The 56,046-nt window shown below is 63.8% G+C and carries 54 protein-coding genes, 1 tRNA gene and 1 pseudogene (2 of these 56 only partly in view); 34 read left to right on the top strand and 22 right to left on the bottom strand.

The window, feature by feature from the left end; all coding sequences use genetic code 11:
* From NLY36_RS16520 to NLY36_RS16475, 10 genes are all read left to right on the top strand, one after another.
* On the top strand, positions 1 to 158 hold the 3' portion of the coding sequence (locus NLY36_RS16520) for an HPr family phosphocarrier protein (protein ID WP_023672303.1). Its footprint begins 133 nt before the window's first position; 158 of the gene's 291 nt are visible here — the last part of the coding sequence; its start codon lies beyond the left edge, outside the window; the stop codon is at positions 156 to 158.
* Positions 159 to 364: 206 nt separating this feature from the next.
* Positions 365 to 1,765, top strand: a complete 1,401-nt coding sequence (gene ahcY, locus NLY36_RS16515) for an adenosylhomocysteinase (RefSeq protein WP_023681401.1) — start codon at positions 365 to 367, stop codon at positions 1,763 to 1,765.
* A 309-nt stretch (positions 1,766 to 2,074) separates the two neighbouring features.
* Positions 2,075 to 4,639: a sensor histidine kinase gene (locus NLY36_RS16510; RefSeq protein ID WP_023695998.1), complete on the top strand. Its 2,565-nt coding sequence runs from the start codon at positions 2,075 to 2,077 to the stop codon at positions 4,637 to 4,639.
* 8 nt (positions 4,640 to 4,647) lie between these two features.
* A complete protein-coding gene (tsaE, locus tag NLY36_RS16505) occupies positions 4,648 to 6,159 on the top strand; it encodes a tRNA (adenosine(37)-N6)-threonylcarbamoyltransferase complex ATPase subunit type 1 TsaE (protein ID WP_023695999.1) in 1,512 nt (503 codons plus the stop codon).
* A gap of 14 nt (positions 6,160 to 6,173) precedes the next feature.
* Positions 6,174 to 6,878, top strand: coding sequence for a nucleotidyltransferase family protein (locus NLY36_RS16500; RefSeq protein WP_031199014.1), 705 nt, complete (start codon positions 6,174 to 6,176; stop codon positions 6,876 to 6,878).
* A complete protein-coding gene (gene addB / locus NLY36_RS16495) occupies positions 6,875 to 10,012 on the top strand; it encodes a double-strand break repair protein AddB (RefSeq protein ID WP_286461239.1) in 3,138 nt (1,045 codons plus the stop codon). The genes NLY36_RS16500 and addB overlap by 4 nt, the downstream gene beginning before the upstream one ends.
* Positions 10,009 to 13,527: a double-strand break repair helicase AddA gene (addA, locus tag NLY36_RS16490; RefSeq protein ID WP_023736955.1), complete on the top strand. Its 3,519-nt coding sequence runs from the start codon at positions 10,009 to 10,011 to the stop codon at positions 13,525 to 13,527. Before addB ends, addA begins: the two co-directional genes overlap by 4 nt.
* A gap of 73 nt (positions 13,528 to 13,600) precedes the next feature.
* A complete protein-coding gene (gene trxA / locus NLY36_RS16485) occupies positions 13,601 to 13,924 on the top strand; it encodes a thioredoxin (RefSeq protein WP_023672297.1) in 324 nt (107 codons plus the stop codon).
* A gap of 132 nt (positions 13,925 to 14,056) precedes the next feature.
* Positions 14,057 to 14,338 (top strand): cupin domain-containing protein, encoded by a 282-nt coding sequence (locus NLY36_RS16480; protein ID WP_023696001.1) that lies wholly within the window; start codon positions 14,057 to 14,059, stop codon positions 14,336 to 14,338.
* Positions 14,339 to 14,411: 73 nt separating this feature from the next.
* Positions 14,412 to 14,660, top strand: a complete 249-nt coding sequence (locus NLY36_RS16475) for a hypothetical protein (protein ID WP_023696002.1) — start codon at positions 14,412 to 14,414, stop codon at positions 14,658 to 14,660.
* Between the two features lie 22 nt (positions 14,661 to 14,682).
* Here NLY36_RS16475 and NLY36_RS16470 read toward each other — a convergent pair whose 3' ends face one another.
* The 6 genes from NLY36_RS16470 to NLY36_RS16445 all read right to left on the bottom strand — a co-directional run bounded on the left by NLY36_RS16470 (position 14,683) and on the right by NLY36_RS16445 (position 20,695).
* A complete protein-coding gene (locus NLY36_RS16470) occupies positions 14,683 to 15,102 on the bottom strand; it encodes a VOC family protein (protein ID WP_023736956.1) in 420 nt (139 codons plus the stop codon).
* A gap of 27 nt (positions 15,103 to 15,129) precedes the next feature.
* Positions 15,130 to 16,455: a bifunctional folylpolyglutamate synthase/dihydrofolate synthase gene (locus NLY36_RS16465; protein WP_023672293.1), complete on the bottom strand. Its 1,326-nt coding sequence runs from the start codon at positions 16,453 to 16,455 to the stop codon at positions 15,130 to 15,132.
* Positions 16,456 to 16,824: 369 nt separating this feature from the next.
* Positions 16,825 to 17,751 (bottom strand): acetyl-CoA carboxylase, carboxyltransferase subunit beta, encoded by a 927-nt coding sequence (accD, locus tag NLY36_RS16460; RefSeq protein WP_023672292.1) that lies wholly within the window; start codon positions 17,749 to 17,751, stop codon positions 16,825 to 16,827.
* Between the two features lie 101 nt (positions 17,752 to 17,852).
* Positions 17,853 to 18,692, bottom strand: coding sequence for a tryptophan synthase subunit alpha (gene trpA / locus NLY36_RS16455; RefSeq protein WP_023693067.1), 840 nt, complete (start codon positions 18,690 to 18,692; stop codon positions 17,853 to 17,855).
* A gap of 2 nt (positions 18,693 to 18,694) precedes the next feature.
* The gene (gene trpB, locus NLY36_RS16450; RefSeq protein ID WP_023681393.1) at positions 18,695 to 19,945 is read right to left on the bottom strand and encodes a tryptophan synthase subunit beta; all 1,251 of its coding nucleotides are present in this window, start codon (positions 19,943 to 19,945) and stop codon (positions 18,695 to 18,697) included.
* Positions 19,946 to 20,035: 90 nt separating this feature from the next.
* A complete protein-coding gene (locus tag NLY36_RS16445; protein WP_286461238.1) occupies positions 20,036 to 20,695 on the bottom strand; it encodes a phosphoribosylanthranilate isomerase in 660 nt (219 codons plus the stop codon).
* Between the two features lie 109 nt (positions 20,696 to 20,804).
* Here NLY36_RS16445 and NLY36_RS16440 point away from each other — a divergent pair, with 109 nt between their 5' ends.
* On the top strand, positions 20,805 to 21,023 hold the full coding sequence (locus NLY36_RS16440; RefSeq protein WP_023672288.1) for a hypothetical protein: 219 nt from the start codon (positions 20,805 to 20,807) through the stop codon (positions 21,021 to 21,023).
* An 18-nt stretch (positions 21,024 to 21,041) separates the two neighbouring features.
* Here the strand turns inward: NLY36_RS16440 and NLY36_RS16435 are convergent, their stop codons facing one another.
* From NLY36_RS16435 to NLY36_RS16420, 4 genes are all read right to left on the bottom strand, one after another.
* On the bottom strand, positions 21,042 to 21,800 hold the full coding sequence (locus NLY36_RS16435; RefSeq protein WP_023681391.1) for a M48 family metallopeptidase: 759 nt from the start codon (positions 21,798 to 21,800) through the stop codon (positions 21,042 to 21,044).
* A 198-nt stretch (positions 21,801 to 21,998) separates the two neighbouring features.
* Positions 21,999 to 22,484 carry a DUF2852 domain-containing protein gene (locus tag NLY36_RS16430; RefSeq protein WP_023672286.1) on the bottom strand — a complete coding sequence of 162 codons (486 nt, stop codon included), beginning with the start codon at positions 22,482 to 22,484 and terminating at the stop codon, positions 21,999 to 22,001.
* 117 nt (positions 22,485 to 22,601) lie between these two features.
* The gene (locus NLY36_RS16425) at positions 22,602 to 23,744 is read right to left on the bottom strand and encodes a benzoate/H(+) symporter BenE family transporter (RefSeq protein WP_023696006.1); all 1,143 of its coding nucleotides are present in this window, start codon (positions 23,742 to 23,744) and stop codon (positions 22,602 to 22,604) included.
* Positions 23,745 to 23,750: 6 nt separating this feature from the next.
* A complete protein-coding gene (locus NLY36_RS16420) occupies positions 23,751 to 24,521 on the bottom strand; it encodes an alpha/beta hydrolase (RefSeq protein ID WP_023696007.1) in 771 nt (256 codons plus the stop codon).
* A gap of 247 nt (positions 24,522 to 24,768) precedes the next feature.
* Here NLY36_RS16420 and infC point away from each other — a divergent pair, with 247 nt between their 5' ends.
* The 8 genes from infC to NLY36_RS16380 all read left to right on the top strand — a co-directional run bounded on the left by infC (position 24,769) and on the right by NLY36_RS16380 (position 31,869).
* Positions 24,769 to 25,305 (top strand): translation initiation factor IF-3, encoded by a 537-nt coding sequence (gene infC, locus NLY36_RS16415; protein ID WP_023744911.1) that lies wholly within the window; start codon positions 24,769 to 24,771, stop codon positions 25,303 to 25,305.
* A gap of 132 nt (positions 25,306 to 25,437) precedes the next feature.
* Complete coding sequence (locus tag NLY36_RS16410) at positions 25,438 to 26,076, top strand: methyltransferase family protein (protein WP_023681388.1); 639 nt, start codon at positions 25,438 to 25,440, stop codon at positions 26,074 to 26,076.
* 184 nt (positions 26,077 to 26,260) lie between these two features.
* Entirely contained in the window at positions 26,261 to 26,464 is a 204-nt protein-coding gene (gene rpmI / locus NLY36_RS16405) for a 50S ribosomal protein L35 (protein ID WP_006201248.1), read from the top strand.
* A 39-nt stretch (positions 26,465 to 26,503) separates the two neighbouring features.
* On the top strand, positions 26,504 to 26,905 hold the full coding sequence (gene rplT / locus NLY36_RS16400; protein ID WP_023672281.1) for a 50S ribosomal protein L20: 402 nt from the start codon (positions 26,504 to 26,506) through the stop codon (positions 26,903 to 26,905).
* Positions 26,906 to 27,156: 251 nt separating this feature from the next.
* Entirely contained in the window at positions 27,157 to 28,254 is a 1,098-nt protein-coding gene (gene pheS, locus NLY36_RS16395) for a phenylalanine--tRNA ligase subunit alpha (protein ID WP_023696008.1), read from the top strand.
* Positions 28,251 to 28,697, top strand: coding sequence for a GFA family protein (locus tag NLY36_RS16390; protein ID WP_023696009.1), 447 nt, complete (start codon positions 28,251 to 28,253; stop codon positions 28,695 to 28,697). Before pheS ends, NLY36_RS16390 begins: the two co-directional genes overlap by 4 nt.
* 2 nt (positions 28,698 to 28,699) lie before the next feature.
* The gene (gene pheT, locus NLY36_RS16385) at positions 28,700 to 31,108 is read left to right on the top strand and encodes a phenylalanine--tRNA ligase subunit beta (protein WP_023696010.1); all 2,409 of its coding nucleotides are present in this window, start codon (positions 28,700 to 28,702) and stop codon (positions 31,106 to 31,108) included.
* 158 nt (positions 31,109 to 31,266) lie between these two features.
* Entirely contained in the window at positions 31,267 to 31,869 is a 603-nt protein-coding gene (locus NLY36_RS16380; protein WP_023672277.1) for a nucleotidyltransferase family protein, read from the top strand.
* Positions 31,870 to 32,017: 148 nt separating this feature from the next.
* On the opposite strand, the gene NLY36_RS16375 is transcribed toward NLY36_RS16380, so the two are convergent.
* Positions 32,018 to 33,013 (bottom strand): aldo/keto reductase, encoded by a 996-nt coding sequence (locus tag NLY36_RS16375; RefSeq protein WP_023696011.1) that lies wholly within the window; start codon positions 33,011 to 33,013, stop codon positions 32,018 to 32,020.
* Positions 33,014 to 33,109: 96 nt separating this feature from the next.
* On the opposite strand from NLY36_RS16375, the gene NLY36_RS16370 reads away from it, so the two are divergent.
* From NLY36_RS16370 to NLY36_RS16355, 4 genes are all read left to right on the top strand, one after another.
* The gene (locus NLY36_RS16370) at positions 33,110 to 34,000 is read left to right on the top strand and encodes a LysR family transcriptional regulator (protein WP_023696012.1); all 891 of its coding nucleotides are present in this window, start codon (positions 33,110 to 33,112) and stop codon (positions 33,998 to 34,000) included.
* Positions 34,001 to 34,150: 150 nt separating this feature from the next.
* Entirely contained in the window at positions 34,151 to 34,729 is a 579-nt protein-coding gene (locus tag NLY36_RS16365) for a cytochrome b (RefSeq protein WP_023696013.1), read from the top strand.
* Between the two features lie 68 nt (positions 34,730 to 34,797).
* Complete coding sequence (locus NLY36_RS16360; protein ID WP_023696014.1) at positions 34,798 to 35,373, top strand: YceI family protein; 576 nt, start codon at positions 34,798 to 34,800, stop codon at positions 35,371 to 35,373.
* Positions 35,374 to 35,451: 78 nt separating this feature from the next.
* Complete coding sequence (locus NLY36_RS16355) at positions 35,452 to 36,438, top strand: Gfo/Idh/MocA family protein (protein ID WP_023696015.1); 987 nt, start codon at positions 35,452 to 35,454, stop codon at positions 36,436 to 36,438.
* 84 nt (positions 36,439 to 36,522) lie between these two features.
* On the opposite strand, the gene NLY36_RS16350 is transcribed toward NLY36_RS16355, so the two are convergent.
* Both NLY36_RS16350 and NLY36_RS16345 read right to left on the bottom strand, forming a co-directional pair.
* Positions 36,523 to 37,371 carry an alpha/beta fold hydrolase gene (locus NLY36_RS16350; RefSeq protein WP_245260324.1) on the bottom strand — a complete coding sequence of 283 codons (849 nt, stop codon included), beginning with the start codon at positions 37,369 to 37,371 and terminating at the stop codon, positions 36,523 to 36,525.
* Between the two features lie 53 nt (positions 37,372 to 37,424).
* Positions 37,425 to 37,790, bottom strand: a complete 366-nt coding sequence (locus NLY36_RS16345; protein ID WP_023696017.1) for a VOC family protein — start codon at positions 37,788 to 37,790, stop codon at positions 37,425 to 37,427.
* Positions 37,791 to 37,937: 147 nt separating this feature from the next.
* Here NLY36_RS16345 and NLY36_RS16340 point away from each other — a divergent pair, with 147 nt between their 5' ends.
* Entirely contained in the window at positions 37,938 to 38,246 is a 309-nt protein-coding gene (locus NLY36_RS16340; RefSeq protein ID WP_023681378.1) for a hypothetical protein, read from the top strand.
* A gap of 32 nt (positions 38,247 to 38,278) precedes the next feature.
* Positions 38,279 to 39,169, top strand: coding sequence for a sigma-70 family RNA polymerase sigma factor (locus NLY36_RS16335; RefSeq protein WP_023672268.1), 891 nt, complete (start codon positions 38,279 to 38,281; stop codon positions 39,167 to 39,169).
* A 30-nt stretch (positions 39,170 to 39,199) separates the two neighbouring features.
* Here NLY36_RS16335 and NLY36_RS16330 read toward each other — a convergent pair whose 3' ends face one another.
* On the bottom strand, positions 39,200 to 39,928 hold the full coding sequence (locus NLY36_RS16330; protein ID WP_023672267.1) for a GntR family transcriptional regulator: 729 nt from the start codon (positions 39,926 to 39,928) through the stop codon (positions 39,200 to 39,202).
* A gap of 147 nt (positions 39,929 to 40,075) precedes the next feature.
* Here NLY36_RS16330 and NLY36_RS16325 point away from each other — a divergent pair, with 147 nt between their 5' ends.
* On the top strand, positions 40,076 to 40,618 hold the full coding sequence (locus NLY36_RS16325) for an autotransporter (RefSeq protein WP_023672266.1): 543 nt from the start codon (positions 40,076 to 40,078) through the stop codon (positions 40,616 to 40,618).
* A 296-nt stretch (positions 40,619 to 40,914) separates the two neighbouring features.
* On the opposite strand, the gene NLY36_RS16320 is transcribed toward NLY36_RS16325, so the two are convergent.
* Positions 40,915 to 40,991 (bottom strand) — tRNA-Arg (locus tag NLY36_RS16320).
* 195 nt (positions 40,992 to 41,186) lie between these two features.
* Positions 41,187 to 42,719, bottom strand: a complete 1,533-nt coding sequence (locus NLY36_RS16315; RefSeq protein WP_023672265.1) for an ATP-binding protein — start codon at positions 42,717 to 42,719, stop codon at positions 41,187 to 41,189.
* A 344-nt stretch (positions 42,720 to 43,063) separates the two neighbouring features.
* On the opposite strand from NLY36_RS16315, the gene rpmH reads away from it, so the two are divergent.
* From rpmH to yihA, 6 genes are all read left to right on the top strand, one after another.
* Positions 43,064 to 43,198, top strand: a complete 135-nt coding sequence (rpmH, locus tag NLY36_RS16310; RefSeq protein ID WP_008833937.1) for a 50S ribosomal protein L34 — start codon at positions 43,064 to 43,066, stop codon at positions 43,196 to 43,198.
* 16 nt (positions 43,199 to 43,214) lie between these two features.
* The gene (gene rnpA / locus NLY36_RS16305; RefSeq protein WP_023736958.1) at positions 43,215 to 43,568 is read left to right on the top strand and encodes a ribonuclease P protein component; all 354 of its coding nucleotides are present in this window, start codon (positions 43,215 to 43,217) and stop codon (positions 43,566 to 43,568) included.
* A 14-nt stretch (positions 43,569 to 43,582) separates the two neighbouring features.
* Complete coding sequence (gene yidC / locus NLY36_RS16300; protein ID WP_023736959.1) at positions 43,583 to 45,397, top strand: membrane protein insertase YidC; 1,815 nt, start codon at positions 43,583 to 43,585, stop codon at positions 45,395 to 45,397.
* A 339-nt stretch (positions 45,398 to 45,736) separates the two neighbouring features.
* Positions 45,737 to 46,303: a fasciclin domain-containing protein gene (locus tag NLY36_RS16295; protein ID WP_023673244.1), complete on the top strand. Its 567-nt coding sequence runs from the start codon at positions 45,737 to 45,739 to the stop codon at positions 46,301 to 46,303.
* A 318-nt stretch (positions 46,304 to 46,621) separates the two neighbouring features.
* Positions 46,622 to 47,260, top strand: coding sequence for a CatB-related O-acetyltransferase (locus NLY36_RS16290; RefSeq protein ID WP_023681358.1), 639 nt, complete (start codon positions 46,622 to 46,624; stop codon positions 47,258 to 47,260).
* Positions 47,257 to 47,916, top strand: coding sequence for a ribosome biogenesis GTP-binding protein YihA/YsxC (gene yihA / locus NLY36_RS16285; protein WP_023673242.1), 660 nt, complete (start codon positions 47,257 to 47,259; stop codon positions 47,914 to 47,916). The genes NLY36_RS16290 and yihA overlap by 4 nt, the downstream gene beginning before the upstream one ends.
* 66 nt (positions 47,917 to 47,982) lie before the next feature.
* Here the strand turns inward: yihA and NLY36_RS16280 are convergent, their stop codons facing one another.
* Positions 47,983 to 48,726, bottom strand: coding sequence for a TetR/AcrR family transcriptional regulator (locus NLY36_RS16280; protein WP_023736960.1), 744 nt, complete (start codon positions 48,724 to 48,726; stop codon positions 47,983 to 47,985).
* Positions 48,727 to 48,872: 146 nt separating this feature from the next.
* On the opposite strand from NLY36_RS16280, the gene NLY36_RS16275 reads away from it, so the two are divergent.
* Complete coding sequence (locus NLY36_RS16275) at positions 48,873 to 50,054, top strand: HlyD family secretion protein (protein WP_023696024.1); 1,182 nt, start codon at positions 48,873 to 48,875, stop codon at positions 50,052 to 50,054.
* A 21-nt stretch (positions 50,055 to 50,075) separates the two neighbouring features.
* Positions 50,076 to 51,677, top strand: a complete 1,602-nt coding sequence (locus NLY36_RS16270) for a DHA2 family efflux MFS transporter permease subunit (protein WP_023696025.1) — start codon at positions 50,076 to 50,078, stop codon at positions 51,675 to 51,677.
* Positions 51,678 to 51,794: 117 nt separating this feature from the next.
* Here the strand turns inward: NLY36_RS16270 and NLY36_RS16265 are convergent.
* The 5 genes and pseudogenes from NLY36_RS16265 to NLY36_RS16245 all read right to left on the bottom strand — a co-directional run.
* Positions 51,795 to 53,200: pseudogene (locus tag NLY36_RS16265) on the bottom strand (FAD-dependent monooxygenase).
* 283 nt (positions 53,201 to 53,483) lie between these two features.
* Positions 53,484 to 53,984, bottom strand: a complete 501-nt coding sequence (msrB, locus tag NLY36_RS16260; protein ID WP_023736961.1) for a peptide-methionine (R)-S-oxide reductase MsrB — start codon at positions 53,982 to 53,984, stop codon at positions 53,484 to 53,486.
* A gap of 211 nt (positions 53,985 to 54,195) precedes the next feature.
* Positions 54,196 to 54,753 (bottom strand): fasciclin domain-containing protein, encoded by a 558-nt coding sequence (locus NLY36_RS16255; RefSeq protein WP_023687459.1) that lies wholly within the window; start codon positions 54,751 to 54,753, stop codon positions 54,196 to 54,198.
* Positions 54,754 to 54,973: 220 nt separating this feature from the next.
* On the bottom strand, positions 54,974 to 55,696 hold the full coding sequence (locus NLY36_RS16250; protein ID WP_023736962.1) for an anti-sigma factor: 723 nt from the start codon (positions 55,694 to 55,696) through the stop codon (positions 54,974 to 54,976).
* Positions 55,693 to 56,046: the 3' portion of a sigma-70 family RNA polymerase sigma factor gene (locus tag NLY36_RS16245; RefSeq protein ID WP_023673234.1), read on the bottom strand. The gene runs 186 nt beyond the window's last position; the window shows 354 of its 540 coding nt (coding positions 187-540); its start codon lies off the right edge, out of view; its stop codon occupies positions 55,693 to 55,695. The genes NLY36_RS16250 and NLY36_RS16245 overlap by 4 nt, the downstream gene beginning before the upstream one ends.

The following is a 56,046-nucleotide window of genomic DNA, read 5'->3' as shown; positions in this document are numbered from 1 at the left end:
ATGGTCTCAAGGTCGGCGGCACCTCGATCATGGGGCTGATGATGCTGGCGGCGAGCCCCGGTTATTCGATCCGCGTCACCGCCAGCGGCGCTGAAGCCGCAGCGGCGATGGACGCGCTGGAGCAGCTGGTCGCCTCGCGCTTCGGCGAAGAGTGCTGAAGTTTTTGCTTTGAACGCCGTTGTCCCAAAACCGCGGGATACTTTTGGGCGGCATGCATCCCCGTAAAACACATACGCGCATAAAGATTTCTTTATATCCATTGTCGTCTTGGCGGCGATCTGCTAGTCAGGCCGGCATTCCGCGCCCTTCGACGCGCCGTGTGGCGCAGGCGCATTCTGAAGACAAATCACACCGGAGCACTGCCATGACAGGTAGCAAGGACTATGTGGTCGCCGACATCTCGCTTGCCGGCTGGGGCCGCAAGGAACTCGATATCGCCGAAACCGAAATGCCGGGCCTGATGGCCTGCCGCGAGGAATTCGGCGACAAGAAGCCGTTGAAAGGTGCGCGCATCACCGGCTCGCTGCACATGACCATCCAGACTGCGGTGCTGATCGAGACGCTGAAGGCGCTTGGCGCCGATATCCGCTGGGCCTCGTGCAACATCTTCTCGACCCAGGACCATGCGGCCGCAGCCATCGCCGAGGCCGGCATCCCGGTGTTCGCCGTCAAGGGCGAGTCGCTCGAGGAGTATTGGGACTACACCGACAGGATCTTCCAGTGGGCCGATGGCGGCCTCTCCAACATGATCCTCGACGATGGCGGCGACGCCACCATGTACATACTGATCGGCGCCCGCGCCGAGGCCGGCGAGGACGTGCTGTCCAACCCGCAGAGCGAGGAAGAGGAATACTTCTACGCCCAGGTCAAGAAGCGCCTGAAGGCCTCACCCGGCTTCTTCACCAAGCAGAAGGAAGCCATTCGCGGCGTCACCGAAGAGACGACGACGGGCGTCAACCGTCTCTACCAGCTGCAGAAGAAGGGCCTGCTGCCGTTCCCCGCGATCAACGTCAACGACTCGGTCACCAAGTCGAAGTTCGACAACAAATATGGCTGCAAGGAATCGCTGGTCGACGGCATCCGCCGCGGCACCGACACCATGATGGCCGGCAAGGTTGCGGTCGTCTGCGGCTATGGCGACGTCGGCAAGGGCTCGTCGGCTTCGCTCAAGGGCGCCGGCGCCCGCGTCAAGGTCACGGAAGTCGATCCGATCTGCGCGCTGCAGGCGGCGATGGACGGCTTTGAAGTCGTCACGCTGGAAGATGCCGCACCAACCGCCGACATCGTCATCACCACCACCGGCAACAAGGATGTCGTCACCCTCGACCACATGCGCTCGATGAAGGACATGGTGATCGTCGGCAATATCGGCCACTTCGACAATGAGATCCAGGTCGCGTCGCTGCGCAACCTGCAATGGACCAACGTCAAGCCGCAGGTCGACATGATAACCTTCCCGGACGGCAAGCGGATGATCCTGCTGTCCGAGGGGCGCCTGCTCAACCTCGGCAACGCGACCGGTCATCCGAGCTTCGTGATGTCGGCCTCGTTCACCAATCAGGTGCTGGCGCAGATCGAACTCTACACCAAGCCCGGCCAGTACCAGAACCAGGTCTATGTGCTGCCCAAGCACCTCGACGAGAAGGTGGCGCGTCTGCATCTCGACAAGCTCGGAGCCCGCCTAACCGAACTGTCCGGCGAACAGGCCGCCTATATCGGCGTGACCCCGCAGGGTCCGTTCAAGCCGGAACACTACCGCTATTAACAGAAGCGGCGTTTATCACTAGATATTGAAGCCGGGCGATTGACTTTTCGCCCGGCTTCTTTTTTGCGCGGATGATTCTTCACGCCGATTCCAGCACGCGCTATTGTGCTGATTCGTGGGCCGGGGACGAGGGCCGGCGTACGCATCGAGAGCATGATTCGAACCGAAGGACCGCGTCAGCGAAAAGTGGGAAGCGGTTTTCGGAAAAGATCATGCTCTTCAAGAGAGAGTTAGGTCAGAAGGGCGTTTCTACCAAACGTGATCCTGATCTGGGCGGTCTTGCATTCAGGCGGCGAAGAGGACCAAGGCATGCCGGGGGAAAACCCGCCTCGCGCGGGATCGGCCGTTTCCGGCGGCCATGACGATTCCGATAGCACTGGCTCCGTCACGACAGGCGGTGGCCTGAAGAGGCGCGTCGGCGCCCGCACCGCCGGCTTTCTTGCCACCTCAGCTCTTGCCGGCCCGCTCACCTCGTTTGCAGCCCATGCCGAGCCGGCCATTGCGCAGAAGGCCGGACTGTCGGTCAGCGCGGTCGAAGTCATCCAGCTCGCCATGTTCGTCGGCGTCATGGGCGCGGCACTGCTCTCGGCCATCTTCCTGATCCGCGAAAGAGCCCGCACCTCGGCGCAGAATGTCGAACTCAGAGCCCGCATTGCCGACATCAATGCGGCGCTGCAGCGCTCCGAGGCGCTGCTCAATCTGCGTGACCAGCGCGTCATCGTCTGGGCGTCCGAGAACAAGAAGCCGGAGCTGATCGGCACGCTGCCGCTGGAAAGCGGCGCGCCGGACGACCGTGCAGCCTTCCTCGCCTTCGGCCGCTGGCTGATGCCGCGCTCGGCGGCGGCGCTCGAAAATGCCGTCGCTGGTCTGCGCGAGAAAGCGAAACCCTTTGATCTCGTGATCGAATCGCAGGCCGGGGCGCCGCTTGAAGTGCATGGCCGCAAGAGCGCCGCGCATGTGCTGGTGCGCTTCGTCTCGCTGTCGGAAACTCAGAGGAGCCAAGCCAGGCTGAAGATCGAGAACCAGCGTCTGGCTGCCGACTACGAGACCATGATCGGCCTGCTCGACGCCTTGCCGATGCCGGCCTGGCTGCGCGCCACCGACGGGCGGCTGAAATGGGTCAACCGTGCCTATGCCGGAGCGGTCGAGGCACCGAACGCCGAGACCGCCGTGCGCGAAGCCAAGGAATTCCTCGGCGCCCAAGCGCGCGAACAGATCGCCGCGCAGCACAAATCGCGCCCAATCTTCGAACAAACGCTGTCGACGGTGATCGAGGGCGACCGCCGCGTGTTCGCCGTCACCGACTTCGCCGGTGCGGACGGCTCGGCCGGCCTTGCCTGCGACACCAGCGCCACCGAAACCATTCGCGGCGAATATGAGCGCACGGTGCGCAGCCATGCCGACACGCTCGACCAGCTCAACACGGCGGTGGCGATCTTCGATGCCAACGAGAAGTTGCGCTTCTTCAACCAGGCGTTCCAGAAACTGTGGGGGCTGGACCCGGGCTTCCTGCACAGCGCGCCCGACAATGCGCTGCTGCTCGACCGGCTGCGCAGCGAAGGCAAGATCGCCGAGCAGCCGGAATGGCGGCGTTGGAAAGAAGGCCTGCTTGGCGCCTACCGCGCGGTGGAATCGCAAGAGCATTGGTGGCATTTGCCCGACGGCAAGACCATCCGCGTGGTCGCCAACCCGCAGCCGAAGGGCGGCGTGACCTGGGTGTTCGAGAACCTGACCGAGAAGATGGACCTGGAAAGCCGCTACCAGACGGCGGTGCGGGTCCAGGGCGAAACGCTCGACAATCTGGCCGAAGGCGTCGCGGTGTTCGGTCCCGATGGGCGGCTGCGCCTGTCGAACCCGGCCTTTGTCGCGCTGTGGGGACTGAGCCAGGATGTGATCAAGCCCAACGTCCATGTCTCGGCGATCCGCGATCTCAGCGACCAGCGCGCCGTCGACAGCCCGTGGGGCGGGTTCGTCGCCGCCATCACCGGTTTCGACGACGAGCGCCGCGACCGCCATGGCCAGACCGAACTGAAGAACGGCACAGTGCTCAGCTACGCCGTCATCCCGCTGCCCAACGGCCAGGTGATGATGACCTTTGTGGACGTCACCGACAGCGTCAATGTCGAGCGCGCGCTGAAGGACAAGAACGAAGCGCTGCAGAAATCCGACCAGCTGAAGAACGAGTTCGTGCAGCACGTCTCCTACGAGCTGCGCTCGCCGCTGACCAACATCATCGGCTTCACCGAGCTTCTGTCGCTGCCGGCGACCGGGCCGCTCAGCCCAAAGCAGCGCGAATATGTCGAGCATGTCGGCTCGTCATCCTCGGTGCTGCTCACCATCGTCAACGACATACTCGACCTCGCCACCGTCGACGCCGGCATCATGCAGCTCGACATTTCGGAAGTAAGCGTCGAGCGCACCATCGAGGCCGCGGCCGAACTGGTCGCCGACCGGCTGCAAGAGCATTCGATCAAGCTTCGGATCGATGCCGCTGCGGCGCCGAAGAGTTTTCACGGCGACGAGACCCGGGTTCGCCAGATCCTCTACAATCTGCTCAGCAACGCGGCCAATTACGCGCCGGAGGCGAGCACGATCACGCTCGCCTGCCGGCATTTGGAGCAAGGCGTGGAATTCTCCGTCCATGACAACGGCCCCGGCATGCCGCCGGACCTGCTCGATTCGGTGTTCCGCCGCTTCGAGCCGCGCACCAATGGCGGACGCCGGCGCGGCGCGGGCTTAGGCCTGTCGATCGTCAAGAGCTTTGTCGAACTGCATGGCGGCAGCGTGCGCATCGAGACCGGCAAGGACAAGGGCACCACCGTCATCTGCACCTTCCCCGATGCACCGTCGGGCATCCGCGCCGCGGCCGAGTAGCGGGCTCGATGACCGTTGTTGTGCTGGAGCGTTTTCTCGCCGACGAGGCTACGACCGCAAGGTTCGGCGAGGACCTGGCCATGGCGCTGCGGCCGGGCGACGTGCTGGCGCTCAAGGGCGATCTCGGCGCCGGCAAGTCGACGCTGGCGCGGGCCCTGATCAGGGCGCTGGCCGATGATGCCGGCCTCGATGTGCCGAGCCCTACCTTCACCTTGGTGCAAAGCTACGACACGCGCATCCCCGTGCACCATTTCGATCTCTATCGCCTGTCCTCGGCCGGCGAGATGGACGAGCTGGGTTTCGACGAGGCGCTGCTGCAGGGCGCTGCCCTTGTCGAGTGGCCGGAACGGGCGGAGGCCGCTCTTCCGAGAACGTCGATCTGGATCGAACTCGTCCATCAGGACGAAGGACGATTGGCGAAACTATCGGGCCAAGGCGTTGCCTTCGAACGCGTGGCGCGATCGCTGGCGATGCGCGATTTCCTCAAAACGGCCGGTTGGGGCGACGCCGCGCGGCGCCATTTCGTCGGCGACGCCTCGGCGCGCTCTTACGAGATTGTTTCGCTCGCCGGCCTTGCGCCGCGCGTGCTGATGAATTCGCCAAGGCTGGTGCTGGGGCCGCCGGTGCGCGACGGCAAGCCCTATGCCGTGATCGCCCACACGGCGCAGTCGGTCACCGCTTTCGTCGCCATCGACAAGGCGCTGCTGTCGCAAGGTGTCAGTGTCCCAAAAATCCATGCCGAGGATCTCGAACGGGGCTTTCTGCTGCTGGAGCATCTGGGCTCGGAAGGTTTTCTCGACGGCAATGATGAGCCGGTGGCCGAGCGCTACGCGGCAGCGGCCGAATTGCTGGCGATGATGCATGGGAAGACCTGGCCGCAGCGCATGGAGGCCGTGCCGGGCGTCTTCCACGAGGTGCCGCCGTTCGATCGCGACGCCATGCTGATCGAAGCCGATCTCTTGGTCGATTGGTATGTGCCGATGGTGACCGGCAGCCCGGCAAGCGAGGCTTTACGCGCCGGCTATCACAGGGAATGGAACGCGGTTCTCGATCGGCTGGACACACAGGAATACACGCTGATGCTGCGCGACTTCCATTCGCCCAACATCATCTGGCGCGGTGACCGCAAAGGCCACGACCGCCTCGGCATCGTCGACGTCCAGGACGCGCTGATGGGTCCTGCGGCCTATGACGTTGCGTCGCTGGCCATGGATGCCCGCGTCACCGTTTCGCCCGATATCGAGCAGCGGACCGTGGACGCCTATGTCGCTGCGCGCCACGCCGCCGTCGGCTTCGATGAGGACGCCTTCCGCGCGGCCTATGCGATCATGGCGGCGCAGCGCAATTCGAAGATCCTCGGCATTTTCGTGCGGCTCGAAAAGCGCGACGGCAAGCCCTATTATCTCCGACACCTGCCGCGCATCCGCGATTATCTCAGGCGGGCGCTGGCGCACCCGGCGCTGGCTCAGTTGAAGGAGTTTTACATGGCACATGGCCTGCTGGAGGAACGGCTCCCGTGACCTTGACCACAGCGATGGTGCTGGCGGCTGGTCTTGGCAAGCGCATGCGGCCGATCACCGACACCATGCCGAAGCCGCTGGTGCGGATCGCCGGCAGGACCTTGCTCGACTGGGGGCTGGACAGTCTCGAAGCGGCCGGCGTCGAGAAAGCCATCGTCAACGTGCACTATCTGCCGGACCAGATCGTCGCCCATATCGCCCACAGGCGGGCGCCAAAGATCGTCATTTCCGACGAGCGCGACGCGCTGCTGAATTCGGCGGGTGGCATCGTCAAGGCATTGCCGCTGCTGGGTGCCGAACCCTTCTACATCATCAACGCCGATACGTTCTGGATCGACAGCGGCCAGCCCAGCCTCGAGCGCCTTGCCCTTGCATGGGACGGCGCGAAAATGGATATTCTGCTGATGCTTACCGATCTCGACTCGGCCACCGGACACGGTGTCGGCACGGATTTCCTGATGGCGCCGGATGGCGGCCTGCGGCGCTCGAAAGGCGATCCGGCCGGGTTGATCTATGCCGGAGCGGCAATCGTCAATCCCGCCATCTTCAGGGATGCGCCGGCCGGGGCGCATTCGCTCAACACCTATTTCGACAAGGCAATCGCCTCTGGCCGTCTGTTCGGCATGCAGATGCGCGGAAGCTGGATCACCGTCGGCACTCCCGACGCCATTCCGCAGGCGGAAGCGGCGGTCGCCGACGCTCTCGCGAAGGTGGTATGAGCGGCGCGCGCCGCGTTCTTTCGATCCCGCCCGGAGCGCCATTCCTGCCGACTCTGGCCGAGGCCTTGCTGGCCGGACGGCTGGTGCCCGGCTTCCGGTTCGACGGCGATCCGCTGGCGCTGGCTGATGTCACCATCTATGTGCCGACACGGCGCGCGGCCCGTGCGCTGCGCGGCGCTTTTGTCGACGCGCTTTCGGGACCGGGAGGGAGCCGCCGTTCGGCGATCCTGCCGGTCATCCGCCCGCTCGGAGAGTTCGACGAGGTCGAAGCCGCCTTCGACGCCGGCACGCCGACCGAGCTTGAAATGGCGCCGCCGATCGCAGCCATCGAACGCCTGCTGCTGCTGGCGCCGCTGGTGCGGGCCTGGAAGCGCACCTTGCCGGCGCATGTCCTTGATATGTTCAACGAAGAGATCGTCGTGCCGGCCTCCGCCGCCGATGCGATCTGGCTAGCGCGTGACCTCGCCCGGCTGATGGACGAGATCGAAACCGAAGGCACGGACTGGACCAGGCTTGCCGATCTGGTCACCGGCAATCTTGCCGGATGGTGGCTTGTGACGCTCGATTTCCTCCGTATCGTCACCGAGGCCTGGCCGAAATTACTGGAGGAGCGCGACCGCTCCAACCCGGCCGCGCACCGCAATGCGCTGATCCGGCGCGAGGCGAAGCGGCTGGAACGCAACCCGCCCAAAGGCCCGGTGATCGCCGCCGGCTCGACGGGCTCTATTCCCGCCACGGCTGAACTGCTTGCCACGGTCGCCAGCCTGCCCAACGGCGCCGCGGTGCTGCCCGGGCTCGATGGGATGCTGGACGAACCGTCTTTTGCCGCGATTGCGGCGCCCGGTGCGCGGCCGGCACTGCTCGGCCACCCGCAATACGGCATGGCCAAGCTGATCGGCAAGATCGGCGTGCTGCGTGGCGATGTCGAGGAAGTGGTCGCCGCCGAGCCCGCACTGGCGCTTCGCGCGGCCCTTGTCGGCGAGGCGCTGCGGCCGGCCGAGACCACGGAATTATGGGCCGAGACCCGCATACGCTTCAACGCCCTGGATATCGCCGAGGCCTTCGCCGACGTGACGCTGGTCGAAGCCGCCAGCGAACGCGACGAGGCGGTGGCGATCGCCATCGCGCTGAAAACCGCCGTGGAACAGCCGGGACACAGGGCAGCTCTCGTTACCGGCGACCGCGGGCTGGCGCGGCGCGTCTCGGCCGAGCTGTTGCGCTTCGGCGTGATCGCCGACGATTCCGGCGGCACGCCGCTCGCCAACATGCCTGCCGCCAGCCTGCTGCGGCTCGCACTTCAAGCAGTATTCCGGCCGGGCGATCCCGTCGGCCTTTTGTCGCTGCTCAAGCATCCGCTGCTCGGGCTCGGACTTGAGCGCACCGGCGTGCGCCATGCCACCGAGCTCATCGAACTCGTGGCGCTGCGCGGCGGCACCGGACGCCCCGACATCGCCTCTTTGCCAGCACTGTTCGAGGAGCGTCTCGCCGGGCTGCGCGGGGACAAGCGCCAGCCCTTCTGGTTTTCGCGCCTGAGCGTGCGCGGCATCGACGATGCCCGCGAGCTGCTGAGCCGGCTTGTGACGGCACTGGCGCCGCTGACCGCCTTTCGCGGAGAAGAGAACGCCGATCTCGTCGCGCTGACCAGAGCGAGCGTCGCCGCGCTGGAAAATCTCGGCCGCACGGCGGACGGCAGCCTCGCTGAACTCTATGCCGGCGATGCCGGTGAAAAACTCGCCGAGTTGCTGCGCGGCGTGGTCGCGGCGTCGGCGTCCTTCGACTTCCCGGCCGACGAATGGCCTGATGTGATGGACGCGCTGGTAGCACCGGAAACGGTCAAGCCGGGGCAAGGCACAGACCGCAACATCGCGATATGGGGCGCGCTGGAAGCGCGGCTGCAGAATGTCGACACGCTGGTCATTGGCGGGCTGAACGAGGGCGTGTGGCCACGCAAGCCGGAAAGCGATCGCTTCATGTCGCGGTTGATGAAGACCGGCATCGATCTCGAGCCGCCGGAGCGCCGTATCGGCCTTGCCGCCCACGACTTCCAGATGGCGATGGGGGCGAAAAAGGTGGTGCTGACGCGCTCCGCCCGCGCCAGCGACGCACCGGCGGTGCCGTCGCGCTGGTTGCAGCGCATCCTCACCTTCATCGGCAAGGATCCTGCAGCCGCACTGCGCGGACGCGGCGACGAAATGCTTGCCTGGGCGCGCGCGCTCGATGCCGGCGAGCGGCAGCATTTCGCGCCGCGACCGCAGCCGAAACCGCCGCTGAGCATGCGGCCCACCCACTTCTCGGTGACCGAGATCGAGACGCTGCGCCGCGACCCCTATGCGGTCTATGCCAAGCGTATTCTGAGCCTTCTGCCGCTCGAGCCGGTGATCCGCGACCCCGGCGCGGCCGAGCGCGGCACGCTGTTTCATGACATCCTGCATCTGTTCTCGACAGAGGTGGCGGATCCCCGCGCGCCCGAAGCTCTGGAACGCCTCATCGCTGCCGGCCGGACCTGCTTTGCCGAGATCGCCCTGCCCGCCGATGTCGAGGCTGTGTGGTGGCCGCGCTTCGAAAAGCTTGCCGCCAACATCATCGAATGGGAGCGCGGCCGCGCTCCCGCCGTCGCCCGGCGGCATGCCGAGGAGCGCGCCGAAAAGACCGCTGTCGGCCGCACCGGCGTGACGCTGTCCGGCTATGCCGACCGCGTCGACCTTTTGGCCGGTGGCATGGCCGACATTCTCGACTACAAGACCGGCTCGTCCCCGTCCAAGGCGCAGGCCCACACGCTGCTGGCGCCACAGCTGGCGCTCGAAGGGGCGCTGCTCCGGCGCGGCGCCTTCAAGGGGCTTGGCGCGCGCGAGCCCTCCCAGCTTGCATTTGTGCGGCTGAAGCCGAATGGCGAAGTGTTCGAGGAATCCATCCTCGACTACAACCGCCAGCCTCGGACCGCCGAAGACCTCGCCGAGGAGGCCTGGGCGCGGCTGGAAAAGCTGCTGGTCCATTATGCAGATCCGACGACCGGCTACCTGTCGCGGGCGCTGCCGTTTCGCGAGGGCGAGAGCGATGGCGATTACGACCATCTGGCGCGCGTGCTCGAATGGTCGGCCGGCGGCGACAGCGATGACGAGGCGGGGGAGACATGAAAAAAGCCTATCCCATCCCCAGCGAAACCGCCGCCAGCCAGGCGCGCGCTTCCGACCCGAAGAACTCGGCCTGGGTGTCGGCCAATGCCGGCTCGGGCAAGACGCATGTGCTGGCCCAGCGCGTCATCCGGCTGCTGCTCAACGGCACCGATCCGTCGAAGATCCTGTGCCTGACCTATACGCGGGCGGCCGCCGCCAACATGTCGAACCGCGTGTTCTCGACCCTGTCGGAATGGACGGCGCTCGGCGATGCCGAGCTTGCCACAAAGATTGAGGCGGTGGACGGCCGCCGACCCGACCGCGACACGATGCGGCGGGCGCGCCGGCTGTTTGCCGAAGCGCTGGAAACGCCGGGCGGGCTGAAGATCCAGACCATCCACGCCTTCTGCGAATCGGTGCTGCACCAGTTTCCGCTGGAGGCCAACATCCCGGCGCATTTCGAAATGCTCGATCCGCAGATGGAGGCCTCGCTGTTTGCTGGCGCCCGCCGGGACATGATTTCGGGCACGTCAGCCGGAGACACCGGACTGGCCGAGGCCTTTGCCACCGTGCTGGAGCGCGGCGGCGAACACGGACTCGATGCGCTGCTCGCCGAAATCGTGCGCAAGCGCGACGGCTTACGCGGCTTCATCGATGCGGTCCGGCGCGACGGCGGCGGCTTTCAGGCCCTGTTCGACGAATTCCATTTTCGCCCCGGGCAGAGCGCCGAAGACATAGCGGCATCGGTATGGCCGCTGCCGGGTTTCCTGCCGGACTTCTTTGCAGTGTTCGCCAGTGCCGCCGAGGCCGCCGACGCCCGCACCGTGCTCAACAATCTCTTGCCCTATGCCCGCTTGGCCTTTGCCGAGACGGACCCGACCCGCCGGCTGCAGATGCTCGGCAAAGCCTTTCTCAAGGCCGATGGCGACCCCTATGATCCCTCAAAGTTGTTCAAGAAGGCGCTGCTCGGCCGGCTGCCCGACCTTCCCGAGCGCTATCTGGCGGCCGTCAATGCGATAACAGAGGTCTCCGACCGGCTGGCGCTGTTCCGGATGCTGGAAGGCACGGTCGCGGCGTTGACCATAGCCGACTGGCTGATCGTGCGGTACGAGCGCCTGAAGCGCAGCCGCGGCTTTCTCGACTTCAACGACCTCATCACCCGCACCGTCAACCTTCTGGCGCGGCCGGATGCCGGACCCTGGGTGCAGTACAAGCTCGACCAGGGTATCGACCACATCCTGCTGGACGAGGCGCAGGACACCAGCCCCGACCAATGGGAGGTGGTGAAGCGGCTGGCGGAGGAGTTCTTTGCCGGCCACGGCCAGCGCGGCACGACCAATCGCACGGTGTTCGCCGTCGGCGACGAAAAGCAGTCGATCTATTCCTTTCAGGGTGCCGCGCCGGATTCCTTCGCCGACAGCCGGCTCTTGTTTTCCGGACGCGTGAACGCCGCCAATGCTTCGTTTGCCGACCTGAAACTGACCTGGTCGTTCCGGTCGACCGACGACGTGCTTGCCGCCGTCGACCGCGTCTTTGCCGATCCGGGCGTGCGGCGCGGCATCAGCCATGACCCCGATCCGCTCGACCACAAGGCGATCCGCAACGACGCGCCTGGCTATGTCGAGGTCTGGCCGTCGCTCGGCGCTGACGCCGTCGAGGAGCCCGACGACTGGACGCTGCCGGTCAATCATGCCAGCGCGCCGGCTGTGCGGGTGGCCGAGCACGTGGCTGCGGCCATCCAGACCTGGCTCAAGGACCGCGAGATCATCGAGGGCAAGGGACGCAGGCTGAGGGCCGGCGACATACTGGTGCTGGTGCGCAAGCGCGACCGCTTCGTCCATGCGCTGTCGCGCGCGCTGAAGGACCGCGATATTCCCGTCGCCGGCGCCGACCGGCTGAGCCTGCCCGGCCACATAGCGGTCAAGGACCTGATCGCACTCGGCCATTTCCTCATCCAGCCGCAGGATGACCTGTCGCTCGCCGCCGTGCTGCGCAGCCCGGTTTTCGACGTGTCGGAGGAGACGCTTTTTACGCTTGGCGCCGGACGGCCAGCCGGAACATCGCTGATCGCCTCATTACGCCAGCATGCTGGCGACAATACCGCGCTGACCAATGTCGTTGCCCGGCTCGACGGCTGGGCCAACGAGGCGGCGTTCCGGCCGGTGTTCGAATTCTACGCCGGGGTGCTGGCGCGCGACGGCCTGCGCAAGAAGATGATCGCCCGGCTTGGACCGGAAGCCGGCGATATTCTCGACGAGTTCCTGAGTTTCTGTCTGGCCGAAGAACGCACCGGCTTGCCGGGGCTGGAGGCTTTCCTGGCGACGCTGGAAAACACCGGCCCGGAGATCAAGCGCGAGATGGACCAGACGCGCGACGAGGTCCGCGTCATGACCGTGCATGCCGCCAAGGGCCTGGAAGCGCCTGTTGTCTTCCTGGTCGATGGCGGTTCGGCGCCGTTCAGCGACCAGCATCTGCCGCGGCTCATGCCGTTCGACGCTTCGGGCCGCAATTTCGACGGCAAGGGCTATCTCTGGCGCTCGGCCGCCGATGTCGCCAACGGCTTCTCCAAGGCGGCCTCGGCCAGGGCGCGGGAGCTTGCCGACGACGAATACCGGCGGCTGCTCTATGTCGGCATGACGCGCGCCGAGGACCGGCTGATCGTCTGCGGCTATCACGGCAAGCGTCAGCCCAGCACCGGCACCTGGCATTCGATTGTCAGCCGCGCGCTGCTTGCCGCGCCGGAAAGCACGGAGCGCCGCCACCCCGCCAGCAGCGAGCCGGTGCACCGTTTCGTCATGACCAAGCTTCCGCCGGTGGCGCAAGCGGCAGCCGACGAGTCGCGGCTGCCGCAACAGGTGCCGCCGCTGCCGGTGGGCTTGTTCCGGCCCTTGCCGCCTTATGAGGAGCTGCCGCGCCCGCTGTCGCCTTCCGGCGCGTCGGCGCTGATCGACGAGGCCAAGGAAGCTGTTGTCGATACCCGCTCGCCGGTGCTGGACAGCGAGGCGGAGCCGGGCTTTGCGGTGATGCGCGGGCTGGCGCTGCACAAGCTGCTGCAGATGCTGCCCGGTTTTGCCGAAGACGAACGGCAAGGCGCGGCGGCGCAGTATCTCATTCGAGCCGGCGCCGACTGGCCGGAGGCCGAGCGCAACAAGGCGCTGGCTTCGGTGATGGCGATCCTCAGAGATTCGCGTTTTGCCGGGCTGTTTTCGCCGTCGTCCCGCGCCGAAGTTGCTGTGATGGGCAGCCTTGAGGTCAAGGGCAGGCTGCGCTCGATCTCCGGCAAGATCGACCGGCTGGCGGTGACGCCCGGGCGCGTATCGATCGTCGACTACAAGACCAACCGGCCGGCGCCCGCAGGCCTGGCCCAGGTGCCGCCGGCCTATATCCTGCAGCTGGCGCTCTACCGCGCGCTGCTCCAGCCGCTTTACCCCGGCCGCGCGGTGACGGCAGCACTGCTGTTCACCGAGGCACCGAGGCTTATCGAACTGCCGGTGCAAGCGATGGATGACGCCCTTGCCCGACTCACGGGAGCGTGACACAAGTTCTGCTTGAAGAAGGGCTGCTGAACCACCACATTTGGTGCGAGATAAATTTCGAAAGGATTTTCGTATGGCCACCGTCAAGGTCGACAAGAGCAATTTCCAGGCCGATGTGCTCAACGCCTCGCAGCCCGTCGTCGTGGATTTCTGGGCCGAATGGTGCGGCCCCTGCAAGATGATCGGTCCGTCGCTGGAAGAGATCGCCAACGAACTCGGCGACAAGATCAAGATCGCCAAGCTGAACATCGACGAGAACCCCGAGCTTGCCGCCCAATTCGGCGTGCGCTCGATCCCGACGCTGATGATCTTCAAGGGCGGCGAAGTCGCCGACATGAAGGTCGGCGCCGCGCCGAAGACAGCGCTGTCGCATTGGATCAATGGCAGCCTCGCCTGATCCTGTAGGAGTTTCTGAAGTTAAGCCCGGCCCTCGCGCCGGGCTTTTCTTTGGCGTTATCGCCTGACCTCTCTGGCCCTCGCGCCTGAAGGCTCCATGTCTTCTGCTTGAGGCTGGACAGGAGAGACAACAATGACCGGATCCGCCAAGGCCACCGTCTTCATCGACAATGAGCGCGTCATCGTCACCGAATATCGCTTCCAGCCCGGCGACAACACCGGCTGGCACCGGCATGGCCATGACTACGTCGTGGTGCCGCTGATGGACGGCAAGGTGAAGCTGGTGACCAAGGACGGCGAGAGTTTTGCTGAAATGAAGAAGGGCGCGCCCTACTTCCGCAAGGAAGGCGTCGAGCACGACGTCATCAGCGCCAATGACGGCGAGTATGCCTTCATCGAGATTGAGCTAAGGTGATGGCTTGCCATCCTCTGCCATCTTGATGGCTCGTCCTAAATGGGGGATATATTTTCTCGAAGGCATTTTTGAAATGGCCGAACCCCGGCTTTCCGTCCGCAGCGCAAAAGCACGAGATCTTGCGCATCGTCTTGCTCATCGCGAAAACCGCTCGATAGCGGATATCGTCGAACGCGCGCTCGAATCCTATGAGATTCGGGAGGCGGGGCGAGAACCGGCGTCCACCTTCTACTCCCGCCTGACGGCAAGCAGTGGCGCGGATATCGATCTGGAAGAAATCATCCGGAAAAGCCGCAAGGTCCATACAGGGCCGGAGCTTTGATCCTCGTCGACACCAACACAGCTCACCAGTCGGCGATGCGGTCGCCTCCGGTAAATTGCGCGCTTTTGGCGGTGTATTCGAACAGCTCTATCTTCACGCCGTTGGGATCGCGGATCCAGGCCTGAAAAGTGTCGTCGCAGGCGTGCTTCTTGGCGGTGACGTCGATGCCCTTCGATTTGATATGGGCGATCGCCGCGTCGAGATCTTCGACTTCCAGGCAGAAATGGTTGATCTGGTTCTGCTCGCTGTATGCAGTGCCGTCCTTCTGGAACACCTCGACATGGCTGCGGCCGCCGCAATTGAGGTAGAAGCCGAACACCTTTCCGTCGCGCAGGAAGTTGAACTGCGTGTCGAGGCCGAGCACGTCGCGGTAGAAGGCCCGCGTCGCTTCCAGATCATGCGCGAAGATGCAGACATGGGCGAGTTGCTTCACCTTGATCATCACCGGCTCCCTCGCGAAAGTGTGGATTCAGGTCGGTGGCGTGCCGTTTTCGGCCAGCACCGCACCGGCGAGATACAGCGAACCACCGATCAGGATGCGCGGCGCCGGGCCGTCCCAGGTGTCGCGCAGCAGCATCAGCGCACTGGCGACGGAACTGACCGGTTCGGCGGTGAGGCCGGCTTCGGTCGCCCGCACCGCCAGCTCGTCATTCGGCACGCCGGCATCGCTCATGCTCACCGGCACGGTGTAGACGTGCCGAGCCAGGCCCTTGAAGGCGTGGAAGTAGCCGCTCTGGTCCTTGGTGTTGATCATGCCGGAGATCAGAAACAGCGGCCGCGGGTTCTTTTCCTCCTGCTCGGCCAGCGCCTCGGCAATGACCATGCCGGCGCCCGGATTGTGGCCGCCGTCGAGCCAGATGTCGGCGCCCTTGGGCGCCAGCTCCATCAGCCGGCCCTGTACCAGTTTCTGCATGCGGCCCGGCCATGCGACGCTCGCCATCGCCTTCTCAGTGGCGCGATGACTGATTTCGAAACCGGTGGCCTTGACGGCGGCAATCGCTGCCGCCGCATTGGCGAACTGGTGGCGCCCGGGCAGGCGCGGTGGCGGCAGGTCCATCAGCCCGTCCTCATCCTGATAGACCATGCGGCCGTTTTCCTCGAAGGCGAGAAAATCCTGGCCGTAGACGAAGGTCGGGCAATCCAGCCGCTCGGCGGTTTCGATCAGCACTTGCAGCGCCGTCTCGCTCTCCTGCGCGCCGATGACCACCGGGCAGCCGCGCTTCATGATGCCGGCCTTTTCGGCGGCGATCAGTTCGACCCGGTCGCCGAGATAGGCTTCGTGATCCATCGACACCGGCATGATCACCGACACCGCCGGCCGGGCAACGACATTGGTGGCGTCGAAGCGGCCGCCAAGGCCGACCTCGATGATGGCGGCGGCAGCCGGATGCTCGGAAAACAGGATGAAGGTGACGGCGGTTAGGATTTCGAAGACGGTGATCTTCTGGCCGGCATTGGCCCGGGCGACGCGGGCGATGGCCTCGGCGAAGGTCTCGTCGTCGACCAGCCGGCCGCCGCCCTCGGCCGCCAGCCGGTAGCGCTCGGCCCAGTTCACCAGATGCGGCGAAGTGTGGACATGGACAAGGTGGCCGCCGGCTTCGAGCAGCGCGCGCGAAAAGGCCGCGCACGAGCCCTTACCGTTGGTGCCGGCGATATGGATGACCGGCGGCAGCCGCTCCTGCGGATTGCCGAGGCGTTCGAGCAGCCTTGTGATGCGGTCGAGCGAAAGGTCGAAGCCTTTCGGATGCAGTGCCATCAGGGCTTCGATTTCACGATCTGCGGCAAGCGTTGTCATGGCGACAGGCCCTCAAAAGACTTATGTTGGCGCATCAGGTTTTGTCTGCCATGAAGACGGATAGCCGCGCCTTTCGTCATCCTAGGGCGAAGCAAGGAGCGCAGCGACGCAGCGCAGACCCTAGGATCCATTCCGTGACCTCACCGAAAGTCGCAGCGGCCCAGAAGGCCCTGCCTCTCCGTCCCAGCGTCCCGCCAATACGTCCACTCAAGCGCCTCTACATTTTCACAGTTACTGCAGCCGTGGCGCAGTTCGCAGATCACGGCATGGATCCTAGGGTCTCCGCGACGGAGCTACGCTCCTGCTTCGCCCTAGGATGACGAAGGCGCGCGCCGTGCGCAATTTTGCATGGCGGCGTATTGTGTCGCGTCAGGCTTGCGGGCGGGCTTCCGTCGGGATGACCGACGGCGGCAGGATTTCCGGCTCCAGCGGCTTTTGCTCCTGCGGCAGTTTGAGCAGGATTTTCAACAGCCGTGAAATCGTCTCGCGCAGTTCCAGCCGCGACACCACCATATCGACCATGCCGTGCTCCATCAGATATTCGGAGCGCTGGAAACCGTCCGGCAGTTTCTCCCGGATGGTCTGCTCGATGACGCGCGGGCCGGCAAAGCCGATCAGCGCGCCGGGCTCGGCAATGTGGACGTCTCCCAGCATGGCGTAGGAGGCGGTAACGCCGCCGGTGGTCGGGTTGGTCAAGACGACGATGTATGGCAGGCCGGCTTCCTTCAGCCGGTCGACGCCGATCGTGGTGCGCGGTAACTGCATCAGGGACAGAATGCCTTCCTGCATGCGCGCGCCACCGGAGGCGGCAAACAGGATCAGCGGCCGCTTGCGCTGCAAGGCGACCTCGAAACCGTGCACAATGGCGTCACCCGCGGCCATGCCGAGCGAGCCGCCCATGAAGGCGAAATCCTGCACCGTCACCACAACCGGCAGGCCTTTGACCGTGCCCAGCGCGTTGATGATGGCGTCTTCCAGGCCGGTCTTGGCCTTGGCGTCCTTCAGCCGGTCCGTGTAGCGCTTCTCGTCGCGGAACTTGAGCGGGTCCTGCATGACCTTGGGGTTCTCAAGCTGCTCGTATTTGCCGTCGTCGAGGAAGAATTTCAGCCGTTCCTTGGCCGAAATCTTCATGTGATGGCCCGATGACGGGATGACGAACTGGTTGGATTCCAGGTCCTTGTGAAACACCATCTCGCCGGTCTCGGGATCCTTGATCCAGAGATTCTCGGGCATGTCGGTGCGCCGACCGAGCATCGAATTGATCCTCGGGCGAACGTAATTGGTGATCCAGTTCATCGCTTCGGCTCCTGTCCTGACGAAGAGTTGGCTCGTGCATGTCGCCCAAAAGTGGGAACCGGTTTTGGGATAACGACTTGCACAAGGCCTAAGTAGGGAAACTATTCGGCAGCAGCAAGGCGGGCCGAACGCACGCCCTGAGACAGTCCGCTGACCAGGGTGGCGACGGCCTCGGCCGGGTCGGCGGTCTTCTCGCCCTTCGGTCCCAACACATTGGCGACCGCGTTGACGATCGCGGTGCCGACGACGACGCCATCGGCATTGGCGCCGATAATGCGCGCCTGCTCGGCGGTCTTGACGCCGAAGCCGACGCAGACCGGCAGATTGGTGTGGCCCTTGATGCGCTTGACCGCGGCGGCAACCTTGCCGGTGTCGGCCAAAGCCGAGCCGGTGATGCCGGTCATCGACACGTAATAGACGAAGCCCGACGTATTCTGCAGCACCTTGGGCAGGCGCTTGTCGTCGGTGGTCGGCGTTGCCAAGCGGATGAAGTTGATGCCGGCCTTCAGCGCCGGAATGCAGAGTTCTTCGTCCATCTCCGGTGGCAGGTCGACGACGATCAGCCCGTCAATGCCGCTGGCGATGGCGTCCTTGAGGAAGCGATCGACACCGTAGATGTAGATCGGGTTGTAGTAGCCCATCAGCACGATCGGCGTTTCATTGTCGGTGGCGCGGAAATCAGCCGCCGTCTTCAGCGTCTTGACCAGGGTCTGGCCACCTTTCAGCGCCCGCAGGCCAGCGGCCTGGATCGCCGGTCCATCGGCCATCGGATCGGAAAACGGCATGCCCATTTCAATGATGTCGGCGCCGGCCTTGGGCAGCGCCTTCATGATCGACAAAGCGGTGTCATAGTCGGGGTCGCCGCTCATGAAATAGGTGACGAGCGCCGGGCGGCCCTCGGCTTTCAGTTTTGCCATGCGGCGGTCGATGCGGGTCACCATGATCAGATCTCCATGCCCAGCATCGAGGCCACTGTGTGCACATCCTTGTCGCCGCGTCCCGACAGGTTGACGATGACGATCTGGTCCTTGTCCATATCAGGCACGATCTTCACCGCATGCGCGATGGCGTGGGCGGATTCCAGCGCCGGGATGATGCCTTCGACGCGCGTCGTCAGCTTGAAGGCTTCCAGCGCCTCGTCGTCGAGGATCGGCACATATTCGACGCGGCCGGAATCGCGCAGCCAGGAATGTTCGGGGCCGACGCCGGGATAGTCGAGGCCGGCTGAGATCGAATGGCCGTCGAGGATCTGGCCGTCGGCGTTCTGCAAGAGATAGGTGCGGTTGCCGTGCAGCACGCCGGGCGCGCCGGCATTCATCGAGGCGCAATGCTCGATGCCGTCAAGGCCGCGGCCGCCGGCTTCGATGCCGATGATGCGGACTTCTTTGTCATCCAGGAACGGATGGAACAGGCCGATGGCGTTCGAGCCGCCGCCGACAGCCGCGATGATGGTGTCGGGTAGCCGGCCTTCCTGTTCGAGGATCTGGGCGCGCGCCTCGATGCCGATCACCGACTGGAAGTCGCGCACCAGCTCCGGATAGGGATGCGGGCCGGCGGCAGTGCCGATCAGGTAATAAGTGTCCTCGACATTGGTGACCCAGTCGCGCAACGCTTCGTTCATGGCGTCCTTCAGCGTGCCGTGACCGGCGGTCACCGGCCGCACTTCGGCGCCGAGCAGCTTCATGCGGAAGACGTTGGGGCTTTGGCGGGCGACATCGGTGGCGCCCATATAAACGACGCAGGGAAAGCCGAAGCGCGCCGCGACCGTGGCCGCGGCAACGCCGTGCTGACCAGCGCCCGTCTCGGCGATGATGCGCTTCTTGCCCATGCGCTTGGCCAGCAGGATCTGGCCGAGGCAGTTGTTGATCTTGTGCGAACCGGTGTGGTTCAAATCCTCGCGCTTGAAGTAGACTTTGGCGCCGCCCCCGAGGCCCTTCGCCGAGGAAACCTCACGAAGGTGTTTTGTGAGCCCTTCGGCGAAATACAGCTTTGATGGCCGACCGGCATAATGGGTCGACAGGTCGGTCAGTTCGGCCTTGAAGTCCGGATCGTTCTTGACCTCGTTCCAGTGCCGTTCGAGGTCGAGGATCAGCGGCATCAGCGTCTCGGCCACGAAGCGGCCCCCGAAGATGCCGAACATGCCCTGTTCGTCGGGTCCCGTGCGGAAGGAATTGGGTGTCGCCGGCTTGTTCATCGCCGATCTCCTGGTCTTGGTTCTGAGCATGTCTTATCGGAAAACCGGTTCCCACTTCTCCGGAACATGCTCGGGTTCGAAAGAAGTGCCTCAGGCAGCGCGGTCGTCGCGCGCGGCCCTGACGGCCCGGAAGAACTGCTCGATCAGCGCCGGATCCTTGACGCCCGGGCCGCTTTCCACCCCCGACGAAATGTCTATCGCGGGCGGATTGGCTGATATCAGGGCGTCGCCGATATTGGCGGCGTTGAGCCCACCGGAAAGCATGTAATCGAGCCCGGCGTCAAGGCCGGCCAGGATGCGCCAGTCAAAGGCGACGCCATTGCCGCCCGGAAGTTGCGAGCCCTTTGGTGGCTTGGCATCGAACATGAAGCGATCGGCAACGCCGATGAACGGCTTTAGCCGCTCGAGATCGGCTACCTCACTGACGGAGAACACCTTCATGACAGGCAGGCCGTAGCGAGCTTTCACCTCGGCCACCCGCTCGGGCGTCTCCGTGCCGTGCAACTGCAGCATGTCGGGGCGCATCTTTTCGACGATCTCGTCCAGGAACGCGTCATCGGCATCGACCGTCACGGCGACCGCCCTGGCCTTGCCGATTGCCGCCTCGCGCAGGCGGCCGGCTGCCGCAGGCTCGACATAGCGCGGGCTTTTAGCAAAGAAGATGAAGCCGACATGGCTGGCGCCGCCGGCCAGGGCCGCGGCCATTGCCTCATCGGTCTTCAATCCACAGATCTTGATATCGAGCGCCATGGCGCGGGGCTTGGCACGAAACCGGCCAAGAGTCGAGAAAAAGCATGCTGTTTGCCGGCAACGCCAAAGGCGCTACCTATTGATGGGAGAAGCAAGGCGGAGCAGACGAATGGCCGACCAGAGCATAGCCGAACTCAGGCAGAAGATCGCGCAAGCGCGCGACGTCATCGCCCATCTGATGCAAAAGGCCGCCTTCGACGGGGCGGAAGCGCACCGGGTCCTGGATTATTTCGGCAGCGATGCGTTCGAGCAGAATTTCCTGCCATGGCCGCGCCATGGCGACGAAGGGCTGCGGCCTGAAGAGCTTAATGCGGCCAATGATGATTGAGCGCGCCGCCGGCGAAGGCTAATCGAACACAATCGCCTGCAATGCCCCACCATTCCGCTTCAGCCAGTCCTTGCAGCGGTCGGTGTCGGGGCAGAGCTGCTCGCACAGTTTCCAGAATTTCGGGCCGTGGTTCATCTCCTTGAGATGCGCCACCTCATGCGCGACCAAGTAGTTTATCACCGGCGTCGGCGCCATCATGATGCGCCATGAGAAGGACAAATTGCCGTCGGAAGTGCAGGAGCCCCAGCGGCTCGACGTGTCCTTGAAGCGGATAGCCTTGGCGCGCTTGCCGATGGCCTCGGTATGCTTGACCACCAGCTTCTCGATGTCCTTCTTGGCCTCGCGCCTGAGGAAATCGGCGATGCGGCGCGGCAAATGTATGCGCTCGCCATGGACGATCAGCAGCGGACCGCGCTCGTCGCGCGACACGGTGACGGTGCCGCGTTTCGACGGTTCGTGGACGATGCGATGCGCGACGCCGCGTATCGGGATCTTGATGCCGGGGCGCACTTGCGGCCGTGTCGGTACCTTGGCCAGACGCTGCTCCAGCCAGCCCTGATGGCGGTGAAGGAATTTCTCCACCTCGCCGCGGCGCAGGCCCGGCGGCACGGTGATGCGCAGCCCCTGGCCGCCCGAATCGATGCGCAGCGTCAGCCGCCGTGCGCGGGCGCTCTCGACGATCCTGAGCGGCAGTGTGCGGCCGGCAACGACGTGCTCTCGCTCTTCGACAGGCGAGGGTTTTGGTTTGGTCAGGTTGCGGAAAAAGCCGAAGGACATGGCTGAACGATACGCGATTCGAGGAAAACGACCAGAACAAAAAAGAAACGGCGCCGCTCGCGCGACGCCGTCCATCATGCCAAGGCCTGTCTTAGAGCGCCGCGCGTCTCTGACGCGCAAAGGACGCTGTAGCACTCTAATTCGGCGCATGAACCTTTCCGAAAATCGGTTTCGATTTTCGGGGTCATGCGCGCAGCCTCAGTCGTCAAGCAGGTTCGGGCCCTTGCGCTTGGGCGTCGCGGGCTTGGCCGTTTCGGCCGAGCCTGTCTTCGCAGGCGCTGTCGACTTGTTGCGGTTGGCCATGAAGCGGTCGAACTCGTCCTGGTCCTTGGCGCGGCGCAATTCGCGGGCGTACTCGTCGAACTCGCTCAGCATCTCATCGAGCTTGCGACGCTCTTCGGCGAGGCGTTCGAGTTCCTTCTCGCGCCAGTCGTCGAAAGCGACATTGCCGGTGCGGGCCGAACCGTGGCCCCAGCGCGCGGCCTTGTCGGAACCGCGACGGCAGCCGGCGAAGATGCCGTCGGTGGCCCGGTTGACGTCGCGCTTGAAGCCGTCAAGCCGGTCGCCCCAGATGATGTAGGCGAGCATGGCGAAGCCAAGCGGCCAGAACACCATGAAGCCGATCACCATCAGCGCGATGGTCGCCGGCGTCCAGGCCGGGCGGATCAATGCGGATGTGTTCATTTTCTCCCATTCCTTCGGTTGGAGACAGCCAAGAGCGGCTGCGTGGATTCGAAATGGGATGAGAAAAACGGCGATTCAAGACAACGTCCGCCAAAACCGGACAAGGTCCTGAATTGATTATCGCTTTTTGACCGCTTCGAGGAAAAGCACGACCAGGCCGGCGACCAAGCCCCAGAAGGCGGCGCCAACGCCGAACAAAGTCAGCCCCGACGCGGTGACAACGAAGGTGACAGTAGCCGCCATGCGCTGGTCCTCGTCCTTGAGCGCGATCGCCAGCGCGTTGGCCAGCGACCCCATCAACGCCAGGCCGGCCACCAGCACGATCAGGCTTTGCGGCAGCACTGCGAAGATCGCCACCAGCGAGGCGCCGAAAACCGCGAAGATCAGATAGGCAAGTGCATAGAAGGGTCCGGTCTTCCAGCGCTCGGCCGGGTCGGGATGGACGTCCGGCCCGGTGCAGATCGCCGCAGAGATAGCCGCCAGATTGGTGGTCGAGCCGCCAAACGGCGCCGACAGCAGCGAGAACAGGCCGGTGACGCCGATCAGCGGGCCGGGTTCGGGGTGATAGCCGGCGGCGCGCAAGACGGCGAGACCCGACAGGTTCTGCGACGCCATGGTGACGAGGTAGAGCGGCAGCGCCAGGCCGATGACAGCTGCGGCGCTGAAATGCGGGGCAATCAGCGTCAGCGTCGACAGTTCCGGCGCCGGCAGTCCGCCGACGCGGCCTGTCAGGAATGCGGCGATGCCGCCGCCGATCAGCGCCGCCAGCACCGACAGCGCCGGGTTGAACAGGCGAATGACGAAGAAGGCCGCGATCAGCGGCAGGATCAGCCAGGGATCGACCGGAATGGTCTTGACGGCATTGAGCGCGAAGGTGACGACGATGCCCGCCAGCATGCCGGACGCGACTGACGCCGGTATCCTTGATATCAGCTGGGTCAGCGGCTTGAACAGGCCGGTGGCGATCAACATCAAGCTGGTGACGATGAAGGCGCCGACCGCATCGGCCATGGTAAACCCGCTCGATGCCGCCATCAGCGCCAGGCCCGGTGTCGACCAGGCGGTGATGATGGGCATTTTCGTGCGCCAGGACAGCCACAGGCATTCGATCGCCATCGCCACGCACACTGCCGTCACCCAGCTCGCGGTCTCGGCCTGGGTGGCGCCAACCGCCTTGGCGGCGGCAATGACGACGGCCAGCGTGCCGCCGAAGCCGACGATTGCCGCGACAAAGGCGGATATCGGGATGGAAATGCGCATTCTCGCCTACCCCGCCCGCTGAACCATGTCGCCCACCGCCCTCAGCAGCATGTCGAGATCCTGCGGCCGCGACAGGCGGTGGTCGCCGTCGGGAATGAGCGACAAGATGACGTCGTCGGCTGGCAGCAGCGAGACCAGCTTCAGCGCATGGCTTGCCGGCACATCGGCATCGGCCAGACCCTGCAGGATGTGGACGGGGCAATGGGTATCAATCGGCCCGGTCATCACCCGGTTCACCCTGCCGTCCTCGATCAGCGCGCTTGTGTAGATGTAAGGCTCGGCGGAATAGTCCGAAGGTTCTTCGAAAAAGCCTTTCTCCCGGAGGTCGCGCCTCTGTTCCTCCGTCAGAGCCGGCTCGACCAGCTCGGCGGTGAAATCCGGCGCCGGCGCGAGCAGCACTAGGCCAACCACATTGCTGTCGCCCGCCTTGCGCATTTCCTGCACCATGCGCAGCGCGATCCAGGCGCCGATCGATGAGCCGACCAGGACCTGCCTGCCCTCGGTGAAACGCCGGAAGACGGCGAGGCTCTCGCCAAGCCATTTCGAGATGGTGCCGTCGGCAAAGGCGCCGCCGGATTCGCCATGGCCGGAATAGTCGTGGCGCAGATATGCGCGGCCTTCCCTGGCCGCCCAATCCGACAGCGTCTGCGCCTTCGTGCCCAGCATGTCGGATTTGTAGCCGCCGAGCCAGACGACGCCGGGCGTTGCGCCCGAGGAATGGCGAACCGCGATATCGATGCCGTCGACATCCAGCAGGGTTGGGGTGGTCGCGGTCATGGCTGTGGATCAATCCTGGTTCTGGGGGGCTGATTGTGGGAGCCTGATTTTACTCGCCGGTCTTTTGACACAGGCACAGGCGAGGCGGAAAGTGCTCGCGACATCCTTTGTTTGGTGCAGGCCTGCGATCAGGGTGATTTTCTGTCAGCGCTGTGCTATTGACTCCGCCCGCGCGCTCACCACATTGGCGCGTCCCGAACATTTTTAGATTGAAACCCTGAACGAAACGGCCAAGGAGACCACGACCATTCGCAGACCTTTCAAAGCAGCGGCGCCCACCAAGGATGGCCCGCGCTCAAACCGTGATATCCGGGTTCCCCGGGTCCAACTGATCGACGCCGATGGCCAGAACCGCGGCGATATTTCCATCAACGACGCATTGCTGCTCGCCGAAGAGGCAGGGCTCGATCTGGTCGAGATCTCGCCCAATGCGGTGCCGCCTGTCGTCAAGATCCTCGATCTCGGCAAATTGAAATACGCCAACCAGAAGAAGGCGGCCGAGGCGCGCAAGAACCAGAAGGTCATCGAGATCAAAGAGATCAAGATGCGCCCGAACATCGACAGCCATGACTACGAAACCAAGATGAAGGCCGTGCGGCGCTTCTTCGAGGAAGGCGACAAGGTCAAGCTGACGCTGCGCTTCCGCGGCCGCGAGATGGCGCATATGGAACTCGGCATGCAGCTCCTGAACAAGGTGCGCGAGGAGACGGCTACCATCGCCAAGGTCGAAGCCGAGCCGAAGCTGGAAGGCCGCCAGATGATGATGGTGCTGGCGCCGCGCTAGATCAGTTCGGGCGTTGCGCTCTAAATCCGCCTGAATCCTGTCTCATGGCGTCCCGGCGATCGGCGGGACGCCGATTCTCCTGTCCAGACGCCGCGATCGCCGGCAAAGCTTCTCGACAATCGGATTCCCGACATGGCCAATGAAATCAACCCTGCGCCCATCAAGGAGCTGGGCGGCTACCAGCACATGCGCCGGATGGTGCTTGCGGTGCTGGTGGTGGTGCTGTTTGCGGCACTGCTGTTCGGCCAGTCGACCTTCCCGCCCGATACCCCGGTGCATGAAACGATCGAGATGGTCGGCGTGCTGCTGATCTTCCTTGGCGTCGTCGGCCGCTTGTGGTCGACACTCTATATCGGGGGGCGCAAATCCTCCGAAGTGGTCACCGGCGGACCCTATTCGATCACCCGCAATCCTCTCTACGTGTTCTCGACCGTTGCCGCCGCCGGCGTCGGGGCGCAGATCGGCTCGTTCTCCGGCATCGTCCTGTTTGCGCTTTTGTGCGCCGGCGCCTTCCACATCGTCATCCTGCGCGAGGAACGGTATCTCAAGGAGGTTCTCGGCGCGCCCTACACAGCCTATCTGGCGCGGGTGCCGCGTTTCTTCCCCCAGCTGTCGCTCTACCAGGAAGGCGACACCGGCAGCTTCAAGCCGCGCCTCTTGCTGACCACCTTGCTCGACGGGCTGGTGTTTCTGGTGGCGTTGCCGGTGTTCGAGACCATCGATGGCGCCCAGCAATCGGGCATTCTGCCGGTGCTGTTTAGGCTGCCCTGATCGCGGACAGAGCGTCGCAGCCGCTCGGGTGTTGCGCGCCAGCCCGCTTTGACGTATAGGACCGCCGTTCCAAGAAAACCGCCCGGCAGGGCATGCCGTGGCGGTTTCATTTGCTTTTCGGGCTTTTGGTCCGCCCGAAGCGAACAAGAAGCGCGATTGTGCGCCACCAATACGGAGTAGCAAAATGCCCAAGATGAAGACCAAATCGGCCGCCAAGAAGCGGTTCAAGATCACAGGTACGGGTAAAGTCCTGTCGGCTGCGGCCGGCAAGCGTCACGGCATGATCAAGCGTTCCAACAAGTTCATTCGAAATGCCCGCGGCACGATGGTTCTGGCTGAACCGGATGGCAAGAAGGTCATCAAGAATTTTCTGCCGAACGGCCTCTGAGCATTCGGTTTCAGGAACAGCGTTTAAGGAGATCATGACATGGCACGCGTAAAAAGAGGCGTCACCTCGCACGCCAAGCACAAGAAGGTCCTGAAAGCCGCGAAAGGCTTCTACGGCCGCCGCAAGAACACCATTCGCATCGCCAAGCAGGCGGTCGAAAAGTCGATGCAGTACGCGTATCGCGACCGCAAGAACCGCAAGCGCTCGTTCCGCGCGCTGTGGATCCAGCGCATCAACGCCGCGACGCACGAGCATGGCCTGACCTATGGCCGCTTCATCGACGGCCTCAACAAGTCCGGTATCGAGATCGATCGCAAGATCCTGTCCGACATGGCCATCCATGAACCGCAGGCGTTCGCCGCACTCGTGGCCAAGGCCAAGGTCGCGCTCGAATATCTGAAGAACACCACCCCGAATGCTTTTGAAAGCGCTGTCGCCTAGAGCATGATGCCAAAAAGTTGCTGACTTTTTGGACAACATCATGCTCAGGGAAATTTAGCGAGGAGCGCGATCTTTCCGAAAAGTCTGCAACTTTTCGGGATCGGGCTCCGAGCCCAGCGCTTCCCAGCATTCGCAATTCTGATTGGGGAACCCGCGCTGGCACGGCTGGCGCGGGTTTTTCTTATGGCTGAACTTTCAACTTGAAAGTGACTTTCACCTCAAAGTTGACTCCCAACACAGCGAGTTTGACCGTGAACGACATAGCTACCGGCTTGGATACTCTCGAAAACTCCCTGCTTGCCGACGTCGCGTCGGCCGCCGATGAGGCTGCTATCGAAGCCGTGCGCGTCGCGGCTCTCGGCAAGAAGGGGTCGATCTCGGAATTGCTGAAGACACTGGGCGCGATGAGCGCCGAGGAGCGCCAGGTCAAGGGCCCCGCGATCAACGGCCTGAAGAACCGCGTCACCGAAGCGCTGACGACACGCAAGGCCGAGTTGAAGGATGTTGCTGTCACTGCGCGCCTCGCCGCCGAGACGGTCGACGTGACGCTGCCGGTGCGGCAATCGCCGGCCGAGCGCGGCCGCATCCATCCGATCAGCCAGGTCATCGACGAGATCGCGGCGATCTTCGGCGATCTCGGCTTTGCCATCGCAGAAGGTCCCGATGTCGAGAGCGACTATTACAATTTCACCGCGCTGAATTTCCCCGAAGGGCATCCGGCGCGCGAGATGCACGATACCTTCTTTTTCCAGCCGGACGAGAAGGGCGAGCGCAAGCTGTTGCGCACCCACACCTCGCCGGTCCAGATCCGCACCATGGAGAAGCAGAAGCCGCCGATCCGCATCGTCATTCCCGGCAAGACCTACCGCCAGGATTCCGACGCTACCCACTCGCCGATGTTCCATCAGGTCGAGGGGCTGGTGATCGACAAATCGGCCAATGTCGCCAACATGAAGTGGGTGCTGGAAGAATTCTGCAAGGCTTTCTTCGAGGTGCCGCAGGTCAAGATGCGCTTCCGGCCGTCCTTCTTCCCGTTCACCGAGCCCAGCCTCGAGGTCGACATCCAGTGCGACCGCTCGCGGCCCGGCGAAGTGCGATTCGGCGAAGGCTCCGACTGGATGGAGATCCTCGGCTGCGGCATGGTCCACCCCAATGTGCTGCGCGCCGGCGGGCTCGATCCCGACGAATATCAGGGCTTTGCCTGGGGCATGGGCATCGACCGCATCGCCATGCTGAAATACGGCATGCCGGACCTGCGCGCCTTCTTCGACGCCGATGTCCGCTGGCTGTCGCATTACGGTTTCAGGCCGCTCGACATGCCGACGCTGTTCGGAGGTCTTTCCGCATGACGGCGCCGCACACGGGTGGCTGCCGCTGCGGCGCGGTACGGTTCGAGGCATCAGTCGAACCGCACCATATCAGCTATTGCCATTGCGGCGATTGCCGGCGCGCCAGCGGCGCGCCGGTGTCGGCCTTTGTCGGCTTCCTGACCGAGCAGGTGGCTTTCACCGGCAAGGCGCTGAAGATGTACGAGAACGGGCCGGTGACGCGCTCGTTCTGCGGCATTTGCGGCTCGCCTATCGCCTATGTCGACGAGCGGCTGGAAGACCACATCTATTTCATGCTGGGCGCCATGGACATGCCGGCCTATTTCCGGCCGACGCACCATGCCTATGTGCGCGAGCAGCTGCCCTTCGTGCATATGCCCGACGACTTGCCGCGCCATTTGAAGACAAGCGTGCCCAGACCCGATGGACAAGGTCCGGGCGGGTACAGACAAAACGGAACATAGTGATGAAACTCACCCTTTCCTGGCTCAAGGATCATCTCGACACCGACGCCACGCTCGACGAGATCGTCGAGAGGCTGACCTCGATCGGCCTCGAAGTCGAGCATGTCGACGACAAGGCCGGCCTGAAGCCGTTCGTCATCGCCAAGGTGCTGACGGCGGTGCAGCATCCCGACGCCGACCGGCTGCGGGTGCTGACCGTGGACACCGGCAATGGCGCAGCCCCTGTCCAGGTGGTGTGCGGTGCGCCGAATGCCCGCGCCGGCCTGATCGGCGCCTTCGCCGCGCCCGGCGCCTATGTGCCCGGTATCGACGTGACGCTGACCGTCGGCAAGATCCGCGGCGTCGAGAGCCATGGCATGATGTGTTCCGAGCGCGAGCTGGAGCTGTCGGATGAGCACAATGGCATTATCGACCTGCCGGCCGATGCGCCTGTCGGCACCAGCTTCGCGGCTTACGCGCATCTCGACGATCCGGTGATCGAGATCAATCTGACGCCGAACCGGCCGGATGCGACCAGCATTTACGGCGTCGCCCGGGACCTGGCGGCAAGCGGGCTTGGCCGGCTCAAGACCGCGCCGGTCGAAGCGGTCCTTGGCAAAGGTGAAACGCCGGTCAAGGTGACCATCGAGGCGCCGGAGCTCTGCCCCGGTTTCGCGCTGCGCCTGGTGAAAGGCGTGAAGAACGGGCCGTCGCCGAAATGGCTGCAGCAAAGGCTGATCGCCATCGGCTTGCGCCCGATCAGCGCGCTGGTCGACATCACCAACTACGTCACCTTCGACCGTGGCCGGCCGCTGCATGTGTTCGATGCCAAGAAGGTCGCCGGCAATCTCGTCGTGCGCCGCGCGCGCGACGGCGAGAAGGTGCTGGCGCTCGACGGGCGCGAATACACGCTGACGCCGCAGATGTGCGTGATCGCCGACGACAACGGCGTCGAATCGATCGCTGGCGTCATGGGCGGCGAGCATTCCGGCTGCGACGAGAACACCACCGACGTGCTGATCGAATCCGCGCTTTGGGATCCGATCACCACGGCCCGCACCGGCCGCACGCTCGGCATCATCACCGATGCGCGCTACCGCTTCGAGCGCGGCGTCGACCCGGAATTCATGGTGCCCGGCGTCGAACTGGCGACAAAGCTGGTGCTGGAGTTCTGCGGCGGCGAGCCGACGGAAATCGAGGTCGTCGGCTACGCCGGCCATACGCCGAAGACCGTTTCCTTCCCGCTTTCGGAAGTGAAGCGGCTGACCGGCATCGAGGTGCCCAGGGCGGAGAGCCTCGACATCCTGTCGCGCCTCGGCTTCAAGCCGCAGGGCTCGGGCGATGTCGTCGATGTAGCGGTGCCGTCCTGGCGCCCGGATGTCGACGGCAAGGCCGACCTGGTCGAGGAAGTCATGCGCATCCACGGTGTCGACAACATCGCACCGCAACCGCTGGGCGCGCATGATGCGGTCAATTCCAAGATCCTGACCACGCTGCAGGTTCGCACCCGCACTGCCAAGCGCTCGCTCGCCGTGCGGGGCATGCTGGAGGTTCTCACCTGGTCGTTCATCCCGGCCAAACACGCCGAACTGTTCGGCGGCGGCCAGACGGCGCTGAAGCTCGCTAATCCGATTGCAACCGACATGTCCGATATGCGGCCCTCGTTGTTGCCCGGCCTGATCGTCGCCGCGCAGCGCAATGCCGACAAGGGCATCGGCGATGTCGCGCTGTTCGAGGTCTCCGGTACCTATGAGGGCGACGGCCCCGACCAGCAGCGGCGCGTTGCCGCCGGTGTGCGCCGCGGCACCGCCAAGCTCGACGGTTCCGGCCGCAGTTGGGCCGGCAATTCCGGTCCGGTCGGCGTGTTCGACGCCAAAGCCGACGCGATTGCAGCGCTGGAAGCCTGCGGCGCGCCGGTCGACAGGCTGCAGATCGAGCCAGGCGGTCCGGCCTGGTATCATCCCGGCCGCTCCGGCACGATCAAGCTCGGCCCGAAGACAGTGCTCGGCACCTTCGGCGAGTTCCACCCGAAGACGCTGGAGGGGTTGGACGTTTCCGGACCGATCTGCGGTTTCGAGGTCTATATCGACGCCGTGCCCGAGCCGAAGGCCAAGCCGACGAAAACCAAGCCAAAGCTGGAGCTGTCCGCCTTCCAGGCGGTGAAGCGCGACTTTGCTTTCGTCGTCGACAAGACGGTGGAGGCCGGCGCGCTGGTGCGCGCGGCGCTCGCCGCCGACAAGAAGCTGGTCACCGGCGTTTCGGTGTTCGATGTGTTCGAGGGGGCATCTCTCGGGACCGCCAAGAAGTCGATTGCCATCGAAGTATCTATCCAGCCGGTTGAAAAGACGCTCACCGACGAGGATTTCGAGGCGCTGGCCAAGCGCATCGTCGACAATGTTGGCAAGCAAACGGGCGGCATGCTGAGAACGTAGAGCGGCTAACGCCGCCCTACGTATTTCGACTTCACGCAATTCTTAGGGAGCGCGTCTTAGGGAAAGCGCGGCGCGCTTTCCCAGTAAAACCGCTACACACTTTTCCTGGAATTGCTTCTGAGGATTGCCGGCAGTTGCGAATCGCTCTCCAAAGGGCGATGGACCATCTGCGCTATTCCGGTCTGCCGTTCGAAGCCCAGCGCGAAGCGTTTCTCGCCATGGTGTTGGCGGATGCGCTCGTCAGCGACGCGCTGGAGCGGGCCCGCACGCTGGCGTTGCCGGACTGGCTGGTGGTGTCCGGCGCGCTCTACAACAGCGTCTGGAACCACCTGACCGGCAAGGCGCCGGGCTACGGCATCAAGGATGTCGATCTCTTCTACTTCGATGACAGCGACCTGTCCTACGAGGCCGAGGACGCGGTCATCCGTCGAGCCGCGCAGCATTTCGAGGGGCTGGCTCTGCCGGCCGAGGTGCGCAACCAGGCACGGGTGCATCTGTGGTATCCGCAGAAATTCGGCCAGCCCTGCCCGCGCTATACGAGTTCCAGCGAGTCGGTGAGCTATTTTGCTTCGAAGACGCATGCGGTCGGGGTGCGATACGATGCCGATGGGCAGCTTGAGGTCGTGGCGCCGTTCGGGCTGGATGACCTCTTCGCGTTTCGCATCACGCCCAACCGGCTGATGGATAACAGGCGCACGCATGAGGCCAAGGGGGCGAGGGCGAAGGCGTGCTGGCCGGAGATTACGGTGGTGCCGTGGTGAGACTTACCCTCCCCGTTGTGGGGAGGGTCGGCTCGCTGGCGCAGCGAGGCGGAGACAGAGAGACGGGGTGGGGGTGCGCCTCACGAGGACCCCCACCCCGATCCGCTTCGCGGATCGACCCTCCCCACAAGGGGGAGGGTAAAGGCACTCACCCATTCACCAGCGCCAACAGCTCCTCCGTATAGCGCTTGCCAACCACCTTGTCCGGCGACAGCGCATCGCCGATCGCCGCGACCTCAGCCGCGCTCAGCTCGATCCCGACCGCCGCCGTGTTCTGCTCGAGATGGCGTATCTTTCTTGCGCCGGGGATCGGCACGATGAAGTCGCCCTGGTGCAGCACCCAGGCCAGCGCCAGCTGGGCCGAGGTGACGCCTTTTTCCACCGCCAGCTTTTCCAGCGTGGCGATCACCTTGGCATTGGCCGCCATGGCGTCGGCCTGGAAACGCGGCAAGGTCCGGCGCCAGTCGTCGTCGCTGAGGGCCTCGGGCTTGGCGATGGTGCCGGTGAGCAGGCCGCGACCGAGCGGGCTGTAGGGGACGAAGCCGATGCCGAGTTCGCGGCAGACATCGAACACTTCGTCTTCGGGGTCGCGGCTCCAGAGCGAATATTCACTCTGCACGGCAGCGATCGGATGCACGGCGTGCGCCCGGCGGATGGTGGTGGCACTGACCTCCGACAGGCCCAGCGCCCGCACCTTGCCGTCGCGCACCAGTTCCGCCATGGCGCCGACCGTGTCCTCTATCGGCACGCCGGGATCGACGCGGTGCTGGTAGTAGAGGTCGATGACATCGGTATCGAGCCGTTTCAGCGAGGCTTCCGCCACTGCCTTGACGTGCTCCGGGCGGCTATCGACGCCAACCATACGTTCGAGGCCTGAGCCTTCCTCGGAAATCTTGAAGCCGAATTTGGTGGCGATCGTCACCCTGTCGCGCACCGGCTTCAACGCCTTGCCGAGAAGGATCTCGTTCTCAAAGGGGCCGTAAACTTCGGCGGTGTCGAAAAACGTCACGCCGATCTCGACAGCGCGGCGCAGCGTGGCGATTGCGTCCGCCTCGGCCTGACCGCCATAGGCGAAGCTCATGCCCATGCAGCCGAGGCCGACGGGGAAGACTTCGAGTTCAGTACCAAGTTTGCGGGTTTTCATGGCGCGTCTCCTTGTTGCGATGAAAGAGAGATAGCGCTTGGCTTTACGTTCGATAATTGGCTGTCATTCGCACGGGCTGTTCTATAAAATAGAGCAATGAACCGAGCGCATCTTTCTCAACTCGCTGTACTGGCAACAGTCGCCCAATGCGGCAGTTTTCGTGGCGCGGCGCGCGAACTGGCCATAGCGCCCTCGGCAGTGAGCCATGCCGTCTCCAGCCTGGAGGCGCGGCTCGGCGTGCGGCTTTTGGCGCGCAGCACCCGCAGCGTAGCGCCAACGGAAGAGGGCGCGCAGTTGCTCGAACGGCTGCGGCCGGCGCTGTCCGAGATCGATCTGGCGCTGGAAACGGCGATCGAGGCGCGCGACCGGCCGGCCGGGAACCTGCGGCTGACCGTGCCGCGCACCGCGGCCCACCTGGCATTGACGCCCAGGCTCGGCGGCTTTGCCGCGGCCTATCCTGACATCGTGCTGGAAATCGTCATCGAGGATCGCTTCACCGACGTCGTCGAAGGCGGCTTCGATGCCGGCGTGCGGCTCGGTGAGAGCCTGCAGCGCGACATGATCGCGGTGCGCATCGGACCGGACCTTCGCGGCGCCGTGGTCGGCGCGCCATGCTATTTCGCGACCATGCCAAGACCCCGCCATCCGCGCGATCTTGCCGACCACCGCTGCATCCGCTTCCGTTTTTCCAGCGGCATTCTTTACCGCTGGGAATTCGAGAAGGATGGCGAAGAGATCGAGATCGCGGCGCAAGGGCCGCTGATCCTCGACGAAGACCATTTGATCGCCCAGGCGGCGGTCGACGGCGCTGGGCTCGCCTTCGTCTTCGACGATTATGTGCGCGCACCGCTCGCCGACGGCCGCTTGATCCGCGTGCTGGAAGACTGGTGTCCGCCCTTCGACGGTTTCTTCGCCTACTACCCCAGCCGCCGCCAGATGCGCCCGGCACTGCGGGCGTTTGTGGATTTCTTCAAGGCCGGTGCTTAGCCACCTCCCCCTTGTGGGGAGGGTCGATCCGCGTAGCGGATCGGGGTGGGGGTCTTCGTAGGGCGCTACCCCCCACCCCGTCGCTTCGCGCCGACCCTCCCCACAAGGGGGAGGGTGGAAGAAAGCCCAGCTGCCATTCGTTCACCAACCATGCCGGCATCCATCACCAACAACTCAACCCGCTACGGCTGGGCGGCGATCGTCCTCCACTGGCTGATCGGCATCCTGTTCATCGGCCAGTTCATGCTCGGCTTCATCATGGTGCGGTTGACCAGCCAGCGCACCGCCTTCGAGCTGATCCAGCTGCACAAATCCTTCGGCTTCCTGCTGCTCGGCCTCCTCATCCTGCGCATTGCCTGGCGGCTCGGCAATGCGGCCCCGGCCTTGCCGGCCTCGGTCGGAGGGCTGGAGCGTCGGACGGCGCCGCTGGCGCATCTGGCACTTTATGGCTTCCAGCTCGCGGTGCCGCTGTCCGGCTGGGCACTGGTTTCGGTGTCGATGCTGGAGATCCCCAGCATGCCGTTCAACCTTTTCGTGATGCCGAACCTGCCGCTCGGCGTGTCCGGTGCGGCGGAAAACTTCTGGGCGGCAGCACACCGGTATCTCGCCTATGCCGGCATTGCCTTGGTTGCGCTGCATGCGCTGGCGGCGCTGCGGCATCATTTCTGGCTGCGCGACAGCGTGCTCACGCGCATGATCACGCCTTCGTCAGATCAGGACATGGAATAGCGCGCGCCGCGCATTCGTTCATTGGGGTGAGGGCGCATCACTTCGCCTGCCCCAGAAGGACAAAACCCATGTATGCGCGCATCTTCGGATTGGCGGCTGTTGCCGCTTGCCTTGCCATGCCTGTCTCCGCCGCTGTGGACCTCGGCGACGCCGCCGGCAGCTACACGGTCAACCCGGCCAGCTCCAGCATTCGCTTCTCCATCGGCAAGGTCGGTGGCGGCGGCCTCGACGGCGCCTTTGGCCGCTTCAAGGGCTCCATCCGCATCGACAACAGCGATGTCGGCCGTTCCGCGGTCAACTTCACCATCTATCCCGAAAGCGTCGGCACCGGCCAGGGCCGCATCGACGCCTTCCTGCGCTCCGATGCGGTGTTCGACGTCGCCAACAGCCCCGAAATCCAGTTCCGCTCGACCAGCGTAACCCGAACCAGCGACACCACGGCGCTGGTCAGCGGCCGGCTGACGGCGCGCGGCAAGACGTTTGCGGAAAAGTTCACTGCCGAGCTCGGCCGGTTGAAGGGTGGCGTCATTACGTTCCACGTCACCGGCAAGGTGCTGCGCTCCCGCTACGGCATGGATGTCGGCACGCCGATCTATTCGAATATTGTCGATTTCGACATGACGCTGACGGGCAAGCGAGGCTAGCAGGACCAGCGATCCGCATTGGCTTTTCCCGCAATTTCGGGCAAACCTCCTCGCCTGTAAATCGATAGGAGAAGCCTGATGTTCCGATGGGGTGTTTTGTCGACGGCCAAGATCGGCCGCGAGCAATTGTTGCCGGCAATCGTCGAGGCCGAGAATGGCGTTTTGTCCGCGATCGCCAGCCGCGACCTGTCGAAGGCCGAGGCCCTGGGCGAGCGGTTCGGCGCCAGGCATGCCTTTGGTTCGTATGAGGAGCTGCTGGCTTCGAAAGACGTCGACGGCGTCTACATCCCGCTGCCGACATCGCAGCATGTCGAATGGACGGCCAAGGCCATCGAAGCGGGAAAACATGTGCTGGTGGAGAAGCCGCTGGCGCTCGACGCCAAGGACATCGCGCCGCTGATCAAGCTGCGCGACCAGAAGAAGATGCTGGTCTGCGAGGCCTTCATGGTCATCTACCACCCGCAATGGATCAAGGTGCGCGATCTCATCGCCGATGGCGCCATCGGCCGGCTGCGCCATGTGCAGGGCGCCTTCTCCTATTACAATGTCGATCCCACCAACATGCGCAACCAGCTCGATCTCGGCGGCGGCGCGCTGCCTGATATCGGCGTCTATCCGACGGTGTCGACGCGGTTTTCAACCGGCAAGGAGCCGCTGCGCGTGCAGGCGACGATCGAGCGCGACAAGAAATTCGGCACCGACATCTATTCCTCGATCCGCGCCGATTTCGGCGATTTCGAACTGTCCTTCTATCTGTCGACGCAGATGGCGGCGCGGCAGGTGATGGTGTTCCACGGCGAGAAAGGTTTCATCGAGGTGTTCTCGCCGTTCAATGCCGGGCTCTACGACCATCACCGCATCGAACTGCACAACCAGAACCATACGGAGGCGCAGGTGTTCCGCTTTCCCGGCACCCAGCAATACCGGCGCGAGGTCGAGACGTTTGCCAGGGCGGCACAGGGTGGCAAGGAGCGTGTCTTCACGCTGGAGGAGTCCGTGCTCAACCAGAAGGTCATCGACGCCATCTTCCGCGCCGGCGGCAAGGAAGGCTGGGAGGCCGTCTGATACAGCAATCTTAGCCGGTAATTTCATGGGAGAAGGGCGTCCGCATTGTGCATGCGGACGCCCTTTCCTATCGAACTGACGATCTCACGCGCCTCTGAGCGTCAGGTGCAAGGTCTCGGCGAAGCGGTCGGGATAGGGCGCAAAGCCCATGTGGTCGCCGGGGAAGGCGGCGCGCTTGCTGCCGAGCCTGTCGGCCAGCGCCTTGCCCATGCCGTCGATCGGCTGGCCGATGGACTCTTCGCCGATGCCGACCACGACCGGGCGGCCGCGCAGCGCCTCGATATCGGGACGGTAGAGCGACAGCGGCATGACGCCATGCGCCAGCCAGTATTCGAAATTGCCGCTGACCCTGGCAAAGGTCTCGGCCTCCTCGGGCGACGGTTCGAACGAAGGCGGTCCGTCCTGCGGCCCGGCTTCATCCTGACCCGGCCCTTCCGACAGGCTGTTCTCGCTGAAGAATTTCTGCATCGCCGCCTCGACGCCCTGGCTGCGATAGGTGTCGTGCAGGTCGCGCATGCCGGCCAGTGACGGCGACGGGTCGTCGAGCAGCATCATGCTGGGCGGCTCATGCGCCACCAGCGCACGAACCCGGCCGGGATGGCGGGCGGCGAGGTTGAGCCCGATCTGGGCGCCGCCGCTGGTGCCGAACACATAGGCCGGTCCGGCGCCAAGCGCCTCGATCAATCGCGCGGCATCGTCGCCATGGACATCGAGGTCCTGCTCTTGCGGCTCTCCGTCGAAGGTGCTGCGCGAATTGCCGCGCGGATCATAGGCGACCACCGTGTAGCGGTCGGCGAGGTGGCCCGCGACATCGGCGAAGACGCCGGCGTCCTGCGGTCCGCCGGGGATTATCAACAGTACGGGGCCGGAACCGCGCATCTCATAATAGAGGCTGGCGCCCGGTACTTTCAGCGTCGACGTTTGGGGGGTCATGTCCATCTCTCCTGTTGTTCTCATGTCAAAGTTCGGCTTTGCGCCGGGTCCGATCATTTGCTGGCGACAACCATGCGGTTGCCCTCGCTGTCGCGGAATTCGGCGACTGTGCGGCCCGGCTGCCAAGGCGCTTCCTGCGGCTCGGTGATGATTTCGACGCCGCGCGCCTTCAGGCCCGCGACCGTTGCCTCGACATCGCCATCAACGAGCACCAGCACGGGCTCAGTGCCCGGCGTGTCATCGGGGCGTTTGACGAAATGCAAATTGGTGACGGCGCCGGGAAATGTCAGCTCGATCCAGCGCCAGCCGCTGTCGCCCATCAGCTGGTCCTCCGCCACTTGGCAAGCAAGATGTCCGGTGTAGAAGGCCTTGGCGCGGGCCTGGTCGAACACCGGCAATTCGGCAAACTGGATGTGCATGATGGGTCTCTCCTGCTCCTGGACGGCTGCCGCGCAGCCGTCGACGGGAAAGACGATCCGGACGATCGAAAAGATTCGCCGGGCGACGAATCTTTTCGAGGCCGCGAAACGTCTTCTCTGTGCAGAGTTGAAAAACAGGAGACGACAATGGGCTACAATCTCATCCGCTACGGCGTGAAGGACGAAAGCATCGCCGAGAACCGTATGCTGGTTGCACAGGTGTTCGAGGCACTCGACGACACGAAGCCGCAATCCGTGCGCTACCTCGTCCTGGAACTGGAGAATGGCGAGTTCATCCATCTTGTCAGCCAGGATGGCGACGGCCTGACGGGGCTCGCAGCCTTCAAGGCCTTCAGCGCCGATCATGCCGGGCGCCGCTCGACGCCGCTTGCCAGATCGCCGGCAAAGATCGTCGGCAATTATCGTATGCTGGCCGGCGAGGTCGTGCCGGCTTGAATGCAAAGACCGGCATTTTGGGAACGGACAGGATGAACACAGCAAAACTCGACCGCGTTGCCCTGGAGGCGATGCTCGGCGCCTTGCGACCGAAGCTGCACCGCTACTGCGCCCGCATGGCCGGCTCGGTGATCGATGGCGAGGACATCGTCCAGGAGACACTGATCAAGGCACTGCAGGCCATCGACGGCGACGCCACCGTTGGGCGTCCGGAGCAATGGCTGTTCCGCATAGCCCACAATGCCGCGCAGGATCATCTGCGCCGGCGCCAGCGGGAGCAGGCGCGCATGAGCGAGACCGACATGACGACGATCGAAGACCCCTCCGCAAGCGCCGATGCGAGGCTCGCCACCGCCGCCAGCCTGCGAAGCTTCATGCAGCTGGCAACAGTGCAGCGCAGCGCCGTGATCCTTGTCGACGTGCTTGGCCTCAGCCTGCACGAAACCTGCGAAGTGTCCGGCGCGACGCTGGCCGCGACCAAGGCAGCGCTGCATCGCGGGCGGTCGCAGCTGCGCCTGCTGGCGTCACAGGACGAGCAGGCGCCTGCCCCAAAGCTCGACGCCGACGACGAGCGGCGCCTGCGCCGCTATGTCGACCTGTTCAACGCGCGCGACTTCGACGCCGTGCGCGCGTTGATCGCCGAGGATATCCAGCTTGAAGTCGTCAACCGCACCCGCATGCGCGGCAAGGCGCAGGTTTCCAACTATTTCGGCAATTACGACCGTGTCCAGGACTGGGCGCTGTCGCTCGGCTTCGTCGACCGCAGGCCGGCCATCCTGATCCGCAACCCGCAAACGGGAGATGACGCCGTGCGCGGCTTCATGCTGGTCGACTGGCAGGATGGAAAGGTCAGCCATATCCGCGATTTCCGCTACGCGCCCTATTGCCTTGCCGATGCGGACATCCGCTTCATCGACGAGTAAGCATCGGCCAGAGAGCGCGGACTTCGCGCCTCAGGCGAAGCTTTGCAAATTGGCGTCCTGCAGCTTGGAGCCGGCGAGCAAGGCCTCGAGCACCTGCTTCTTGAGCGACAGGCACTGCGAGCGGGCAAGCTTTGCGATGGCCGAGACTTCGGCCAGCTCGCAGGCAAGCACCAACTCCTTCTGCTGGCCGATGATCGCTTGCGTGAAGTCGCGCGATTTGAAGCCGAGATGGAGGACACGCTCCGACTGGTCGAGCGTTTGGTCGAGCAGGCGAACCAGCCGCAGATTGCCGGAGAGTTCAGCCAGGGCCAGGCGAAAGGCGCGGTCGGCCGCCAGAAAGGCGACATGGCTGCGCAGCGTCTCCGGCTTCAGCACCTTCTGCGCCGCCAGCCTGATGTCGTCGAGCCCGCGTTCGGTGAGGTTTGCCGCGGCCACCCGGAACACTTCCGGTTCGATCAGGCTGCGGAGGTCGAAGATCTCGTTGACGTCGCGCAGGCTAAGCGGTGCGATGACATAACCGCGGCGCGGCTCGCTCTTGATCAGCCCTTCCTGCGTCAGGCGGGCCAAAGCCGAGCGGATCGTCGCCTTCCTGATCTGGTAGCGGTCGCCGATCTGCTTTTCGGTCAGGCTTTCGCCGGGTTGCAGGACGCAGGCGACGATGTCGCTCTTCAGCTGCTCATAAGCTTCCTCGCTGCGCAATATGTCGGCGGTCGACGGCGCCTTGACGGCGGACGGTGACACTGATTTCGGAAGAGCCATATCTGCCTGCCCGTGTGGTCTGCCCGCGTAGTCTGCCCGCGTAGTCTGCTTGCCCGTTTCGACCATCCGGTTGACGGGTCTGTCGGCATTCGCTAGCCTGAGCATCTCAGCTGTATTGGTTGAGCTTCCCAATGGAGATGACGACAAATGTCTCTTGCCGCCAACTCGCCTCTCTACGCCGTAACCGCCGGTATCGTCAACGCAGCCAAAGGTGCTCATGCCATCGAACGGGTCAAGGCGGTGCTGCGCGAACACACCGACCGCTTCCATGCATCAGGCGTGCTCGCGCATGAGGAAGACGACGATGAGGTGCTGCTGCATGCCAGCCCTGACTTGACCATCTACCACATCACGCTGTCGCCCGGCCTGCGGTACCCGCCGCACAACCATCTGATGGATGCGCTGATCGGCATCTACAAGGGCAGCGAGACCAACTTCATCTATCCCGTCGACGGCAGCGAGATCGATGCGCCGGAACGCCACGACATCGCGGCGCCCGCGGTGGTGCACATGACCCCTGATACCGTGCACGCGGTGGCCAACACCGGCATCGCCCGCTCAGGCGCGCTGCATGTCTATCTCGGCAATCTGACCGAGACCCACCGCCACATGTGGAGCCCGGGCAGCACCCACGCCGAGCCGTTTGACAATGAGCGGTATCTGGCTGGAGCGAGGCCTATTGGGCCCTGATCCGGGAAAGGCGGAAGAAAAGTGAGCGTGCTGCGCGGCGGCGTGAATGAGCATTCAGCGTCGCTGCGCCCAGATAACGGTCGCCGCGTACTCTCCCGTTTCAAGAACATCGCAGCGCGTTTATAGCGCAGTCAGGCTGACGACTGGGGTAATAAATGAAGAAGCCCGGAATAGGCGGCGTCCAGTTCTCCAGCACTCGGATGAGGCGGTGCTCGGCAACGTGTTCCGCGACCTGCTCTTCATATGCGAGCCCAAGACCGAAAGCGGATCGCAGGAAATCGCAGATTCGGCGGAAATGGCGCGCCCGAAGAGATTCGAACTCCTGACCCCCAGATTCGTAGTCTGGTGCTCTATCCAGCTGAGCTACGGGCGCGCAACAGGCCATGCTTTACATAGCCCCGCTAACCGATCCTGACGACCGGCCGCGACAAGACGTGTTCCCTAGCGACTGAATTTCCGAAAAGCAAGCCAATCCGGCAAAAGTTTTGTCGCAGCTGCTTTCGACGGTGCCGATCAAAGGGGTGCTGAGATTCAGCTCAGTCCGGCTTCGGCTGAATATCAATACAGCTCAGGCAGGGCGGCGCAGGCCGTTGCGGGCCTGGTCGAGGCGGACCGGCTGGTCGGGGATGGTGACGGCGAAGGTGGTGCGGCCGCCGATCGATTCGACCAGTTCCACCGTGCCGCCATGGGCGCGGATCAGCTCGTGCGCGATGGCCAGGCCAAGGCCGGTGCCGCCGCTGCGGGCCGAGCCTCGAAACGCCGCGAACAGGTTTTCTCGCGCCTTCGCCGGCAGGCCGGGACCGGTGTCGGTGACAATGATGCGGCTTACGCTGCCTATGCGCTCGGCCGATACGGCGAGCCGGCGCACCAGCGCGCTCTCGGCGTCGGCCGCCATCGCCTGCACCGCGTTTCGGCACAGATTGGTGAGCACGCGAAACAGCTGGTCGGAATCGGCATCGACCTCGAAGGCGAGCTCGACGGCATTGACGAATTCGATGCCGTCCTCGATGTCGAGCAGGCCGTGGACGTCGTCGACCAGCTGGCGCAGCCGCAAGCGGCGGCGTGAGGGCGCCGGCTCCTGCGTGCGGCCATAGTGGAGCACACCTTCGGAATAGGAGACGGCGCGGTCGAGCGCGCGCAACAGCTTTGGCGCGAAGGCCTGCACCGTCGGGTCCTTGACCAGGCGCAGGCGGTCCGACATCAGCTGCGCCGAGGCCAGGATGTTGCGCATGTCATGGTTGATCTTGGAGACGGCGAGGCCAAGATCGGCAAGATGCTTCTGCTCCGACAGCATCTTTTGCAGCCGTTCCTGCATCTGCGACAGTTCGCGCTCGGCAACGCCGATCTCGTCGGCACGGGCGGCCGGGTGGATGATGCGCCCTGGATCGTCGGGCGCCTCGGAGAAGGACAGCATCGAGCGCGTCATGGTGCGGATCGGGCCGATCATGATCAGGTCGATCGCGGCATAGACCAGCATTGCGGTGAACAGCGAGATCAGCAGCGAGACGAAGGCGACGTTGCGCGAATAGCGCAGCATGGCGTTGCGGAGGGAATAGTCGGGCATGATCAGCTCGAATTCCTTGTCGCTGTCGCCGACCGGGCCGAACACCCGCAGCATGCGCTTGCCGCCGAAGAACAGCGTATCCAGCGCCCCGGTCATGCCCTTGATCATGCCGACATTGGCGATGTCGATGTGCTCGTCGACCTGCGGCGGCATCTCGGCCACCACCAGCAGGCGCGATACGCCGCCGTCGCGCACCGCGATCGCCTTGGCGCCGATTGCCATCAGCACGTCGTTCTGGGCGGCGCGGGAGAGCGAATTGGGCTCGCCCTGCACCAGCACGATCGACACCGCGGCAGCGGTGCTTAGCCGCTCCTTCAGCCAGGCCAGGCGGTAGCTGGCGATCCAGGGCAGGAAAATGAGGACTTCGGCCAGGAGCACGAAGACAATGGTGAGCAAGAGCAGCTTGGTCGACAGGCCGCGCGCCAAGGGCACTGAACGATTGGGCACCGAACGGCTCGCAACCGGGCGAACGGTCGCCGGGCTGGCATCGGCTGTCGCCGGGCCGCTCCCTTCATCCGCTGATGCAACTTCGCTCATTAAGGCCTGTCTTCACAAACGCTTGATCGGTTGAGATTAGGCGATTGCGGCTTTTTTGCCAATTTCATCCTTCGTTGGACGATGGTACCAGCAATAAAGATCGCCTCGAACTGGGTTTTCGCGCTGCGACGAACGGGGTGTCGCGCCATGACGAACTGGCAGTTCGCGCTGCGACGAACTGGCGTTCGCGCTGGATTGACTCCCAAAACCCTTCTTTCTATAAGCCGCTCACGCTCGGGCCATTCGTCCCGGCGCGGTTTCGATCGCGCCAATGCCGGCCCGGCAAAGCTCCTGTTACACAGTGACAGAATCAAGAAGGGCCGCACCCCGCGGTATTAAAACAAATGAAGCGTACCTACCAACCGTCCAAACTCGTCCGCAAACGCCGGCACGGTTTCCGTGCTCGCATGGCCACCAAGGGTGGTCGCGGCGTCGTCGCAGCTCGCCGCAACCGCGGCCGCAAGCGGCTCAGCGCCTGAACGGAAGACGAGATCGTTGCCCGCAACCGGCAAGCCAGTGGGACCAAACCCCAAGCGGCTTCTGAAACGTGCGGAATTCCTGGCCGTCCGCCGCGGTGAAAAGCGGCGCGGGCGGCTTTTTCTCGTTGAAGTTCTCGACCGCAAAGACGGCCTGCCGCCGCGCGTCGGCTTCACCGTCACCAAGAAGGTCGGCAATGCGGTTGTGCGCAACCGCGTCAGGCGGCGGCTGAAAGAAGCCGTGCGCACCCATGCCGCAAGTGACATGGCGCCCGGCAATGACTATGTCATCGTCGGGCGTGAAGACGTGCTTACCATTCCGTTCGGCCAGTTGAAGGCCGAACTCTCCCGCCGTCTCAGCGGAACACGATAGGCCAAGGGCTTTCGATGGAAAACAACCGGAACTTCTACATCACCATCGTCTTGTCGGTGCTGATCCTCGGGCTGTGGCAATATTTCTATGTGCTGCCGCGCAGCGAACAGCAGCGCGAGGCGGCCCGCATCGAAGAGCAGCGGGCGGCGGAGCAGAAGAAGGCGGCCGAGGCCGCCAACCCCGGCGGCACGCCGGCGCCCGCAGCGCCCGGCGCCATTCCAAACGCGCCCGGCACCTATGTCACGACGCCGGAAGGCCGCGCGCAGGAAGTGGCCAAGACGGCCCGCGTCAACATCGACACGCCGAGCCTGTCGGGCTCGATCAACCTCACCGGCGCCCGCCTCGACGACCTAAAGCTCAAGCACTACACCGAGACGGTCGACAAGACATCGCCGCAGATCCAGCTGCTCAATCCGCAGGCGCTGCCCACCGGCTATTATGCCGAGATCGGCTTTGTCGGCAGCGACACGACCGGCACGGTGCCGGGCCCGGAAACGGTCTGGAGCGTCGACGGCACTGCGACGCTGACGCCGGCGACGCCGGTGACGCTGACCTTCACCAACGACAAGGGCCTGACCTTCAAGCGCACGATCTCCGTCGACGGCGACTACATGTTCACCGTTTCCGATGCGGTGCAGAATTCAGGCTCGGCCCCCGTCACGCTGTCCAATTACGGCCGCGTCATTCGTTTCGACAAGCCAGCCATTGCCAGTTCCTATGTGCTGCATGAAGGCCTGATCGGCGTCACCGGCACGGAAGGCCTGCAGGAGCACAAATACGCCGACATCGAGAAGAACAAGCTCTATACGCCGAGCAAATCGACCGATGGCTGGCTTGGCATCACCGACAAATACTGGGCGGTCACCCTGGTGCCGACCGAGAAGCAGCCGTTCCAGCCGCACTATGCCTATTACGACAATGGCCGCCCGCGCTACCAGTCGGACTTCCTCACCGACCCGATCACCATTGCCGCCGGCCAGTCGGCGACGGTCGAGACCGAGATCTTCGCCGGCGCAAAGGAAGTCAACAAGATCAACGCCTACGCCCAGGACCGCCAGATCAGGCTGTTCGACCGGCTGATCGATTGGGGATGGTTCATCTGGATCACCAAGCCGATGTTCTACCTGATCGACACGCTGTACAAATTCTTCGGCAATTTCGGCCTGGCCATCCTTGCCACCACGGTGGTCGTCAAAACCCTCTTCTTCCCGCTCGCCAACAAATCCTATGCGTCGATGGCGAACATGAAGAAGGTGCAGCCCAAGATGCTCGAGATCCGCGAGAAATACGCGGACGACAAGATGAAGCAGCAACAGGCGATGATGGAGCTGTACAAGACCGAGAAGATCAATCCGCTCGCCGGCTGCTGGCCGGTGGCGCTGCAGATCCCGGTGTTCTTCTCGCTCTACAAGGTGCTCTACATCACCATCGAGATGCGGCACGCGCCGTTCTTCGGCTGGGTCCAGGATCTGGCGGCGCCCGATCCGACCTCGGTCTTCAACCTGTTCGGCCTGCTGCCCTTCGCGCCACCGGCCTTCCTGCCCCATATGGGCGCCTGGGCGGTGGTCATGGGCATCACCATGTTCCTGCAGATGCGCATGAACCCGACGCCGCCGGATCCGACGCAGGCGCAGATCTTTACCTGGATGCCGGTGATCTTCACCTTCATGATGGGCAGCTTCCCGGCCGGCCTCGTCATCTACTGGGCCTGGAACAACACGCTGTCGATCCTGCAGCAGGGCGTGATCATGAAGCGCCAGGGCGCCAAGATCGAATTGTGGGACAATCTGACGGCATTGTTCCGAAAGAAACCCTCGCCAGCTGAATAAACAGCGTGGCAATCAAAGCCCCGGCTCGTCCGGTGTTTTTGTGGACGAGGCGCGCATCACGTTCCCGTGAGGCGCGAAACTTGCGGCGTGCAACCGGCGTGGCTGCTGCTTGTACCGCCAAGGCCGATCAACACCGATCAGCTCTAATCCGAAGACCGCTGTTTTTGATCCGTGACCCCGTCATGTCCATCGCGGGGATGCGGCGCGTGGAATGGGCATTCGCCTTTAAATATTTGTTATCATTATCCTTTTTTACTCTGCACCGAAACTTTCCCGCAATCGCCGCGTAACTCTTCCCGACAATCGAATCAACAATTGTCGCACCAGAAGGGTTCTCCAATGGCAAAGTCCATCCTCAAGGCATTCTGCTTTTCCGCCGGCCTGGCTCTATCGGGCCTCGCAGCTACGACGGCCTATACGCTCGCCAATCCCGCCGTTGGCGGCGCTGCGATGCTGACCTCGAAGAACATCGTCGAGAACGCCCTCAACTCGCCGATCCACAAGACGCTGGTTGCCGCCGTCAAGGCCGCCGGCCTGGTCGACACGCTGGAAAGCGCGGGACCCTTCACGGTGTTTGCGCCGACCGATTCCGCCTTCAAGAAACTGCCGGCCGGCACCGTCGCCACGCTGGTGAAGCCCGAAAATAAGGACAAGCTGACCAAGATCCTGACCGCCCATGTCGTGGCCGGCAAGATCTCGGCCAAGGATATGATGACCAAGGCCAAGGCGATGGGTGGCAAGTATGAAATGAAGACCGTCAGCGGCGACACGCTGATCGCCGAGGTAAAAAAAGGCGCGCTTTATATCGTCGACGAATCCGGCGGCGCCGCCAAGGTAACGGTCGCCGACGTCAACCAGTCGAACGGCGTCATCCACGTCGTCAACAAGGTGCTGTTGCCGAAGTAACGGCTTTACGCAACGGGGAATGACGGCGGGCTGCGACGGGCTTTCTCGGTCTGCCTTCCCCACCTCACGAGGAGGTGCCATTCTTTTGAAGCCGTCTTCGACACCACCGGGGTCCTGCTTGTCCTTCGCAGGGCCCCGTTTTTTTTGTTTCAGGGCGCCTTAGCCGACGGCGGCGGTCGACCTGATCGTGATCTGCCGCGGCACGAACTGAACATCGAAGCCCAGCAGGGCTCGCTCATCGGGCGATTGGTGCTATAGGGCGGATCACGCCATCTCGAATGGCGGCTTTAATTTGCGCCACTCTCGACGGATCTCGCCATGGACGGACCCAACCCAGACATCAAACACCCGATCCCGATGCACACCCGCGTCGGCTTCCTCAAGCCCCTGGTCACCGCGCCGAATATCGAGATCGGCGAGTTCACCTACTATGACGATCCTGACGGACCGGACAAATTCGCCGAGCGGTGCGTGCTGCATCATTATCCCTTCATCGGCGACAAGCTGATCATCGGCAAGTTCTGCGCCATCGCGGAGGGCGCGCGCTTCATCATGAACGGCGCCAACCATGCCATGTCCGGCTTTTCCACCTATCCGTTCAACATTTTCGGCCATGGCTGGGAGCAAGGCTTCGACCCGAAGACGTGGTCGCAGGAACTGCGCGGCGACACGGTGGTCGGCAATGATGTATGGATCGGCATGGATGCGGTGATCATGCCCGGCGTGTCGGTCGGCAATGGCGCCATCGTGGCGGCGAAATCGGTGGTGACGCATGACGTGCCGGCCTATGCGATCGTCGCCGGCAATGCGGCAAAGGTGGTGAAGATGCGTTTCGACGACAGGACGGTCAGGCGGCTGCTTTCCGTGGCGTGGTGGAACTGGCCGGTGGACAAGATCGGCCGCAACCTCAACGCCATTCGGGGCGCCGATATTTCCAGGCTGGAGGCAGCGATTTGAACGCGCTGGGCAACACCGTCATCGGCACCGACCTGTTCACCAAGGGGTGGATCTTCATCCGCGGCGTGCCGGCGATGAAGTTCCTGCCGCCGGAGGGGCCGCCGGAGATCGCCTTTGCCGGCCGCTCCAATGTCGGCAAGTCGTCGCTGATCAATGCGCTGGTCGGCCATAACGGGCTGGCGCGCACCTCCAACACGCCGGGGCGCACGCAGGAGCTCAACTATTTCGTGCCGGGCGGGTTTTCCGGCGAAGGCACCGACTTGCCGCCAATGGCGCTGGTCGACATGCCGGGCTACGGCTATGCCAGCGCGCCGAAGGAAAAGGTGGACGATTGGACCAAGCTGGTCTTCGACTATCTCAAGGGCCGCGTGACGCTGAAGCGGGTCTATGTGCTGATCGATTCCCGCCATGGCATCAAAGCCAAGGACGACGAAGTGCTGTCGCTGCTCGACAAGGCGGCGGTGTCCTACCAGATCGTGCTGACCAAGACCGACAAGATCAAGGCCGCCGGCGTGCCGCAGCTGATCGAAGAGACATTACTGAAGATCAAGAAGCGACCGGCGGCGTTTCCGTTCGTGCTCGCCACGTCGTCGGAAAAGGGCGAGGGTCTGGACGAACTGCGCGCGGCGATCGTGCTGGCGGCCAATGGCGGTTAAAAGCAACTCCGGGAAAAGTGTGAAGCGGTTTTCCGTCCGGAGTTGCGAAAAAAGACCTTTGGCTAACTAGGCCTTTGCCTTGGACTTCGCCTCGAGCGCGATCATCTGGTGGCTTTCTTCCTCGGCAAGTTTTTCAGTGCCGTAGGACTTCAGGAACAGGCTGACGCCCGACCGCACGATGTGGTCGATTTCATCCTGGCTCGGCGCCTTGGTGCGGTAGGCGAAGATGCACTGGCGAAACAGGCCGGCGAGGCACAGTTCGGTGAATTGATAGGCGGCAAGATCGACATCATCGATCTTGAGCAGGCCGCGTTCTAGGGCTGCATTGAGGAACTTGACCACCTTGTCGTGGCCGCGTTTGGGGCCGCGTTCGTAAAACCGCGCGCCCATGTCCGGTATCCTGTCGGAGGCGCCGATCACGGTGCGTTGCGCCTGGATGACCTTGGCCGAGGTGATCTTCATCGACAGCACCTTGCCGAACTTCACCAGCGTCTGGCGCAGATCGTCGGCGCGGTCGAGCATGTCGTACATGTTCTTGAAGATGGTGCCGCGCTCTTCCTCGATCAGCGCCTCGAACAGCTCTTCCTTGTTGGCGAAGTAGACATAGATCGTGCCCTTGGAGACGCCGGCCTCGCGGGTAATGTCGTTCATCGACGCCGCTTCGAAGCCCTTGTCGATGAACACGCGCCGCGCGCCCTCGATAATCTGGCTGCGCTTGACCGGATCCTGGCCCGCCGCCGGGCGGCCGCGACGCGCACTATCCAGCACATCGCACGGATCATTTTCGACGTCGGGTAACGTGTCGGCCATTAAAGTCACACCTCGCGAAATAATTCGAACCGAGCGGTTCGATTGCTCTTGATATGGGCCTGCTTTAGCGCTATGTCAACGTTCGCATCGAACCGAACGGTTCAGTATAACACATTTTCCTTATGTAGCTACGGTAGCGAGATATCATGTCCTCGAACACGCCAACCACCGCCGAAGTCCGCCCCTTTCCCAACGCCAAGGTCTCGCCGGTTATCGAAGCGCCGGAAGCGCCGATCAAGCCTGCCGCCGAAGTTTTGGCCGAGGTGCCGGCCAAGAAAAAGCGGTCGGCTCGCTCGTTCATGCTGCCGATCGTCGGCCTCGCTCTGCTCAGCGCCGGCGCCTGGTATGGCTATAATTACTGGACCGACGGCCGGTTCCTGATCTCGACCGACGATGCCTATGTCCAGGCCGACATGTCGTTCGTCTCGCCGAAGATTTCCGGCTATGTCGATCAAGTCAAGGTCTCGGAGAACCAGCAGGTCAAGGCCGGCGATCCGCTGCTGACGATCGACGACGGCGACTACAGAATAGCCGTTGCCCAGGCGGAGGCGCAGATCGCCACGCTGGCCAAGACGCTCGACCGTATCGACGCGCAGACCAAGGCGGCGCACGCTTCGCTGCAACAGGCGCAGGCGCAGAAGGTCGCCGACCAGGCGGCAGCCGACAATGCCGCTCGTGCCCAGCAGCGCGCCGCGCAACTGGTCAAGACGCATGTCGGCACGCAGGCGCAATTGGACGACGCCCAGACCGCTCTCGACCAGGCCAATGCAGCCCTTGTCGGCGCCGACGCGCAGATTGCAGCCGCACAGGCCAATATCGGCGTGTTCGAAGCGCAGCGCGCCGAATCGGCCAGCACGCTGGCTTCGCTGCGGCTGAACCGCGACAAGGCCGCGCGCGATCTGTCCTTCACCGTGCTCAAGGCGCCTTATGACGGCGTCGTCGGCAACCGCTCGGTCGAGCAGGGCGACCTCGTCAGCCCCGGCCAGAAGCTCGCCGTCGTGGTGCCGCTGGACAAGCTCTACATCGTTGCCAACTTCAAGGAGACGCAGCTGGCCAAGCTGGTGCCCGGCGAGAAGGTGCGGGTCTCGGTCGACGCCACGGACGGCCATGATTTCGAAGGCACGGTGTCGTCGCTGGCGCCGGCTTCGGGTGCGGTGTTCTCGCTGCTGCCGCCGGAAAATGCCACCGGCAACTTCACCAAGGTGGTGCAGCGCATCCCGGTTCGCATCGACGTGCCGGCCGATGTGCTGAAGGCAGGCAGGCTGCGCGCCGGCCTGAGCGTCGTTGTCGCCGTCGACAGCCGCACGGCTCCGGCCGCGGCGAACTGAGCGAACGCCGGGAGCAATGCCATGGCAACCGCAACCATAACAGCAGGAGCGGCGCCGGTGCCTGCCATGCCGGCGGTACCGACGACCATCTCGACGCGCCGCCTCATCGCCTTCCTGGCGATGGTGTTCGGCATGTTCATGGCGATCCTCGACATCCAGATCGTCTCAGCCTCGCTGGCCGAGATCCAGGCCGGCCTCAGCGCCAGTTCCGATGAAATCCCATGGGTGCAGACCGCCTATCTGATCGCCGAAGTGGTGATGATCCCGCTGTCGGGCTTCCTCAGCCGGATGCTGTCGACGCGCGTGCTGTTTGCAGGCGCCGCGGCCGGCTTCACGGCGGCCAGCGCGCTGGCCGCGACCGCCACCAACATCGACCAGATGATCGTCTACCGCGCCATCCAGGGCTTTATCGGCGGCGGCATGATCCCGAGCGTTTTCGCCGCCGCCTTCACCATCTTCCCGCCGTCGCGCCGCGCCATGGTGTCGCCGATGATCGGCCTGGTGGCGACGCTGGCGCCGACCATCGGCCCGACCGTCGGCGGCTATATCAGCCATGCCATGTCGTGGCACTGGCTGTTCCTGATCAATGTCATTCCAGGCATTCTGGTGACGGTTACGACCTGGACCCTGATCGATTTTGACAAGCCCAATCTCGGCCTGTTCAGCAAGTTCGACTGGTGGGGCCTTGCCGGTATGGCGGCATTTCTCGGCTGCATGGAATATGTGCTCGAGGAAGGTCCGAACCATGACTGGCTGCAGGAACAGGCCGTGTTCATCTGCGCCATCATCATGGTTGTCGGTGCGGCGCTGTTCTTCTGGCGTGCCTTCACCGCCGAGGAGCCTATCGTCGATCTCAGGGCCTTCACCAACGTCAATTTCGCCTTCGGTTCGCTGTTCTCCTTCGTCATCGGAATCGGCCTGTACGGTCTGACCTATCTCTATCCAGTGTTCCTCGGACGCATCCGCGGCTACGATTCCTTGATGATCGGCGAAGCCCTGTTCGTCAGCGGCCTGGCGATGTTCGTCACTGCGCCGATTTCCGGCATCTTGTCGAGCAAGATGGATTTGCGCATCATGATGATGATCGGGCTGTTCGGTTTCGCTGCCGGCACATGGTGGATGACGCATCTGACCGCCGACTGGGATTTCTGGGAATTGCTGATCCCGCAGATCCTGCGCGGCAGCTCGATGATGCTGTGCATGGTGCCGATCAACAACATTGCGCTCGGCACCTTGCCGCCGGACCGGCTGAAGAACGCGTCGGGCCTGTTCAACCTGACCCGCAACCTCGGCGGTGCGGTCGGCCTTGCCGTCATCAACACCGTGCTGATCGATCGCAGCGCCTTCCACTACGCCAGGCTGGCCGAGCATGTGGAATGGGGCAGTGCGGCGGCGCAGACCAAGCTGCAGAACATGACGCTCGACTTCCAGCAGACTCCCGGCCTCGACGCCACCAAGGCGGCGATCTCCAAACTGTCGGGCATGGTCCAGCAGCAGGCGTCGCTGCTGTCGTTCATGGATGTGTTCACCATGCTGACCGTGCTGTTCGCGACCATGGCGGTCTTCACCCTGGTCATCGCCAAGCCGGCGCCGCCCGCGGGCAGCGGTGGCGGAGGCCATTGAGCGCGCCGGACCCCCCGCCTGGCGCCCTCATGTGTGACCCCGGAAATCACCCCCGATTTCCGGGGTCACGCTTAAGCATCGATCGTTGTCAAGCTCCTTGGTCGAACACCCGGCGCGCTATGCTGCGGCAGGCGGCCCAAACCATTTGGTCAGCGAGTCGGTTAGCCCGGCTGCTTCAGGGCCGCCGACCCAGGCCACATAACCGTCAGGCCGGACCAGCACTGCGCGTGGGGCTTCGACTGCCCCCAGCACCCTGCGCCATCGTAGCTGGCGTCGACCAGCTGAATCCGCTCCACCCACTGGCCGATACCAAAAGCGCCGGGCTCACCTAGATTAAGCAGCAGCGGCCGAGCGTCGTGCAGCAGGGCGAAAACCGGCAGCGGACCGGCAGCGGTGACGAGGTCGAGATCCGGCATGCGACGCCCCAGCAGCGGATGCCCCTCGCCAAGATCGTAGTGGATGTCCAGGCCGGACAACATGCCGGCAAAACGCTTGCGCGGCTCTTCCATGCCGAGAAGTTCCGACACTGTATCGCGCAGCGCCTTGGTGCGCTCGTCTTCGCGACGGAGCACGACCGACGCCATGGTGTTTTTCATCACACGCGCGGCAATCGGGTGGCGCTCTGCCTGGTAGCTGTCGAGCAGGCTTTCGGGCGCAGTTTTCCTGACCACTTGGGCGAGCTTCCAGCCCAGATTGACCGCGTCCTGCACGCCGGTCTGCAGCCCCTGTCCACCGTCCGGTGGATGCACGTGCGCGGCGTCGCCTGCCAGCAGCACCCGCCCCTTGCGGTATGAGGCTGCCTGCCGGGTCATGTCGGTGAAGCGGGCCAGCGATGTTGGATTGTGGACGCCGTAATCGGTGCCGTAGACGGCAATGAGCGCCTCGCTGAGCTCATGCAATGTGGGCACGCCGCCGGCCCCGACCTCGCGTTCGGTCACCAGCACCCGCACCGTACCGTCTTCCAGTCTGCTGAGGCCGTGAATTCCGATGGCATCGCGGTGGATACCCCATTGCGGCTCTTCCGTTACCTCGATCTCGGCGATCAAATTGCTGGTTGTCGGCTCGGAACCGGGGAACTCGATGCCCGCCGCCTTGCGCACGAGGCTTCTGCCGCCGTCGCAGCCGACGAGATAATCGGCACGAAGCGACCCGCCATCGCTCAGCGCGACATCGACGCCGCCGCCATCCTGCACCAAGCCTGTCACCTCGCGGCCACGGTAGAACGTGACGCCAAGCTCCTCGACCCAGTCAGCAAGGATGCGCTCTATGTGCTTTTGCCACAGCGCCAGCCCGTAATTGTGGCGGGTGGGGAAGTCGCTGATATCAAGCGAAACGCCGACGAAGCCTGCGACCTGTGCGGTCTGGCCTTGCGACAGGAACCGATCGGCAATGCCGCGCTGGTCGAAGATCTCGATGGTGCGCGAATGCAGGCCGCCCGAGCGCGCGCTGGCGAGGTCCTGGTTCTCGCGCCGCTCGACGATGGCGACATCGATGCCGGCCAGGGAAAGCTCGCCGGCCAGCATCAACCCGGTCGGGCCGCCGCCGGCGATCACCACGAAATGGGATATTCGCGGCCGGTCCGCATCAACACCGTCGGTCGATTTGGCGGTCGATTTGGGCTCGCCGTCGCGAGCCCGTGCTTTGGTTGGTTGCATAGGTTCTGGCCCTCTCGTTAGGGCTGCGGAATCTACGCATAAAAAGCCGTCTGCCAATTCTTGAAGTTGACTGTTTTCGCTCCATTTCAAGAGATAGGAGGCGGTCGTCACGCCGGCGCCAAATCCCCACCCCGCTAAAGACGCCGAACGGTCAGGCAGTGGCCGGCTTGAAGCTGAGCGCAACGCCGTTGATGCAGTGGCGCAGGCCGGTGGGTGCGGGACCGTCATCGAAGACATGGCCGAGATGACCGCCGCAGCGGCGGCAATGAACCTCGGTGCGGGTCATGCCCAGAGAACGATCCGTGGTCTTGCCGACGCTGTTGGCGATCTCCTGCCAGAAGCTCGGCCATCCGGTACCGGAATCGAACTTGGTCTCCCAGGAATAGACCGGCAGGTCGCAGCCGGCGCAGGCGAAAATGCCTTTGCGGTGCTCGTTGAGCAGCGGGCTGGTGCCGGGATATTCGGTGCCTTCCTTGCGCAGCACATTGAAGGCTTCATCCGACAGGATGGCGTGCCACTCGGCGTCGGTCTTGGTGACCTCGAAGGTTTCGGCAGCTCTGGCGGACTGGGTTCCGCCCAAGCGTAGCGTTGCCAAGGCGCCGGCGACGGCCGCAAAGGCGACGCCACTCAAAAGCAAGTCGCGACGGTTCATGACGGAAATCCTCCTGCGGATCATTTTGCCAGATTTGGCCGCCACTGGAAAATCAAAAGCCGGTGACGGTTGCCCTGCAAACCGAACGCTCCAAGCCGGCTCCGCGTTTTGTGGCGGACGGCGTGGAGCGCTCGGAAGATTGCGCGGCCCGCGAAGGGGGAGCCGCGCAATCAGAGAGCTTACCGCCTGTTCGTCGGCGGCAGGGGCTTTGTTACATCTTCGGCAGCAGGACCTTGTCGATGACGTGGATGACGCCGTTCGACTGCTCGACATCGGCGATCGTGACATTGGCGACATTGCCGTTCTCGTCGGCTACGGTGACCTTGCCGCCATCGGCCTTGAGCGACAGCTCGCAGCCGCCGACCGTCTTGACCTTGTGGGTGCCGCCATCGGCCTTGGCCATCGAGGCGACATCGGCGCCCATCGCCTTGGCGCCGATGACATGGCAGGTCAGGATCTTGGTGAGCTTGTCCTTGTTCTCGGGCTTGAGCAGCGACTCGACCGTGCCAGCCGGAAGCGCGGCGAAGGCCTCATTGGTCGGCGCGAAGACGGTGAACGGGCCGGCGCCCTGCAGTGTCTCGACCAGGCCGGCAGCCTTGACGGCGGCGACCAGTGTCGTGTGATCCTTCGAATTGACGGCGTTCTCGACGATGTTCTTGTTGGCGTACATGGCGGCGCCGCCAACCATCGGATTCTCGGCATAGGCGATTGTGGCGAGGGCGGAGACGGCAATGGTACCGGCGAGCAAAAGGGTGGCGATTCTACGCATAGTGTTCGAACTCCTCGGGGTTATTGTTTCCTCTTTCGGAACAGAGGAGATACGAAATAGACCTGCCTGAGTTTCCGCGCGCCGGGAAAAATTTCCTTTATTTTGTCGGCGAATTAATCTCCCAGATCGAACCTCTAATCTCCAGCAGCGTATCCAAAACGAAAACAGCGGAAGATGTACTTCCGCTGTCTTCATTGTCACGTCATGGTTTTACGATCTATCAGATGCCCTTCAGGTCGCCCGCGGCAACGACCGGTCCGGTCGGCTGTCCCGTCGTCGAACCGCCCGTCGGCTCGACGCTGACAGCAAGCACGGCGCCTTGCGCCAGCTTCTGCTGCACGGCCGGGGTAACCGGGATATGGGCGACCTGGCCGGCGGGGATGACGCCCATCGAGACCGGAGCATTCTTGCCTTCGATCATCCACAGTTCGAAGTCCTTGCCGGCGGCGCGTTCGCCCGAAACCAGCGACAGGCCGACATCGCGGCGGGAAGCGTCGTAGACGACAAGGTATTTGACATCGCTGCCTTCGGCAGCCAGCGAGGCGACGAGGCGCTCCTGCGGCACGACGACCGGCGACCTGACGTAAGGCACGGCGACATAGAGCACCAGGGCCGCGAGAGCCGCTGCGGTGAGGCCGCGCCAGAAGCTAAGGCTGGACCACAGGCTGCCGCTCGGGGCCGTCGTCGACGCCGCGGTGGAGGAGAACAGCCGGCGATCGATAGCCGGCTTGATGGTGGCCGGCGGCTCTACCTCAGCATAAGCGGCAGCCATCGGCGAGAGGTTTACTTCCCAGGAATCGACGAGACGGGCAAAGCCGGTCTCCGCGTCGATGCGTCCGGAGGCTATCTGGCGCTCATCCGCCGGCAGCACGCCGAGAACGTATTCGGCTGCGAGCAGGTCGTCGCCTCCACGTTCCGGTCCATTTTCTTCTGCCAGGGTCATCTTTCCAGACATTCTCTAAGTTTCAACAGGCTGCGGCGCAGCCATGTCCGCATCGTGTTGAGCGGAACCTTGTGACGTTCCGCGAGCTCGGCGTAACTTTCGCCGTTCAAATAAGCACCCCGAACGGCTTGCGCCCGGTCTTGTTCCAACTCTTCAAGGCACTGATAGATGCGCTCGGATTCACCGCCCGCAACAACCATAGCCTCTGGCCCCGGACCGGGGTCAGCCACGTCGAGCGCGGCATCGATATCGGCAGCGGGCTTGCGTCGCGACCGGATGCGATCAATCGCATGATTGCGTGCTATGGCCACCAGCCAGGAGATTGGGCTTAGATCGGAAACAGCGAAACG

The sequence above is a fragment of the Mesorhizobium sp. C399B genome (genome assembly GCF_030323185.1).
GTDB lineage: Bacteria > Pseudomonadota > Alphaproteobacteria > Rhizobiales > Rhizobiaceae > Mesorhizobium.
Note: the sequence above shows the minus strand (reverse complement) of the source record. Positions and strands in the feature narration are given on the sequence as shown.

Excerpts from the sequence above, each read along its gene's own strand:
- ahcY (WP_023681401.1), top strand. The coding sequence starts at position 365 with ATGACAGGTAGCAAGGACTATGTGGTCGCCGACATCTCGCTTGCCGGC.
- NLY36_RS16510 (WP_023695998.1), top strand. The coding sequence starts at position 2,075 with ATGCCGGGGGAAAACCCGCCTCGCGCGGGATCGGCCGTTTCCGGCGGC.
- tsaE (WP_023695999.1), top strand. The coding sequence starts at position 4,648 with ATGACCGTTGTTGTGCTGGAGCGTTTTCTCGCCGACGAGGCTACGACC.
- NLY36_RS16500 (WP_031199014.1), top strand. The coding sequence starts at position 6,174 with ATGGTGCTGGCGGCTGGTCTTGGCAAGCGCATGCGGCCGATCACCGAC.
- addB (WP_286461239.1), top strand. The coding sequence starts at position 6,875 with ATGAGCGGCGCGCGCCGCGTTCTTTCGATCCCGCCCGGAGCGCCATTC.
- addA (WP_023736955.1), top strand. The coding sequence starts at position 10,009 with ATGAAAAAAGCCTATCCCATCCCCAGCGAAACCGCCGCCAGCCAGGCG.
- trxA (WP_023672297.1), top strand. The coding sequence starts at position 13,601 with ATGGCCACCGTCAAGGTCGACAAGAGCAATTTCCAGGCCGATGTGCTC.
- NLY36_RS16480 (WP_023696001.1), top strand. The coding sequence starts at position 14,057 with ATGACCGGATCCGCCAAGGCCACCGTCTTCATCGACAATGAGCGCGTC.
- NLY36_RS16475 (WP_023696002.1), top strand. The coding sequence starts at position 14,412 with ATGGCCGAACCCCGGCTTTCCGTCCGCAGCGCAAAAGCACGAGATCTT.
- NLY36_RS16470 (WP_023736956.1), bottom strand. The coding sequence starts at position 15,102 with ATGATCAAGGTGAAGCAACTCGCCCATGTCTGCATCTTCGCGCATGAT.
- NLY36_RS16465 (WP_023672293.1), bottom strand. The coding sequence starts at position 16,455 with ATGACAACGCTTGCCGCAGATCGTGAAATCGAAGCCCTGATGGCACTG.
- accD (WP_023672292.1), bottom strand. The coding sequence starts at position 17,751 with ATGAACTGGATCACCAATTACGTTCGCCCGAGGATCAATTCGATGCTC.
- trpA (WP_023693067.1), bottom strand. The coding sequence starts at position 18,692 with ATGGTGACCCGCATCGACCGCCGCATGGCAAAACTGAAAGCCGAGGGC.
- trpB (WP_023681393.1), bottom strand. The coding sequence starts at position 19,945 with ATGAACAAGCCGGCGACACCCAATTCCTTCCGCACGGGACCCGACGAA.
- NLY36_RS16445 (WP_286461238.1), bottom strand. The coding sequence starts at position 20,695 with ATGGCGCTCGATATCAAGATCTGTGGATTGAAGACCGATGAGGCAATG.
- NLY36_RS16440 (WP_023672288.1), top strand. The coding sequence starts at position 20,805 with ATGGCCGACCAGAGCATAGCCGAACTCAGGCAGAAGATCGCGCAAGCG.
- NLY36_RS16435 (WP_023681391.1), bottom strand. The coding sequence starts at position 21,800 with ATGTCCTTCGGCTTTTTCCGCAACCTGACCAAACCAAAACCCTCGCCT.
- NLY36_RS16430 (WP_023672286.1), bottom strand. The coding sequence starts at position 22,484 with ATGAACACATCCGCATTGATCCGCCCGGCCTGGACGCCGGCGACCATC.
- NLY36_RS16425 (WP_023696006.1), bottom strand. The coding sequence starts at position 23,744 with ATGCGCATTTCCATCCCGATATCCGCCTTTGTCGCGGCAATCGTCGGC.
- NLY36_RS16420 (WP_023696007.1), bottom strand. The coding sequence starts at position 24,521 with ATGACCGCGACCACCCCAACCCTGCTGGATGTCGACGGCATCGATATC.
- NLY36_RS16410 (WP_023681388.1), top strand. The coding sequence starts at position 25,438 with ATGGCCAATGAAATCAACCCTGCGCCCATCAAGGAGCTGGGCGGCTAC.
- rpmI (WP_006201248.1), top strand. The coding sequence starts at position 26,261 with ATGCCCAAGATGAAGACCAAATCGGCCGCCAAGAAGCGGTTCAAGATC.
- rplT (WP_023672281.1), top strand. The coding sequence starts at position 26,504 with ATGGCACGCGTAAAAAGAGGCGTCACCTCGCACGCCAAGCACAAGAAG.
- NLY36_RS16390 (WP_023696009.1), top strand. The coding sequence starts at position 28,251 with ATGACGGCGCCGCACACGGGTGGCTGCCGCTGCGGCGCGGTACGGTTC.
- pheT (WP_023696010.1), top strand. The coding sequence starts at position 28,700 with ATGAAACTCACCCTTTCCTGGCTCAAGGATCATCTCGACACCGACGCC.
- NLY36_RS16380 (WP_023672277.1), top strand. The coding sequence starts at position 31,267 with ATGGACCATCTGCGCTATTCCGGTCTGCCGTTCGAAGCCCAGCGCGAA.
- NLY36_RS16375 (WP_023696011.1), bottom strand. The coding sequence starts at position 33,013 with ATGAAAACCCGCAAACTTGGTACTGAACTCGAAGTCTTCCCCGTCGGC.
- NLY36_RS16370 (WP_023696012.1), top strand. The coding sequence starts at position 33,110 with ATGAACCGAGCGCATCTTTCTCAACTCGCTGTACTGGCAACAGTCGCC.
- NLY36_RS16365 (WP_023696013.1), top strand. The coding sequence starts at position 34,151 with ATGCCGGCATCCATCACCAACAACTCAACCCGCTACGGCTGGGCGGCG.
- NLY36_RS16360 (WP_023696014.1), top strand. The coding sequence starts at position 34,798 with ATGTATGCGCGCATCTTCGGATTGGCGGCTGTTGCCGCTTGCCTTGCC.
- NLY36_RS16355 (WP_023696015.1), top strand. The coding sequence starts at position 35,452 with ATGTTCCGATGGGGTGTTTTGTCGACGGCCAAGATCGGCCGCGAGCAA.
- NLY36_RS16350 (WP_245260324.1), bottom strand. The coding sequence starts at position 37,371 with ATGACCCCCCAAACGTCGACGCTGAAAGTACCGGGCGCCAGCCTCTAT.
- NLY36_RS16345 (WP_023696017.1), bottom strand. The coding sequence starts at position 37,790 with ATGCACATCCAGTTTGCCGAATTGCCGGTGTTCGACCAGGCCCGCGCC.
- NLY36_RS16340 (WP_023681378.1), top strand. The coding sequence starts at position 37,938 with ATGGGCTACAATCTCATCCGCTACGGCGTGAAGGACGAAAGCATCGCC.
- NLY36_RS16335 (WP_023672268.1), top strand. The coding sequence starts at position 38,279 with ATGAACACAGCAAAACTCGACCGCGTTGCCCTGGAGGCGATGCTCGGC.
- NLY36_RS16330 (WP_023672267.1), bottom strand. The coding sequence starts at position 39,928 with ATGGCTCTTCCGAAATCAGTGTCACCGTCCGCCGTCAAGGCGCCGTCG.
- NLY36_RS16325 (WP_023672266.1), top strand. The coding sequence starts at position 40,076 with ATGTCTCTTGCCGCCAACTCGCCTCTCTACGCCGTAACCGCCGGTATC.
- NLY36_RS16315 (WP_023672265.1), bottom strand. The coding sequence starts at position 42,719 with ATGAGCGAAGTTGCATCAGCGGATGAAGGGAGCGGCCCGGCGACAGCC.
- rpmH (WP_008833937.1), top strand. The coding sequence starts at position 43,064 with ATGAAGCGTACCTACCAACCGTCCAAACTCGTCCGCAAACGCCGGCAC.
- yidC (WP_023736959.1), top strand. The coding sequence starts at position 43,583 with ATGGAAAACAACCGGAACTTCTACATCACCATCGTCTTGTCGGTGCTG.
- NLY36_RS16295 (WP_023673244.1), top strand. The coding sequence starts at position 45,737 with ATGGCAAAGTCCATCCTCAAGGCATTCTGCTTTTCCGCCGGCCTGGCT.
- NLY36_RS16290 (WP_023681358.1), top strand. The coding sequence starts at position 46,622 with ATGGACGGACCCAACCCAGACATCAAACACCCGATCCCGATGCACACC.
- NLY36_RS16280 (WP_023736960.1), bottom strand. The coding sequence starts at position 48,726 with ATGGCCGACACGTTACCCGACGTCGAAAATGATCCGTGCGATGTGCTG.
- NLY36_RS16275 (WP_023696024.1), top strand. The coding sequence starts at position 48,873 with ATGTCCTCGAACACGCCAACCACCGCCGAAGTCCGCCCCTTTCCCAAC.
- NLY36_RS16270 (WP_023696025.1), top strand. The coding sequence starts at position 50,076 with ATGGCAACCGCAACCATAACAGCAGGAGCGGCGCCGGTGCCTGCCATG.
- msrB (WP_023736961.1), bottom strand. The coding sequence starts at position 53,984 with ATGAACCGTCGCGACTTGCTTTTGAGTGGCGTCGCCTTTGCGGCCGTC.
- NLY36_RS16255 (WP_023687459.1), bottom strand. The coding sequence starts at position 54,753 with ATGCGTAGAATCGCCACCCTTTTGCTCGCCGGTACCATTGCCGTCTCC.
- NLY36_RS16250 (WP_023736962.1), bottom strand. The coding sequence starts at position 55,696 with ATGACCCTGGCAGAAGAAAATGGACCGGAACGTGGAGGCGACGACCTG.